55 protein-coding genes (2 of these 55 cut by a window edge) are annotated in these 57,671 nt (G+C 36.6%); 36 read left to right on the top strand and 19 right to left on the bottom strand.

Annotated features, from left to right (window positions below; genetic code table 11):
* Both AC57AW_RS02050 and AC57AW_RS02055 read right to left on the bottom strand, forming a co-directional pair.
* Positions 1-94, bottom strand: partial view of a metallophosphoesterase family protein gene (locus AC57AW_RS02050; protein WP_496350653.1) — the start only. 653 nt of this gene lie to the left of the window's left edge; 94 of the gene's 747 nt are visible here — the first part of the coding sequence; the start codon lies at positions 92-94; its stop codon lies off the left edge, out of view.
* 87 nt (positions 95-181) lie between these two features.
* A complete protein-coding gene (locus AC57AW_RS02055; RefSeq protein ID WP_496350654.1) occupies positions 182-1,111 on the bottom strand; it encodes a bifunctional helix-turn-helix transcriptional regulator/GNAT family N-acetyltransferase in 930 nt (309 codons plus the stop codon).
* 154 nt (positions 1,112-1,265) lie between these two features.
* On the opposite strand from AC57AW_RS02055, the gene AC57AW_RS02060 reads away from it, so the two are divergent.
* The 6 genes from AC57AW_RS02060 (at position 1,266) to AC57AW_RS02085 (ending at position 6,066) form a co-directional block, all read left to right on the top strand.
* The gene (locus tag AC57AW_RS02060) at positions 1,266-1,883 is read left to right on the top strand and encodes an NAD(P)H-dependent oxidoreductase (RefSeq protein WP_318849043.1); all 618 of its coding nucleotides are present in this window, start codon (positions 1,266-1,268) and stop codon (positions 1,881-1,883) included.
* Positions 1,880-2,764, top strand: a complete 885-nt coding sequence (locus tag AC57AW_RS02065; RefSeq protein WP_496350655.1) for an NAD-dependent epimerase/dehydratase family protein — start codon at positions 1,880-1,882, stop codon at positions 2,762-2,764. The genes AC57AW_RS02060 and AC57AW_RS02065 overlap by 4 nt, the downstream gene beginning before the upstream one ends.
* Position 2,765: 1 nt before the next feature.
* Complete coding sequence (locus tag AC57AW_RS02070; protein WP_047429398.1) at positions 2,766-3,053, top strand: putative quinol monooxygenase; 288 nt, start codon at positions 2,766-2,768, stop codon at positions 3,051-3,053.
* A 2-nt stretch (positions 3,054-3,055) separates the two neighbouring features.
* A complete protein-coding gene (locus AC57AW_RS02075) occupies positions 3,056-3,808 on the top strand; it encodes a type 1 glutamine amidotransferase domain-containing protein (protein ID WP_496350656.1) in 753 nt (250 codons plus the stop codon).
* A gap of 169 nt (positions 3,809-3,977) precedes the next feature.
* Positions 3,978-4,961 (top strand): aldo/keto reductase, encoded by a 984-nt coding sequence (locus AC57AW_RS02080; RefSeq protein WP_496350657.1) that lies wholly within the window; start codon positions 3,978-3,980, stop codon positions 4,959-4,961.
* 136 nt (positions 4,962-5,097) lie between these two features.
* Positions 5,098-6,066 (top strand): cyclase family protein, encoded by a 969-nt coding sequence (locus AC57AW_RS02085; RefSeq protein WP_496350658.1) that lies wholly within the window; start codon positions 5,098-5,100, stop codon positions 6,064-6,066.
* Between the two features lie 488 nt (positions 6,067-6,554).
* Here the strand turns inward: AC57AW_RS02085 and AC57AW_RS02090 are convergent, their stop codons facing one another.
* From AC57AW_RS02090 to AC57AW_RS02100, 3 genes are all read right to left on the bottom strand, one after another.
* A complete protein-coding gene (locus AC57AW_RS02090; protein ID WP_496350659.1) occupies positions 6,555-6,998 on the bottom strand; it encodes a carboxymuconolactone decarboxylase family protein in 444 nt (147 codons plus the stop codon).
* A 7-nt stretch (positions 6,999-7,005) separates the two neighbouring features.
* The gene (locus AC57AW_RS02095; protein ID WP_496350660.1) at positions 7,006-7,437 is read right to left on the bottom strand and encodes a DoxX family protein; all 432 of its coding nucleotides are present in this window, start codon (positions 7,435-7,437) and stop codon (positions 7,006-7,008) included.
* A gap of 63 nt (positions 7,438-7,500) precedes the next feature.
* Positions 7,501-8,073, bottom strand: a complete 573-nt coding sequence (locus AC57AW_RS02100) for a Crp/Fnr family transcriptional regulator (RefSeq protein WP_496350661.1) — start codon at positions 8,071-8,073, stop codon at positions 7,501-7,503.
* 66 nt (positions 8,074-8,139) lie between these two features.
* Here AC57AW_RS02100 and AC57AW_RS02105 point away from each other — a divergent pair, with 66 nt between their 5' ends.
* From AC57AW_RS02105 to AC57AW_RS02120, 4 genes are all read left to right on the top strand, one after another.
* Entirely contained in the window at positions 8,140-8,505 is a 366-nt protein-coding gene (locus AC57AW_RS02105) for a DUF1304 domain-containing protein (protein WP_496350662.1), read from the top strand.
* A 516-nt stretch (positions 8,506-9,021) separates the two neighbouring features.
* Positions 9,022-10,272: a quaternary amine ABC transporter ATP-binding protein gene (locus AC57AW_RS02110; protein ID WP_213278254.1), complete on the top strand. Its 1,251-nt coding sequence runs from the start codon at positions 9,022-9,024 to the stop codon at positions 10,270-10,272.
* Position 10,273: 1 nt separating this feature from the next.
* On the top strand, positions 10,274-11,101 hold the full coding sequence (locus tag AC57AW_RS02115) for an ABC transporter permease (protein ID WP_496350663.1): 828 nt from the start codon (positions 10,274-10,276) through the stop codon (positions 11,099-11,101).
* A gap of 1 nt (position 11,102) precedes the next feature.
* Positions 11,103-11,957, top strand: a complete 855-nt coding sequence (locus tag AC57AW_RS02120; RefSeq protein ID WP_496350664.1) for a glycine betaine ABC transporter substrate-binding protein — start codon at positions 11,103-11,105, stop codon at positions 11,955-11,957.
* Positions 11,958-12,255: 298 nt separating this feature from the next.
* Here the strand turns inward: AC57AW_RS02120 and AC57AW_RS02125 are convergent, their stop codons facing one another.
* A complete protein-coding gene (locus tag AC57AW_RS02125) occupies positions 12,256-12,633 on the bottom strand; it encodes a winged helix-turn-helix transcriptional regulator (protein ID WP_223601227.1) in 378 nt (125 codons plus the stop codon).
* Positions 12,634-12,725: 92 nt separating this feature from the next.
* On the opposite strand from AC57AW_RS02125, the gene AC57AW_RS02130 reads away from it, so the two are divergent.
* Together AC57AW_RS02130 and AC57AW_RS02135 are read left to right on the top strand one after the other, a co-directional pair.
* Complete coding sequence (locus AC57AW_RS02130) at positions 12,726-13,715, top strand: NADP-dependent oxidoreductase (RefSeq protein WP_496350665.1); 990 nt, start codon at positions 12,726-12,728, stop codon at positions 13,713-13,715.
* A 3-nt stretch (positions 13,716-13,718) separates the two neighbouring features.
* Complete coding sequence (locus tag AC57AW_RS02135) at positions 13,719-14,195, top strand: cupin domain-containing protein (protein ID WP_496350666.1); 477 nt, start codon at positions 13,719-13,721, stop codon at positions 14,193-14,195.
* A gap of 795 nt (positions 14,196-14,990) precedes the next feature.
* Here the strand turns inward: AC57AW_RS02135 and AC57AW_RS02140 are convergent.
* Both AC57AW_RS02140 and AC57AW_RS02145 read right to left on the bottom strand, forming a co-directional pair.
* Positions 14,991-15,452 carry a thioredoxin fold domain-containing protein gene (locus AC57AW_RS02140; RefSeq protein ID WP_496350667.1) on the bottom strand — a complete coding sequence of 154 codons (462 nt, stop codon included), beginning with the start codon at positions 15,450-15,452 and terminating at the stop codon, positions 14,991-14,993.
* Positions 15,449-17,518 carry a TonB-dependent receptor plug domain-containing protein gene (locus AC57AW_RS02145; RefSeq protein WP_496350668.1) on the bottom strand — a complete coding sequence of 690 codons (2,070 nt, stop codon included), beginning with the start codon at positions 17,516-17,518 and terminating at the stop codon, positions 15,449-15,451. The genes AC57AW_RS02140 and AC57AW_RS02145 overlap by 4 nt, the downstream gene beginning before the upstream one ends.
* Positions 17,519-17,641: 123 nt before the next feature.
* Here AC57AW_RS02145 and AC57AW_RS02150 point away from each other — a divergent pair, with 123 nt between their 5' ends.
* From AC57AW_RS02150 to AC57AW_RS02185, 8 genes are all read left to right on the top strand, one after another.
* Positions 17,642-18,793 (top strand): homogentisate 1,2-dioxygenase, encoded by a 1,152-nt coding sequence (locus tag AC57AW_RS02150; RefSeq protein WP_318849029.1) that lies wholly within the window; start codon positions 17,642-17,644, stop codon positions 18,791-18,793.
* A 424-nt stretch (positions 18,794-19,217) separates the two neighbouring features.
* A complete protein-coding gene (gene scpC, locus AC57AW_RS02155; RefSeq protein WP_496350669.1) occupies positions 19,218-20,729 on the top strand; it encodes a succinyl-CoA:acetate CoA-transferase ScpC in 1,512 nt (503 codons plus the stop codon).
* A 216-nt stretch (positions 20,730-20,945) separates the two neighbouring features.
* Positions 20,946-22,220, top strand: a complete 1,275-nt coding sequence (locus tag AC57AW_RS02160; RefSeq protein ID WP_496350670.1) for an acetyl-CoA hydrolase/transferase family protein — start codon at positions 20,946-20,948, stop codon at positions 22,218-22,220.
* A gap of 138 nt (positions 22,221-22,358) precedes the next feature.
* Positions 22,359-23,150 carry a hypothetical protein gene (locus AC57AW_RS02165; RefSeq protein WP_318849026.1) on the top strand — a complete coding sequence of 264 codons (792 nt, stop codon included), beginning with the start codon at positions 22,359-22,361 and terminating at the stop codon, positions 23,148-23,150.
* Between the two features lie 235 nt (positions 23,151-23,385).
* A complete protein-coding gene (gene hppD / locus AC57AW_RS02170) occupies positions 23,386-24,516 on the top strand; it encodes a 4-hydroxyphenylpyruvate dioxygenase (protein WP_496350671.1) in 1,131 nt (376 codons plus the stop codon).
* Between the two features lie 71 nt (positions 24,517-24,587).
* Positions 24,588-25,049 carry a hypothetical protein gene (locus tag AC57AW_RS02175; protein WP_496350672.1) on the top strand — a complete coding sequence of 154 codons (462 nt, stop codon included), beginning with the start codon at positions 24,588-24,590 and terminating at the stop codon, positions 25,047-25,049.
* Between the two features lie 52 nt (positions 25,050-25,101).
* Positions 25,102-26,349, top strand: coding sequence for a fumarylacetoacetase (gene fahA, locus AC57AW_RS02180; protein ID WP_496350673.1), 1,248 nt, complete (start codon positions 25,102-25,104; stop codon positions 26,347-26,349).
* A 162-nt stretch (positions 26,350-26,511) separates the two neighbouring features.
* On the top strand, positions 26,512-27,336 hold the full coding sequence (locus AC57AW_RS02185; protein ID WP_496350674.1) for a flavin reductase family protein: 825 nt from the start codon (positions 26,512-26,514) through the stop codon (positions 27,334-27,336).
* Between the two features lie 56 nt (positions 27,337-27,392).
* On the opposite strand, the gene AC57AW_RS02190 is transcribed toward AC57AW_RS02185, so the two are convergent.
* The gene (locus AC57AW_RS02190) at positions 27,393-27,899 is read right to left on the bottom strand and encodes an Ivy family c-type lysozyme inhibitor (RefSeq protein WP_496350675.1); all 507 of its coding nucleotides are present in this window, start codon (positions 27,897-27,899) and stop codon (positions 27,393-27,395) included.
* Between the two features lie 49 nt (positions 27,900-27,948).
* Positions 27,949-28,791, bottom strand: coding sequence for an alpha/beta hydrolase family protein (locus AC57AW_RS02195; protein WP_496350676.1), 843 nt, complete (start codon positions 28,789-28,791; stop codon positions 27,949-27,951).
* 61 nt (positions 28,792-28,852) lie between these two features.
* On the opposite strand from AC57AW_RS02195, the gene AC57AW_RS02200 reads away from it, so the two are divergent.
* The 5 genes from AC57AW_RS02200 to AC57AW_RS02220 all read left to right on the top strand — a co-directional run bounded on the left by AC57AW_RS02200 (position 28,853) and on the right by AC57AW_RS02220 (position 34,349).
* A complete protein-coding gene (locus AC57AW_RS02200; protein ID WP_496350677.1) occupies positions 28,853-30,109 on the top strand; it encodes a T9SS type A sorting domain-containing protein in 1,257 nt (418 codons plus the stop codon).
* Positions 30,110-30,124: 15 nt separating this feature from the next.
* A complete protein-coding gene (locus AC57AW_RS02205; protein WP_496350678.1) occupies positions 30,125-30,898 on the top strand; it encodes a HipA family kinase in 774 nt (257 codons plus the stop codon).
* Positions 30,885-31,268, top strand: a complete 384-nt coding sequence (locus AC57AW_RS02210; protein WP_318849017.1) for a DUF3037 domain-containing protein — start codon at positions 30,885-30,887, stop codon at positions 31,266-31,268. The genes AC57AW_RS02205 and AC57AW_RS02210 overlap by 14 nt, the downstream gene beginning before the upstream one ends.
* Before the next feature lie 22 nt (positions 31,269-31,290).
* A complete protein-coding gene (locus AC57AW_RS02215; protein ID WP_496350679.1) occupies positions 31,291-32,313 on the top strand; it encodes an alpha/beta hydrolase fold domain-containing protein in 1,023 nt (340 codons plus the stop codon).
* A 194-nt stretch (positions 32,314-32,507) separates the two neighbouring features.
* Entirely contained in the window at positions 32,508-34,349 is a 1,842-nt protein-coding gene (locus AC57AW_RS02220) for a carbon starvation CstA family protein (RefSeq protein WP_496350680.1), read from the top strand.
* Between the two features lie 211 nt (positions 34,350-34,560).
* Here the strand turns inward: AC57AW_RS02220 and AC57AW_RS02225 are convergent, their stop codons facing one another.
* Positions 34,561-37,329 carry a TonB-dependent receptor plug domain-containing protein gene (locus AC57AW_RS02225; protein ID WP_496350681.1) on the bottom strand — a complete coding sequence of 923 codons (2,769 nt, stop codon included), beginning with the start codon at positions 37,327-37,329 and terminating at the stop codon, positions 34,561-34,563.
* Positions 37,330-37,746: 417 nt separating this feature from the next.
* Complete coding sequence (locus AC57AW_RS02230; protein WP_496350682.1) at positions 37,747-40,077, bottom strand: ATP-dependent helicase; 2,331 nt, start codon at positions 40,075-40,077, stop codon at positions 37,747-37,749.
* A 330-nt stretch (positions 40,078-40,407) separates the two neighbouring features.
* On the opposite strand from AC57AW_RS02230, the gene AC57AW_RS02235 reads away from it, so the two are divergent.
* The 3 genes from AC57AW_RS02235 to secG all read left to right on the top strand — a co-directional run bounded on the left by AC57AW_RS02235 (position 40,408) and on the right by secG (position 44,292).
* Positions 40,408-41,721, top strand: coding sequence for a M16 family metallopeptidase (locus AC57AW_RS02235; RefSeq protein WP_496350683.1), 1,314 nt, complete (start codon positions 40,408-40,410; stop codon positions 41,719-41,721).
* Positions 41,722-41,774: 53 nt separating this feature from the next.
* Positions 41,775-43,805: a M16 family metallopeptidase gene (locus AC57AW_RS02240; RefSeq protein WP_496350684.1), complete on the top strand. Its 2,031-nt coding sequence runs from the start codon at positions 41,775-41,777 to the stop codon at positions 43,803-43,805.
* Between the two features lie 133 nt (positions 43,806-43,938).
* A complete protein-coding gene (secG, locus tag AC57AW_RS02245) occupies positions 43,939-44,292 on the top strand; it encodes a preprotein translocase subunit SecG (protein ID WP_496350685.1) in 354 nt (117 codons plus the stop codon).
* 51 nt (positions 44,293-44,343) lie between these two features.
* Here the strand turns inward: secG and AC57AW_RS02250 are convergent, their stop codons facing one another.
* The gene (locus tag AC57AW_RS02250; RefSeq protein ID WP_496350864.1) at positions 44,344-45,183 is read right to left on the bottom strand and encodes a glycosyltransferase family 2 protein; all 840 of its coding nucleotides are present in this window, start codon (positions 45,181-45,183) and stop codon (positions 44,344-44,346) included.
* Positions 45,179-45,790 (bottom strand): recombination mediator RecR, encoded by a 612-nt coding sequence (gene recR / locus AC57AW_RS02255; protein WP_496350686.1) that lies wholly within the window; start codon positions 45,788-45,790, stop codon positions 45,179-45,181. Before recR ends, AC57AW_RS02250 begins: the two co-directional genes overlap by 5 nt.
* A gap of 238 nt (positions 45,791-46,028) precedes the next feature.
* Here recR and AC57AW_RS02260 point away from each other — a divergent pair, with 238 nt between their 5' ends.
* From AC57AW_RS02260 to AC57AW_RS02275, 4 genes are all read left to right on the top strand, one after another.
* Positions 46,029-46,634 (top strand): LURP-one-related/scramblase family protein, encoded by a 606-nt coding sequence (locus AC57AW_RS02260; RefSeq protein WP_318849008.1) that lies wholly within the window; start codon positions 46,029-46,031, stop codon positions 46,632-46,634.
* A gap of 22 nt (positions 46,635-46,656) precedes the next feature.
* A complete protein-coding gene (locus tag AC57AW_RS02265) occupies positions 46,657-47,148 on the top strand; it encodes a hypothetical protein (RefSeq protein WP_496350687.1) in 492 nt (163 codons plus the stop codon).
* Positions 47,149-47,314: 166 nt separating this feature from the next.
* A complete protein-coding gene (locus AC57AW_RS02270) occupies positions 47,315-48,757 on the top strand; it encodes an aminoacyl-histidine dipeptidase (protein WP_496350689.1) in 1,443 nt (480 codons plus the stop codon).
* A gap of 190 nt (positions 48,758-48,947) precedes the next feature.
* Entirely contained in the window at positions 48,948-49,529 is a 582-nt protein-coding gene (locus AC57AW_RS02275) for an LOG family protein (protein WP_496350690.1), read from the top strand.
* Positions 49,530-49,592: 63 nt separating this feature from the next.
* Here the strand turns inward: AC57AW_RS02275 and AC57AW_RS02280 are convergent, their stop codons facing one another.
* Entirely contained in the window at positions 49,593-49,922 is a 330-nt protein-coding gene (locus tag AC57AW_RS02280) for a 2Fe-2S iron-sulfur cluster-binding family protein (protein ID WP_318849004.1), read from the bottom strand.
* A gap of 12 nt (positions 49,923-49,934) precedes the next feature.
* Entirely contained in the window at positions 49,935-50,990 is a 1,056-nt protein-coding gene (locus tag AC57AW_RS02285; RefSeq protein ID WP_318849003.1) for an NAD(P)/FAD-dependent oxidoreductase, read from the bottom strand.
* A 153-nt stretch (positions 50,991-51,143) separates the two neighbouring features.
* Here AC57AW_RS02285 and AC57AW_RS02290 point away from each other — a divergent pair, with 153 nt between their 5' ends.
* Positions 51,144-51,914 carry a DUF3108 domain-containing protein gene (locus AC57AW_RS02290; RefSeq protein ID WP_318849002.1) on the top strand — a complete coding sequence of 257 codons (771 nt, stop codon included), beginning with the start codon at positions 51,144-51,146 and terminating at the stop codon, positions 51,912-51,914.
* 280 nt (positions 51,915-52,194) lie between these two features.
* Here AC57AW_RS02290 and pheS read toward each other — a convergent pair whose 3' ends face one another.
* Together pheS and AC57AW_RS02300 are read right to left on the bottom strand one after the other, a co-directional pair.
* Complete coding sequence (gene pheS, locus AC57AW_RS02295; protein ID WP_318849001.1) at positions 52,195-53,205, bottom strand: phenylalanine--tRNA ligase subunit alpha; 1,011 nt, start codon at positions 53,203-53,205, stop codon at positions 52,195-52,197.
* 127 nt (positions 53,206-53,332) lie between these two features.
* A complete protein-coding gene (locus tag AC57AW_RS02300) occupies positions 53,333-53,992 on the bottom strand; it encodes a YceI family protein (RefSeq protein WP_318849000.1) in 660 nt (219 codons plus the stop codon).
* 75 nt (positions 53,993-54,067) lie between these two features.
* Between AC57AW_RS02300 and AC57AW_RS02305 the strand changes: the two genes are divergently transcribed.
* The gene (locus tag AC57AW_RS02305; RefSeq protein WP_496350691.1) at positions 54,068-55,003 is read left to right on the top strand and encodes a sulfate/molybdate ABC transporter ATP-binding protein; all 936 of its coding nucleotides are present in this window, start codon (positions 54,068-54,070) and stop codon (positions 55,001-55,003) included.
* A gap of 302 nt (positions 55,004-55,305) precedes the next feature.
* Here AC57AW_RS02305 and AC57AW_RS02310 read toward each other — a convergent pair whose 3' ends face one another.
* Positions 55,306-55,650 (bottom strand): zinc ribbon domain-containing protein YjdM, encoded by a 345-nt coding sequence (locus AC57AW_RS02310; protein ID WP_318848998.1) that lies wholly within the window; start codon positions 55,648-55,650, stop codon positions 55,306-55,308.
* A 299-nt stretch (positions 55,651-55,949) separates the two neighbouring features.
* Here AC57AW_RS02310 and AC57AW_RS02315 point away from each other — a divergent pair, with 299 nt between their 5' ends.
* The gene (locus AC57AW_RS02315) at positions 55,950-57,155 is read left to right on the top strand and encodes an RsmB/NOP family class I SAM-dependent RNA methyltransferase (RefSeq protein WP_318848997.1); all 1,206 of its coding nucleotides are present in this window, start codon (positions 55,950-55,952) and stop codon (positions 57,153-57,155) included.
* A 188-nt stretch (positions 57,156-57,343) separates the two neighbouring features.
* On the top strand, positions 57,344-57,671 hold the 5' end (the start) of the coding sequence (locus AC57AW_RS02320; RefSeq protein ID WP_496350692.1) for a GLPGLI family protein. Its footprint extends 1,340 nt past the window's final position; the window shows 328 of its 1,668 coding nt (coding positions 1-328); its start codon is at positions 57,344-57,346; the stop codon falls past the right edge of the window.

Here is a 57,671-nt window from a genome sequence, read left to right on the forward strand (position 1 = left end):
TTTGCGTGATTCCTCGCTTCTCAATATCTTTCAACACTACTTTCAGGGCAGGAAGATTTCCATGTACATCACCAAAAACAGCAATTTGTATCATTACTCTTTATTTTAATCAAACAAATGTAGGAGACAAAAAATTATTTCTTTGGAAATTGAATATGACTTTTAACACTAAATATCATCTTTAAATTAATCTCAAATCATAACGTTCTTCCACAAGAGTCTGTCCCCATTGCACAGATTCCATAGATTCCGTTTTTACAAATCCTGCTTTTTCATACATTGCAATGGCTTTTTCCTGTACGCTGGTCGTTAATAAATAAAGATTTTTATACTTTTTTTCTTTACAATAATCTAAGGCGGTATTCAAAAGTTTTTTTCCAATTCCCGTTCCTCTGAATAAAGGCAGCGTCAAAAACCATCTTAGCTGGGCTTCTTCATCAGAACGATGTAGAATTGCGACACATCCGACAATCTGCTGATTATATTCCGCCAGCCAAATCTTATCGTTTTCAAGCGAATAGTTTTCCAGAAATTCTGAAAAGGTTTTGATGACATATTTTTCAAAATCCTTATCATAACCCGATTCCTGAGTATAAAGTTTTCCATGAAGATAAATTAAATAACCAATATCTCCCGGCTTCAATCCTTCTCTGAATTTCACATTTTGGGCAAGCTTTATTTTGTCATAATCTGGCGCCAATAAGCTTTTAATACTACTCATAGAATTGATTAGAAGCTCTTTTTCATCAGCATATAAAGGCTGAACGATCTCCTCAATCTGTTCATCAGATTTTGACTGCAAAACTTTTAAGAGGTTGTTGCCTTTTTCCGTTAATATAATGAAATATGCTCTTTTATCTTCCTCAGACTGTATCTTCTCAATAATATTATCCTTTAAAAACATTTTGACAACCCGACTTACATATCCTTTATCCAGATATAGAAGTTCGGTTAATTGCTGAGAAGTAATGTTTTTATATTCTCCAATTTCATACAAAAGCCGTACTTCAGCTAATGAATAAGGACTGTCGAGAAAATTATTTTTCAGCATTCCGATATGCGAAGTGTAGAATCTGTTAAAACTTCTGATCTGTTGAATCTCATTTTCCATAAAGCAAATATATATATTTAGTTGACAAAATCAACCAAATATATGCGATTTTAACAACCATCACTATTATAATACTTCCCTATAATTTATATTATTTTTATTATACAAACATCCATCCTAACTTTGCAGAGTAAAATTTAAACAATCATAAAAAATGAAAAAAGTATTAATCATCAACGGAGGACAGAATTTCGGACATTCCGGAGGAAAATATAATCAGACTATTGCAGAAAATACATTAGCAGCTCTTAAAGAATTTGACAACGTAGAAGTAAAGATAACGAATGTAAGTGAAAATTATGATAAACATGAAGAAGTGCAAAAGTTTGTCTGGGCAGATTACATTATTTACCATACTCCGATCTGGTGGTTTCAGCTTCCGAACGGATTAAAAAAATATATTGATGAGGTGTTCACAGCAGGTCATGCAAAAGGAATTTATATGAGTGACGGAAGAAAGGCTGAGAATCCTGAAATCAACTATGGTACAGGAGGAATGCTTGGCGGCAGAAAATATATGTTGACGACAAGCTGGAATGCTCCTGCAACTGCCTTCACGCTTCCCGGAGAATTCTTCAGTGAAAGAAGTGTAGATGATGGACCATTATTTGGTTTCCATAGAATGAATGCCTTTGTCTCATTAGAGAAAATGGAAAGTTTCCACTTCCATGATGTAGAGAAAAATGCCAATATAGAGCGTGATATGAAGCTTTACAGAGAACATGTAAGAAACGTTTTTGAAAAAGAATTAAAACAAGAATTAGTATCATGAAAAAAGTACTGATCACAGGTATTACCGGCTATATAGGAGGTAGTATCGCTAAAAAACTGCTTGACAGAAATTATGAAGTAACCGGGTTGGTTCGTAACGAAACTCACGTACAGGAACTGGAATCATTGGGTATCAAAACCATTATTGGGAATATTCACAATGAAGATCTTATAAAAACTGCTGTTGATAGTGTTGATGCAGTCATCCATAATGCTGATTCTGCGGATGATGCCTATGCCGTAGATAATTTTATTAAGGCAATGGAAGGAAGCCATAAAACATTCATATTTACTTCAGGATCTGCTATTTTCGGTGGTAAAGAAAATGGTAAAAGGAGTGATTTTGTTTTCACAGAAGATGTTCCTTTAACACCAAGACTGGAAATGGCATCAAGGGTACTTATTAACGATTATGTTCTTCAGTCTGTTCAAAAAGGTATAAAAAGTATCGTTATTGTTCCCACCATGGTATACGGAGAAGGTCTGGGGATAAAAAAAGACAGCATTCAAATTCCCGCATTGGTTAATTTTTCTCAGAAAAAAGGACACGGTGTTTATTTTGGAGAAGGTGAAAACATCTGGTCCAATGTACACATTGAAGATATAGCAGATTTATATGTACTGGCCCTTGAAAAAGCAAAAGGAGGTTCCATCTATTATGCGGAAAACGGTTCTTCTTCTTTAAAAAACATTGCAGAAGTGATCAGCAAAAAATATAATCTGAAACCGGCCCAATCTTTAAGTATACAAGATGCGGTTGACAATTTCGGACCTGCAGGCGGCTATTTCGGTTTTGCATCCAACAGCAGATGCAGCGCAAAAAAAGCAAGAACAGAACTGGAATGGAAACCAATTTATAACTCAATTGAAAATTTTATTTAATATGAAAATTCATCTTACAGCAATTATAAAAGCCAAAGAAGAACACCAGGCAGAAGTATTGGAAGTTCTTCAGAATATGGTAAAAGAAACAAGAAAAGAGGAAGCATGCGAACTTTATAGCCTTCATCAGGGAATTGAAGACAAAAACGAATTTGTTTTCTACGAAATCTGGAAAAGTAAAGAAGGGCTGGATCAGCACAATCAACAGCCTTACATCCAGGCTTTCGGAGCTTTGGTGGATGAAAAGCTTCAGGAAAAACCACAGATTTATATCACCAATATCATTTAATCATGAAAAAATTAGCGTTTTTAATGCTGGCCGTCTTCACAATAGGATTCGCGCAGGCACAAACCAAAAAATCAAAAAATATGAAAAAGAAAATCTTATTCGTTGTAACCAGCCATGATAAAAAAGGGAGTACTGGTGAAGATACAGGATATTATTTGGGAGAAGTATCTCACCCATGGGAAGTTCTTCACAAAGCAGGATATGAAATTGACTTTGTAAGTCCGAAAGGCGGAACTCCTCCAGTAGATGGCTTCGATTTGAAAGATCCGGTAAACAAAGAATTCTGGGAAAACAAAGAATATAAAAACAAGATTGATCATTCTATGACGCCGTCACAGGTGAACCCAAAAGAGTATTCAACCATTTTTTATGCAGGAGGACACGGAGCCATGTGGGATTTTGCAGACAATAAAGAACTGTCTGATATTGCCTCAAAAATCTACGAAAACGGAGGTATTGTAGCAGCTGTATGCCACGGCCCGGCAGGATTGGTGAATATCAAGCTGAATAACGGGAAATATCTTGTAGACGGAAAGAAAATCAATGCTTTTACCAATGAAGAGGAAGCTGAAGTAAAATTAACAGATGTTGTTCCTTTCTTATTAGAAAACAAACTGAAAGAAAGAGGAGCACAATTTGAAAAATCAGGGCTTTGGCAGAATCATGTAGTTGCAGATCAGAGAGTGATCACAGGGCAGAATCCTCAATCTGCAAAGAGTGTTGGAGAAGCTATTTTAAAAGAATTAAATAAATAACAAATAATTTTAACCACAAAAGTCACAAAAGATTTTAAGTTCTTTAAAATCCAAAAAGCTCTTAAAAGTGTAACCATTGAAATGACGAGAATTCCCCTTCAGTAGAGGAGTGGCGAAAATTCAAAGAATTTTTGACAGGGTGGTTTACATATAAAAATTTTAAAACAAAATGGAATACAGAAAATTAGGAAATACAGATTTAGAATTATCAACAATCACACACGGAGCTTTTGCTATCGGAGGAAATATGTGGGGAGGTAATGAAAAACAGGACTCTATCAACTCTATTCATGCATCATTAGATCATGGAGTAACTTCTATCGATACGGCACCTTTCTATGGTTTCGGACTGAGTGAGGAAATGATTGGGGAAGCCATTAAAGGAAAAGACCGTTCAAAAATCCAGCTTTTAACAAAATTCGGATTGGTATGGGATGGAAGCAACAACGGAAAAGGAGAATTTTTCTTTGATGCTGAAGATGAAGGAAAAACAATTCCGGTATATAAATTAGCATCCAAAGAAAACATCATCAAAGAAGTTGAAGAAAGCTTACAAAGATTAGGAACAGATTATATTGACCTTTTACAACTTCACTGGCCAGACGGCACCACTCCTATCTGCGAAACAATGGAAGCCGTAGAATTACTGATCCAACAAGGAAAAATCCGTACTGCAGGAGTAAGTAACTATAGTGTGGCTCAAATGGAAGAAGCTAACAGAACATTAAAGCTTGCCAGCAACCAGATTTCTTACAGTATGCTGAACCGTGCCATTGAAAAAGATCTTGTCCCTTATTCTTTGGAAAACAATTCAGGAATTATCGTATACAGCCCAATGGAAAGAGGTCTTTTAACCGGTAAATATTTCAAAGAAACCCAATTAAAAGATAACGATCACAGAAACGGATATTTCTCGCAGTTTGATTTGAATAAAGTGAAAACTTTCTTAGAAAAAATTGAACCTATTGCACAGGAAAAAGGAGCCAGTCTTTCTCAACTGGTGTTAAGATGGACTACATTGCAGCCGGCAATTACAGTTGTATTGGCAGGAGCAAGAAATGCACAGCAAGCCATCGAAAATGCAAAAGCTATGTCTATTGATCTTTCTCAGGAAGAATTGACCTTCATCAATTCAGCTTTAAGCGAAATTTAATATAAAACCGGAGGCCGGGAGAAGAATACTGTAGATACCATCATTACTGATTACTTACAGTCATTTTATTCATATTAACAACCTCCTATTCCACCCTCCGGTTTCTTTTCTCTTTTCAATCCATAAATCATAAAAAATGAAAAATAATCTGATTAAAATATTCGGGTTAGCAACGCTATTGACTATCAACAGCATTGCAGTAAATGCTCAAACCCTTGTTAATCCCGAAGACAAATCATGGTATCCTTCTGCATACGGAGCAAAGGATGAAATCGGGGCCGCCAATTTATTGACTCCAGAAGTAGTAAAACAGGCACTGGGACTCGTGAAGCAAGGTAAAACATTAGCTCTTGCCGTTCCTATTGATAAAAACCTTCCGGCTTTCAGACACAGAAGTTTCAATTTATACAATATTCAGCCTGGAGAACAGGGAGGAAAAAGTATAGGACCAAATAAATTTACGTTCAATGATGAACTGGTAAACGGATGGACCGGAGTGGGAACACAGCTTAACGGTATCGGACACATTGGTATTGATAATACTTACTACAACGGAAATAAAGCAACTGATTTTGTAACCGTAGAAGGCGTTAAAAAACTAGGTGTGGAAAAAGTACCTCCTTTTGTAACCAGAGGTGTAGTCCTTGATATGACCGCACATTATGGGAAATTAATTGTACCTGGAGGAACAGAATTTACTGTAGAAGATATCAAATCTGTTTTAAAGAAACAGGGACTTACCTTAAGAAAGGGAGACGTTATTCTTTTCAACACAGGATGGCTGGAATTGATTGGTAAAGACAATAAACAGTTTCTGGAAACAGAGCCAGGCATCGGAATGGATGCTGCAAAATGGCTTGCCGATCAGGGAATTGTAGCCTTTGGCGGCGATACTTGGGCTTCCGAAGTCTATCCTAACCCAAAAAGTAAAGAAGAATTCCCAATCAACCAGTTTATGCTGGCGAAAAAGGGAATCTATAATCTGGAGCTGATTGACAGCCGTTCTCTGATAAAGCAAAAAGTGTGGGAATTTTTATTCGTTCTGGGACAGCCTTTATATGTAGGATCTACTCAGGTGAATGTGAATCCTGTCGCTATTTATTAAATTAAATGCTTACAGTATGAGGTTGTTTAAACTTTTATATTCATTATTTTAACCACAAAAGGCACAAAAGCTTTAAACACTTAACTTTTTTCAGAACCGGGCCTTATGCGTAATAAGTACACCTAAGTTTTGTGAAAATCTTTGATTTTCATCTTGTGTGAACTTTTCTGTGGTCTCATTTTAAACTTACTTAAGTGAACTCAAGTGTATTAAATGAAACCTTTTGTGACTTTTGTGGTTGGGTAAAATTCAAACAACTTTTATATCCGAGAAACGGAGAGACAATGTAATTCCAGTTTAAAAAATAAAATGAACCAAAGAATTTATTTCTATAATTAATACCCTACTGTGTTACATTGTCACTTTGTATCTTCATTAAAACGGCCTTTCAAAAACTGAAAGGCCGTTTTTATAAAAAGTAAACATCCGTAAATTATGCAGGTTTCATCATCAACATCCAACTTTCATCTTCCCGCTTCATTACTTTATTATTTTGCAACCGGAAGATGAGTACTCACTGCAATTCTGTTCCATGCATTGATCGTTACGATAGCCATGATGATCTGAGCGATCTGGTTATCATCAAAAAATGATTTTGCTTTTTGATAGGTCTCTTCAGTTAATCCTTTGTCGCTTATCAATGTAATTTCCTCTGTCATCGACAAAAGTACCTGCTCTTCTTCTGTAAAGAATTCTTTTGCTTCTGTCCATCCGTTCAGAATAAAAATTCTTTGAGTGGTTTCACCATATTTGATAGCATCTTTTGTATGCATATCAAGACAAAAAGCACATTTATTGATCTGTGAAGCTCTGATCTTAATCAGTTCCTTCTGAATGTGTGTCAATGAAATTGTTTGTAGGTATCCTTCCAATCCAAGCATCGCTTTATAAGCTGCTGAGTCTACTGTTGCAATATTTAATCTTGCGCTCATTATATTATTATTTTTTGGTTAATTGATCTATACTTAAAGAATATTGTTGTTGAACGGCCAATAAAAGAGCCGCAGCACTTGCCACCCAAACAGAATAGTTCAGCGGAGCTTTTGGTCCTGAAGCAATGGTCATGGATATGGCAAAAATCAACAGCAGAATACTGCTTCCATACGCTGCAATTTTGGTTTTAAACCCAGCAATCAACAGTAATGGAAAAAGGATCTCGAAGAAAGTAGCAGCATATGCTGAAAACGTACTCATTGATTCCGGAAGAAAAAATGTCAACTGTCTGGTATATTCTTCAAAGCTCGCCATATTTCCCCATGCCGAATTTTCTTTGCTCCATAATCCAAACCGGTCTGCCACAGCAGAAAGCATGGTTACAGCAAGAGCGAGTCTTAAAAATAACTGCGGAAATTGATTTTTGGTATCTGTCATTGTATTGGCTTTTAATAACATGACAAATTTCCGGTTTCTGAACCGTAAAAATCTTAAACTGGTTTAAGATCGTAACTTGGCCCTGATTTCACTCAGATATTCTGGAGTAAACCCTAAAAAGGAAGCAATTAAATATTGTGGAATTCTCTGTATAAACCAAGGATACAACGTACTGAAGTGCACATAATATTCTTCTTTCGTCATCTCATAAATATAACGGATTCTTTTTTCGGCAGCAGCATAAGCCGTTTGGTACACCATTCTGAAATAGCGTTCCATAACGGGATGCTTTTCCAGTAAAAGTTCCTGAGACTGAAAATCAATGGTTAAAATGCTGGAATTTTCCACAGCTTGAATATTAAAACCTGACTTCACTTGTTTTTCAAAAGCAAAAGTATCCGACATCCACCAGGTTTCTATGGCAAATTCTGTGGTTTGTTCTACTCCTTTTTCGTTGACAAAAAACTTTCTCAGACAACCTTCCAAAACGAAATATTTAAATTTACAGACATCACCCTCAAGCATCAGATTTTCTTTCTTTTTCACTTTTAAAACCTGAAAAAAAGAAATAATAGAAGCAAATTCCTCATTGGTGATCGTAATAAATTTATCTAAATGTGCCTTGAAAGTTTCCATTGTAATATTTAGTAATCAAACTTAACTTTATTTTTTTAGTTTTACAATTCCAAAAAACAATAAATCATGGACATCGTTGCAAAAATTTTGATCGCCTTAGTCGCAATAGAACATCTCTACATTCTGTGGATGGAAATGTTTGCCTGGGAAACAAAAGGAAAAGAAGTTTTCAAAACTGCTTTACCTGCAGAAATGTTTAAACCCACCAAAGGGCTGGCTGCTAATCAGGGACTTTACAATGGTTTCCTTGCTGCCGGACTCATCTGGTCGTTTTTGATTAAAGATCCGCAATGGCAGACCAATGTCGCTTTATTCTTTTTAGGATGTGTAGCTGTGGCTGGAATTTATGGGGCTATTTCTGCCACTAAAAAAATATTCTTTGTACAGGCACTTCCTGCTATACTTGCAATTATTGCCGTTTTACTGAAATAATTTACCGGATCATACCGACAATGTCAATCTTCTCTTAGCTTTAGTAGTAAGAGAAAAATTTTCATGAAACTTCAATTCAAAAAAACTATTGAAAATCAACACATTACAGCCGTTAAAATCCATTTAATATAAAATTCGTAAATTTGCACCGTCATAAAAAATTGATACACAGTTTTTTTATGCTGGCCTGCATTTTGATGCAAAGTAGGCGTTCAAGTTGTTCAGTACACATATCTGTAATTACCTCATCAGTAATTTAATTGTAGAATCTATGTAAAAGATTAATTTCTTTTTGCATAAATGCACTCTTTTTCTAGAGTATAATCTATTGAAATATTTAAAATAAACATAAGCCTCATGGTTCTTATGCATTATTTTTTTGTTAAAAGCTTTTATCATTAAAAGCTTAGCAAATTATTTTATCCTATCCTCATCAGCAGAACAACTAAAGCTAAACGTATATAATGAATTGGTGTACAATTTTTTATATCATTTATTAATTCAAAAATTCTGAATATGGAAAAAAATGAAAACAGTAGAAAAGTAAAACTTAAAGTTGAAGATCTGACTATTATTTTTGGCAAAAACAAAGAAAAAGCACAGGAACTTTTAGACAAAGGCTTTTCCAAAAAGGAAATTCTTGAAAAAACAGGCTGTACCATAGGAATCAACAAAGCAAGTTTTGAGATCTATGAAGGAGAATTCTTTGTTATTATGGGATTGTCAGGAAGTGGTAAATCTACGTTACTGCGCTGCCTAAACAGGCTGAATGAGCCCACTTCAGGGAAAGTATATATCAATGACGATGATATTACTGGCAAAAACAATAAGGAACTTCTGGAAGTAAGAAGAACGGAAATGAGTATGGTGTTTCAGAAATTCGGATTGCTGCCTCATCATACTATCTTAGACAATGCAGGTTTCGGGCTGGAAATCAGAGGAGAAAGCAAAGCTTCCCGCGATGAAAAAGCACAGAAAGCATTAGATATTGTTGGTTTAAATGGCTTTGAAAATCAGTATCCATCACAACTTTCAGGAGGAATGCAGCAGAGAGTAGGATTAGCAAGAGCTTTGGCCAACGATCCTGAAGTATTACTTATGGATGAAGCCTTTTCTGCACTGGATCCATTAATAAAATCTGAAATGCAGGATCAGATGCTTGAACTGCAGAATACTTTACAAAAAACCATTGTCTTTATTACGCACGATTTGGACGAAGCCATTAAAATTGGAGACCGTATCGTCATTATGAAAGATGGGGTCATAGAACAGATAGGAACAGCAGAAGATATTTTAACCAATCCTGCCAGCGACTATGTAAAAGCTTTCGTAGAGAAAGTAGACCGTAAAACAATTATCACTGCCAGATCTCTGATGTTCGATAAGGCTACGGTGGTACGTTTCAGAAAAGACGGTCCGGAAGGAGCTTTAAGAAAAATGAGAGCCACAGGATTAGAAAACTTACCTGTGGTAGATTTTCAAAATAAATTTCTGGGTTTTGTTACCCTTAATGATGTGGTCCGCATTGCCAGAAAGAAAGAACCAACGGTAGAATCAATTATCAACAGCAATGTCCCTTCAGTTTATCCTGAGGTAACTGTGGAAGAAATGCTGCCGTTAATTTCCGGAAGTAAATCAGCCATTGCAGTAATTGATGAAGACAACAAATTTTTAGGTCTTGTCACCCAGTTATCTCTTGTCATAGAAGCGACCAAGTTTAACGAAGAAGAAATTATTGAATTAAAAGAAATCGCAAACAACCAATAAGATGAATAAAACTATAGATATAGGTCAATATGTAGAAACTGCAATCAATTGGCTCACAGAAAATGGAAAACCTGTATTTGATGTCATAAAACATGTAGGAAACTCCTCTATCATGGGGATTGAATGGGTATTAACAAACACTCCTTTTTATGTAATCATCCTCTTTTTTACGCTGCTGGCATTATGGAAAGCTGGAAAAGGCATTGCCGTAGTAACCGCAGCCGGACTGAGTTTAATATTTTTAATGGGATTATGGAAAGAAACGATGGAAACGCTGGCTCTTATTTTTGTGTCCACCATTACTGCTCTTATCCTTTCTATCCCGCTGGGAATTTGGGCTGCAAAAAGTAAAATAGCTGACAAAATCATTCGTCCTTTACTGGATTTAATGCAGACAATGCCCGCATTTGTCTACCTGATTCCTGCTGTATTATTTTTCAGTATTGGTAAAGTGCCCGGAGCTTTTGCAACGATCATTTTTGCAATGCCACCAGCGGTACGATTAACAGCATTGGGAATTGAAGCCGTTCCGAAAGACATTGTGGAAGCAGCCAGAGCTTTTGGGGCAACCAACCGTCAGATCCTGTTTAAAGTAGAACTTCCTTTAGCCATGAAAACGATCTTAACAGGAATCAATCAAACCATACTCTTATCACTATCAATGGTTGTGATTGCGGGAATGATTGCAGCAGGTGGTTTAGGAGAGAAAGTATTGGAAGGAATTAATAACCTGGATATTGGATTAGGATTTGAAAGTGGATTATCCGTTGTGATTTTAGCCATTATTCTTGACAGGATTACCCAGGGATTTGTAAAGAAAAAGCAATAAGATGAAACAATTAAAATATCTATTTTTTCCGATTTTAATAGTGGTCTTTGCTGCATTATATTCGTGTGAAAATATAAAAAACTCTAAATATATCACCATAGGAATGGTAGATGGCTGGGCGGAAGATGTTGCAATGACCCACGTTGCTAAAGCTATTCTGGACCAGCAGGGATATCACGTTATTATTCAGAAAGCCTCAACGGATATGATTCTTGCTTCGATGAATAATGAAGATACAGACCTTTTCATGGGAGTCTGGCTTCCTTACACCCATGCTAAAAAGCTTGCTAAATTTCCGGGACTGACTCATCTTGGAACCAATTATGACAACGGCCGTATAGGATTGGTCGTACCTGAATATGTTCCCGTTAACTCTATTGAAGAGCTCAATCAGCATAAAGATCAATTCAATCACAGAATTATAGGAATTGAAAAAGGAGCAGGATTAACCACCGGAACTGATAAAGCAATTATTGATTATAAGCTGGATTATCAGCAGATCAACTCCTCTACCATTGCCATGATCACCGAATTACAGAATGCGATCCAGCGTAAACAATGGATTGTGGTAACGGGATGGCAGCCTCACTGGATGTTTGGAAAAATGAAGCTTAAGTTTCTTAATGATCCTAAAAAGATATTTGGAGAAGCAGAACAGATTAAAACCTATTCAAGAAAAAGCTTTGGAAAAGATCATCCGAAATTGGCAAAATTCTTTTCTAAAATCCATTTTGATGATGAAAATATGGCTGATCTTTTAACCAAAATGGAAGACAGTAAAAACAAAGAAGCCACCGCCAAAGAATGGGTAAAAGATCACGCTGAACTCGTACAGTCCTGGCTGGATAAAAATTAATATAGCGATACAATTTGGTATACTTTAAAATCCTCAACCTGATTCAGGTCTGAGGATTTTTTCATCGACATAAATTATTTAATCTTTTCTCTATGAAGCAATATGTATTAGTAATCGCAAAGGCGCAAAGAAATTTAATAACATGTTGCTTTAAGGCGTAAGAAAATCAAAGATTTTCAGCAAGTTTGTTTCAGTTAAAATTCAACAGAATTAAATTGTATCAAAGATAAAATCCTTGCGCCTTAAGACATATTTAAAGGAAAATTTTTGCGTTTTTCCGTTTTCCAATATCTCATAACTATCCCATTGATTCTTTAATTTTTTCTCGATGGATTATTCCCCAATTGACTAATGTTTCTGTCACAGGAAAAACAGACTTCCCGTATTCGGTTACGGCGTACGTTACCGTGATAGGTTTCGTATCCTGAATGGTTCTGGTGATCAGAAGGTTTGTTTCCAGTTCTTTTAATTCCTTGCTCAGCATTTTTGCAGAAATTCCTTCGATACTGCGTTCCAGCTTTTTAAAGTGAATCATCTGATCAGGTCTGTTTGTCAGATACCGTAAAATCATCAGTTTCCATTTTCCACCCAATACATCCAGACTATCCCGCATTGCGAACAATTCTTCTGTACAGCTAGCTTCTCTTTCGATACCGTTTTCAGTAATTTTTGCCATAATAGTTTCATGAAGGTAACTAGTTACCATTAGTTAACTAGTAGCAAATATAAACTATTCCCTCTTTACATTTGTGTATCAAATTTTAAAGTATGAAAGCAGTTATTTTAAATAAAAATGGAAAATTAGAGGATGGTTTTACAGAACAGCCAAAACCTAAAAACAATGAAGTTTTAATCCAGATTAAAGCAAGCGGTTTCAATCCTATCGATTATCAGATGCTTGAGAACGAGCTCGAACGAAAACTGATCAGTTCTCCAATACTGGGAAGAGAATCATCGGGAATTATAGTTGGTAAAGGTCCCGAAGCTGTACAATTTAATATTGGTGACGAAGTCTATTGTGGAAGCGGTTCTATGGGAAGCAATGGTACTTATGCTGAATACATTACCGTTCCTGAAACGATTGTTTCTATTAAACCAGAAAATATTTCTTTTGAACAGGCAGCCTCCATTCCTTCAGTTGGACTTACGTCGTTGCAGATCTTTAACCGTCTGAAATTACATCCGGAAAATACACTCCTTGTCACTGGCGCAGCCGGAGGTGTTGGTTCATTTTTGATTAAACTTTTACTTGCCCATAATATTCGACAGATCACAGCAACCGTTGGCAGTGAAGAAAACAGGCAGATGCTTTTGAATTTAGGATTAAAAAACCATCAGATCGTTAATTACAGGGAAGAAAATATTATTGAAAATATTGTAAAAGCCAATAATGATCGACCCTTTGAGTTTGGAGTTGATCTCGTAGGAAATTATATGTCAGAAGTCACTGCAAAGGTTTTAAAAATTAATGGAACTTACGTAGATGTAACAGCTTTAGTCACAAAGGATGCTCATGAAATGCTTTTCAATAAAGGAAGCCTGATCATGAATATCTCCAATTATACTTACGGAATGATCAAAAAATATGAATATTACAAAAACAGCTTACTTGAAATAAAAAAACTTATTGAAAACGAAACGATTCTTCCTCCTCAGCATAAACTCATAGGAAATCTTTCTCTGGAAACCGTTTTGAAAGCACATTCTATTTTAAAAAACAATCAGACCCAAGGCCATAAACTCATCATGAAACACTAATCTATGAACAAAATACCAAGACGAATCGTAACAGGAATAAAAGAAGGAAAATCCATCATCATAGAAGACCAGCAGGTAGAAAACGCAGTAGAACATTTTCCGGGTCTTATCATTTCAGATGTATGGAATACGCAGACAATGCCTGCAAGCCTTGACTTTGAAACCAGAATTCCTAACACTGGATTTCCACAGACCCCTAAAAATGGTACTTATTTCCGGTATGTAGTTGTTCCTCCCGATAAAGATTTAGGGGTTGAATGGAAAAAGAATGAACCTCATCCGATGATGCATCAAACTCCGACACTGGATTATATCATTATCCTTTCCGGTGAACTCTACCTCATCATGGAAGAAGGAGAAACGCTTCTGAAACCTGGAGACATCGTGATTCAGCGGGGAACCAATCATGCGTGGAGCAACAGTTCAGATGAACCTTGTATTCAGCTGGCTGTCTTGATCGATGCGGAAGGAGAGAATTAAAAGATTGGATAGTTCTCAAAGATTTTAAAAGTTCAACAAGCTAAAAAATCTGTGCAATCTGCGGGAAATAAAAAGAAGACCTTAAGGTTGGGCAAGCGCAAAGGCGCAAAGAAAAATAAATAATACGTTATTTTAAGGCGCAAGAAAATCAAAAATTTTCAGCAAGGATTAATGCATATAGTATTAGGAACATACAATTTTATCACAGATAAAATCATTGCGTCTTACAGCATAATAAAAGAAAAAACTTTGCGCCTTTGCGTTTTTCCAACAAAAAAAAACAAACACTTTACAAAGCAGAAATCTGTGTAATCTGTGGGAAATAAAAAGAAGACATTAAGGTTGGGCAAACGCAAAGGCGCAAAGAAAATAAATATGATACTGTTTTAAGGCGCAAGAAAATCAAAGTTTTTCAGCAAGGATTAATGCATATAGTATTAGGAACATACAATTTTATCACAGATAAAATCCTTGCGTCTTACAGCATAATAAAAGAAAAAACTTTGCGCCTTTGCGTTTTTCCAACAAAAAAAAACAAACACTTTACAAAGCAGAAATCTGTGTAATCTGTGGGAAATAAAAAGAAGACATTAAGGTTGGGCAAACGCAAAGGCGCAAAGAAAATAAATATGATACTGTTTTAAGGCGCAAGAAAATCAAAGTTTTTCAGCAAGGATTAATGCATATAGTATTAGGAACATACAATTTTATCACAGATAAAATCCTTGCGTCTTACAGCATAATAAAAGAAAAAACTTTGTGCCTTTGCGTTTTTCCAACAAAAAAACAAACACTTTACAAAGCAGAAATCTCCAGCAATTTCTGCTTCATTTTCTCAGGTGTCATCTGCCCTTCCTGATAATACACCAGATTCTGATGTTTATCCAGGAATACCCATAAAGGATAAACAGGCTGATTTTTATTTTTTGACAAAGCCAGTGCCAATTCATGAATTCCGGAATTTCCATTCTGCAGATATGCAAATTCCTGATTCTGAAAATGGATCGTCTCCTTTGTTTTCTCCGCTTCAAAATTGATGAAATAAAAATGGTCATTCATCATGCCAGTCAGCTCTTTATCTTTACTCAGACGGTAAGACTCAATTTTACAGACTGCACACCAATCTGTATAAAGATGGATCACCACAGGTCTGGATTCTTTTTTTTGCAGAACCTCCCATTCAGAAAAAGTGCCTGTCTTCATCTGAGACAGATAAAAACAGGGCACTAACATTAAAAATAAAGTTATTTTTTTCATTTTAAAGTATATTTTACTCCCAGAAAACCTCTGATACCCTGCATTGGAGCATAGCCATATGCTGTATCAAAAGTGTAATTATTAGGATTCTTGACAGGATCATCAACATGTTTATCAAATGGGTCAAACGGTCTCATCAAAGGATCTTTAGGGGTAAAATTGAATAAGTTTTTAATTCCGCAATACACTTCAAATCCTGATTTGAAACTCTTTGATACCTGAATATTGGCCAAAGAATAGAATGGTGAATATTCAGGACGATAATCATTCTGCAGAACAGGAAGCCTCATCGGTCCATAAAACTGTCCTGTAAAATCTATGGTCAGATTACTTGGAAACTTATAAGTCAGATTGTACGTTCCACTCCATTTTGGAGCATGCAGCTGCTGTGTTTTTTGATTTTCATTGTCAAATTTCTGGTATACATCCAGATAAGTCACCCCTAAATTGACACTCAGTGGAAACTGAAACGCAAAATCAACGTTCAGAGAAGCTCCTCTTGAAATTCCATATCCGTGAAGATTATCATAAATAATTTTATTAGGATCGGAATCAAAATCGCCCACAATTTTATTACTGAAGTAAGTATAGAATGCAGAAGCATCAAGATTTACCAAGCGGTTTCCCACAGGGATTTTCCAGATATAATTCAGGTTTCCGTTCACCGATCTTTCCGGCTTAAGATCTGATTTTACCACCACTTCCCTTGATCCTGTCAATGCAGCGTGATCTTCTGTAAATAAATTTACCACTCTGAAGCCTGTCCCAAAATTGAAACGCAGGGTATGGTACGGATTGGGTGAAAACTTCCATGCTAACCTCGGTGAATGCACAGAATGATGTACTTTGTCATAGTCATATCGGTATCCAAGCAACAACGTATTTTTATCATTAATCTCCCACTGATCCTGGATAAAAGCTCCCCAGATTGGAGATTTCATCGGAGCATTGGTGATTCCGTCTGATGCTAATGTTCCCGGTGTATTGTCATCATAAAAAGTTCTTTTAAAAGTAAATCCGGCCGTAATATCATGTTTCCCAAAGCTTCTGTCCCAATAGGTCTGCACAAAAGCTACTTTTTGTGTAGCATTGAAAGGATTGGATCCGTAAAATGAGTTCTGGTCGTGATAATTATAAGAAAACTGAGTCACAATATGTTCCTTCATTGGCCATTCATACAACCCGAAAACCTCTGCCCTGTTGGTATAAATACTTTCTCCGTACACCTGATCACTTCCACGGTAAGATTTGTTCCATTGCATTTCTCCCCCAAAACGGTCTTCATACAGGTATCTCAGCGCAAAGCTAGCCTGCCTGTTTTCCTTTCTTTTAAAATTCCACTTGTTAAAAACTGAAATTCTGCTCTGTAAAGTAGCATCTGTAAAATTATCTTTGTTTTGGTCTATTCTTTCTTTAAAGCTGAAATAATTTAAACTTAATAATGAAGCGGCATTCTTTCCTACGTTGAACTTGGTTGAAAGGTCAAGATTATTTTCACTCCATGTACTTGTCATCATATCTACACTTAGCTTAGGAGCTGTTAAGGCATTTTTCGTAATAATATTAATTACCCCTCCCATCGCTTCAGAACCGTAAATGGATGATGCAGGACCTTTTACTACTTCTATCCTATCCACCAGACTATTTGGAATTCCACTCAATCCGTATACGGTGGAAAGTGAACTTACAATCGGCATTCCGTCAATCAGAATCATTGTATAAGGTCCTTCCAGCCCGTTGATGTGAATATCTCCTGTATTACACACAGAACAATTCAGCTGAGGTTTTACGCCGTTCACCATGGCAATAGCTTCAAAAATACTGGGAGTTGGGTTTTTCTGAAAGAACTTCTGGCTGTAGATCTCTACTGCTACAGGGCTCTTTGATCTGCTCATCGGTTTTATGGTTCCGGTAACCACTACATCCTCTATAGTACTCGTCTTGATTTCTTTTTTGGTAACTCTGGCAGAATCCAGATTTTTATTGGGCTGCAAACTTAAGCTGTCTGTCTCCTGTGCAAAACAATAGGTTGATAAAAAAGTGATAGAAAATAGTATTCGCTTCATGAAATTAAAATTGTTAGACAAATCTAACAATTATTTTTTAAATACAAAACTTATCTGAAAAAATATAGATTAAGCCAATTCATGAAAAATGATTAAATTTGAGAAACTACATACGAAAGTAAAATGAGATATCATCTAGCGGGAAATATCCCACCAAAAAGGCATACGATCTTTAAGTCTCCGGAAGATAAATTTTACTATGAACAGCTTTTCGGTACAGAAGGCTTCCATGGTATTTCTTCTCTGTTATATCATATCCACCGCCCTACGCAGATCAAATCTATCGGTGAACCGAAAGATGTCACTCCCAAAATCGCTGTGGAAAAAAACATCGCTCCAAGAATGTTTAAGGGAATGAATGTCACTCCTGAAGACGATTTCATGGACAGCCGAAAAATTCTTTTGATGAACAATGATTTGAAAATGGGATTGGCTAAGCCAAGAAAATCGATGGACTATTTCTACAAAAATGCCGAATGCGATGAACTTTTATATGTTCATCAGGGAACCGGAATTTTAAAAACTTTTGTAGGAGATCTTGAGTTTGTAGCCGGAGATTATCTTATTATTCCGAGAGGAACCATTTATCAGGTAGAGCTTAAGTCTGATGATACAGTATTTTTTGTATTGGAAAGCCACTCACCTATCTATACTCCGAAGAGATACAGAAACGAGTTCGGACAGCTTTTAGAACACTCTCCATTCTGTGAAAGAGATATGATTGCTCCTGTTTTCAAAGAACCTGTTGACGAAAAAGGAGAATTCCTGATTAAAGTTAAAAAAGAAAACCAGATTACAGATTTCATCTATGCAACGCATCCGTTTGATGTAGTAGGCTGGGACGGATATTTTTATCCTTATAAATTCAATATTAAAAACTTCGAGCCCATTACCGGAAGAATTCACCAACCGCCACCGGTTCACCAGAATTTTGAAGGACACAATTTCGTAGTGTGCTCATTCTGCGCAAGAATGTATGATTACCATCCACAGGCTATTCCTGCACCCTACAATCACTCCAATATTGATTCTGATGAGGTATTATTCTATACAGAAGGTGATTTCATGAGCCGTAATCACATTGACCTGATGGACTTCACGCTACACCCAGGAGGTATTGTACATGGACCTCATCCAGGTGCAATGGAAAGAAGTATTGGTAAAAAATTTACGGAAGAATATGCCGTTATGGTAGATCCATTCCGTCCTTTAAAAATTACCGAAGAAGCTTTAAAAGTAGAAGATCCTTCTTACAAAACTTCATGGTTAGAATAAAACAGTAAAATTAAAACAGCTTTTGAGTTTTAATATCAACCACAAAAGTCACAAAAGATAAACACTAAAGATTTATAAGTGAATCTTTGATTATAAAGAACACTAAAGTTTTGAAAATCGAAGATTTTCTTCTAATGTGCACTTTATACGGTATTATTGAACACTTTCTTAAGAAAACTAAAGTGTTTAAATATAATTCTTTGTGACTTTTGTGGTTAAAAATTCAAATAAATTTATTTTACATTAAAAAAATCCATCTGGTTCATATCAAAAAGTATTACTGAATACATACAAAAGACGCTTTAAATTCTTTATTTAAAGCGTCTTTTTTCGTAAATTTGTGAGGCATGGTTAACATATTTACCATCATTATTTTTCATGACGCATCCTAAGTAATGGTGGTTTAAACCAAAATCAATATTACATGTTAGAAAGAATCAGATTAGAAAGTCTACACCAAAAAGTAACTACGGCAGAAAATGCTGTAAAAATCATTAAAGACGGCATGACCATTGGGTCCAGCGGCTTTACAAAAGCAGGTGACAGCAAAGCTATTTTGCCTGCACTGGCGGAAAGAGGAAAAACAGAAAACCTTAAAGTCACTTTGATGACCGGAGCTTCACTAGGGCATGGTACCGATGGAAAATTGGCAGAAGCTAATGTTTTAAAGAAAAGAATGCCCTTCCAGGTAGATCCTATTTTAAGGAACAAAATCAACAATGGTGAAATTCTCTTCATCGACCAGCATTTAAGTGAAAGTGCCGAACTTCTCCACACTAAAAACCTTCAGAGCATAGATGTAGCCATTATCGAAGCTGCTTATATTGAAAGAGATGGAAGCATTGTTCCTACCACTTCTGTGGGTAATTCAGTAACCTTTGCTGCTTTGGCTAAAAAAGTGATCATCGAAATCAACACCGAGGTTCCCGAAGAAGTCTATGGAATCCATGATATCTACCAGGCTGAAGATTATCCTTACAGAAACGTTATTCCAATTGTAGCTCCATGGAACAAAATCGGAAGAAAAAGCATTCCCGTTGATCCTGAAAAAATTGAAGCCATTGTTTTTACCAACCGCAAAGACAGCCCGGCAGACATTGCAGAACCGGACGAAAAAACAACAGCTATAGCCAAACATCTTCTTGCATTCTTTGAAAATGAAGTTCTTCTAGGACGTCTTACAGACAGATTACTTCCTCTTCAGGCAGGTATCGGAAAAGTGGCCAATGCAGTTCTTACAGGATTCAAAGACAGTAATTTTTATGACCTGACGATGTTTTCTGAAGTACTTCAGGACAGTACATTTGACCTGATAGATTCCGGTAAATTGAGTTTTGCTTCAGCATCATCCATTACTGTTTCCCAGGAATGCTATGAACGAGTCTTAGGAAACCTTTCAAAATATAAAGACAAATTTGTTTTAAGACCTCAGAATATCTCCAATACTCCGGGACTGATCCGAAGATTAGGGGTAATTGCTATCAATACTGCTATTGAATTTGATATCTATGGAAACGTAAATTCTACCCATATCGGAGGAACAAAGATCATGAACGGAATCGGAGGTTCCGGAGACTTTGCAAGAAATGCTTACTTAAGTATTTTTGTAACTCAGGCCGCTTCAAAAGGAAATAATATTTCTCATGTCCTTCCTATGGTTTCTCATACTGATCATACGGAACATGATGTTGATATTCTAGTGACAGATATCGGATTAGCAGATTTACGAGGATTGGCACCGAGAGAAAGAGCACAGAAAATCATTGACAACTGTGTTCACCCTGATTATAAAGAAGAATTACAGTCTTATTTTGACAGAGCTTGTGAAAGAGGCGGACATACTCCTCATTTACTCGAAGAATCATTCAGCTGGCATCTTAGGTTCTCCGAAACAGGAAGTATGAAGCAGAAAATAATGGCTGAAGTTTCTAATTAAGAATTTCACAACAAAGCAATAAATAAAAAGGACTGAATGCCAATGCATTTGGTCCTTTCTTTTTTAGATACAGCCCCAACTATCCTACATGACAAAAGTCTTTCCAATATCCTGAAAATATTTGAAATAGGTAAGGTTATAAAGATTATCTTTGAAAGAAGAGAGGTATTTTATGAGGTAAAAAATACGATGAACACCCTACTAAAAAGATAAAATATGAATAATTACATCAGTGCAGAAGAAGCGATATATACGATAAAAAGTGGCAACCGAGTATTTTTTCACGGCAGCGCATGTACTCCCAACTACCTGATTGATGAGCTGGCAAGACAGTCAAACCGATTGCAGAATGTAGAAATGGTTTCCATTACTCAACAGGGAAATGTAGAAATTGCAAAACCGGAATACAAAGACAGTTTTTTCATCAACTCTTTATTTGTTTCCACTCCTGTGCGTGATGCTGTAAATTCTGACAGAGGAGACTTTGTACCTGTCTTTCTAAGTGAGATTCCTATTTTATTCAGAAAAAACATCCTTCCTCTGGATGTGGCCATTGTTACGGTTTCTCCTCCGGACAGACATGGTTTCTGCACATTGGGAACTTCTGTAGACATCGCACGAGCAGCGGTGGATACGGCAAAAATAATCGTTGCTATTGTCAATCCAAGAATGCCCAGAACTCATGGAGATGGGATGATCCACATCAGCAGAATTCATAAACTGGTTTGGCATGAAGAGGAGCTTCCAACCGTAGATTACGGTTCAAAAGTAGGCGCTGAAGAAATGCTTGTAGGAAAAAATGTGGCTGAACTTATTGAAGACAAATCTACCCTTCAGATGGGTATCGGGACCATTCCTGATGCCGTTTTGAAATGTCTTACCAATCATAAAGATCTTGGGATTCATACTGAGATGCTGAGTGACGGGGTTATAGATCTTATTCAGAATGATGTCATCAACAACAAATACAAAGGATATAACGATAACAAAACCATTACAAGTTTCTGCTTCGGAACCCGAAAATTGTATGACTATGTAGATGACAATACCGTATTTGCTTTCAGAGATGTGAGCGAAGTCAACTTCCCGATCAACATCATGAGAAACAAAAAAATGGTAGCCATCAATTCCGCCATCGAAATAGATCTGACAGGACAGGTATGTGCCGACTCTATCGGAACAATGCAGTACAGCGGAATCGGAGGACAGATGGACTTTATGCGTGGTGCCGCATTAAGTGATGACGGAAAACCTATCATAGCCATTACCGCAAGAACGAAAAAAGGAATTTCCAGAATCGTTCCTTTTCTTAAACAGGGAGCTGGTGTGGTTACAACAAGAGGTCATATTCATTACGTCGTTACTGAATACGGAACAGCTTACCTGTATGGAAAAAACCTACGACAGAGAGCTCAGGAACTCATCAGCATTGCCCATCCGGACGACAGGGAAATGTTGGAGAGAGCCGCTTTCGACAGATTTAAACACTGATAATCAAATGATAAGGATTTCCAAATTGTTTTTCATTTAAAATAGTAAAACATATTTTGAACCCATCTCTATAAAATCATAAAAAAGCGCTAATCTTTTGGCAGTATTTTTGATAAAACTCACTCAAAAACAAGGAAATTGAAAACTATATATAATTCGATACGAGAAGAAGTTGTAAAGCATTCTAAGGTAAGGAATTCTGTTTTGGGGAATGTGAATGAATGGAAGAGAAGCCATTATATTATTCTTTCCGAAATTATTAAAGACGAGCTCTCTGAAGCTGAAGAACTGAAAGGAGGGAAGAAATTTGAAATTGGAAATACCATTTCACATGTTACCCTGCAGCGTTTTTTTGAAAATGATTACCAGGATAAAACCCACAATGATCTCAGGTTTCTAAAAACGTTAGATAAGATCTGTATTTTCTTAGGACACAAAGATCTTAACGATTATATTCTATCCATAAGATATAAGAAACAGGGCAATCAGGCAGCAGATAATGAGTCATATCTCACACAGATGGTTTACGATTATTGCGCAGCCGCTTTTGAATTTTATAAACTGTTTCCTACTCACAACACCGAATTGCTAAAAGATCTGGTATTCGATGATTCTCCTTTCCTGGAAAGGGCATCACAATTCAGCAAAGAACTGTGTGATAAAGATTTTCATCTGGTTACTAAAAATAACCGGTCCAATTATGAAGTTTTTGATATTCACATCGTTACAGATGAACCGGACAAGAAAATACTGGAGTCTCAGGAATTCTGGAATCTCCTGTTCAAAGTGGGCGAAACAGGAGAAGAGCACTTTGTCAATCAGCTGAGTACACAGATCTACTTCATTCGGAAAATAAATAATACCTGGAAGATATGGGATAATTATAATCCCGATGCCGGAATGTTAAACAGAAAGATTGAAACAATATAGAAAGAAAGCCGTAGAGAGTCTCTACGGCTTTCATGATTCGAAATATTTTTTTTCATTTGTCTTTTGTAATACAAATGTAAGTAGCCGATTTCAAACGTAAGAAACTTAAATATACTTAAGTAAACTCTTCTTTAACTTTATGTTAAATATATTCAATGAATCCAAGGGAATATTTTCGCAATGTCTAAGAATTTTGTAATTTGCATACCAATAAAATAAAAGTAAAAGAGAAAATATGTCAACACTTACATTTGCCGAGAAAATAGCTCAAGCAGAAAATTTCTTACCAATCAATGGTACAGATTATATTGAGTTTTATGTAGGAAATGCAAAACAGGCTGCCCATTATTACAAAACCGCTTTCGGTTTTCAGTCTGTAGCTTATGCGGGTCCTGAAACAGGAGTAAGAGACCGCGCATCTTATGTGCTTCAACAGGGAAAGATCAGATTGGTATTAACGACCGGATTGAAGTCTGACTCTCTTATCAGCGAGCATGTAAAAAAACATGGTGACGGAGTAAAAGTTTTGGCACTTTGGGTAGATGACGCTTATGCAGCTTTCGAAGAAACAACTAAAAGAGGTGGAAAACCATATTTAGAGCCTGTAACGTTAACTGATGAGCATGGTGAGGTAAGAATGTCAGGAATCTACACATATGGAGAAACCATCCACATGTTTATAGAAAGAAAAAATTACAACGGAGCTTTCATGCCTGGATATGAAAAGTGGGAAAGCAATTATAAGCCTGAAGAAGCAGGTTTATTATATGTAGACCACTGTGTAGGAAATGTTGACTGGAACAGAATGATCCCAACAGTAGAATGGTATGAAAAGGTAATGGGGTTTGTCAATATCCTTTCTTTTGACGACAAGCAGATCAACACAGAATATTCTGCATTGATGTCTAAAGTAATGTCCAACGGAAACGGATTTGCAAAATTCCCTATCAACGAACCTGCAGAAGGTAAAAAGAAATCTCAGGTAGAAGAATATCTTGATTTCTACGAAGGAGAAGGCGTACAGCACATCGCTGTTGCTACAAAAGATATCATCCACACCGTAACTGAATTGAAAAAACGTGGTGTAGAGTTTCTTTCTGCTCCACCAGAGGCTTATTATGACATGGTTCCTGAAAGAGTAGGTCATATTGATGAAGATCTTAAAAAACTTCAGGATTTAGGTATACTTATTGATCATGATGAAGAAGGGTACTTATTACAGATCTTTACCAAGCCTGTAGAAGACCGTCCTACTCTATTCTTCGAAATTATTGAAAGACACGGTGCACAAAGTTTTGGTGCCGGAAATTTCAAAGCTTTATTCGAAGCATTAGAAAGAGAGCAGGAAAGAAGAGGTAATCTTTAATTTTACATTAAAAATATAGGTTTTGTCAGGATACAATATTCTGGCAAAACTTTTTTTATAAAACACAGCATATGAGAAAACTTTTAATTGGGATTTCCCTTTTAGGAACATTGGGGCTTAAAGCTCAGTATGGTTCTTTGAATGAAATCCTTAACCGTCTTGAACAAAGAAAAGGCATCAATCAGCATCTTGAAAATGTAAACATTGACAACAAAAAATTCGTTTTCATCAAAGATGAAGTTGATCATACGGAACGGGATTTTATTATTATCAAAGGGAACAATGCCACTTATGTAGAAGTTTTCGATGATAAAGCTACGGGAGAAAGCAGTTCTAATGTTTTCACCGGTGATATCGTCAGGAAAAAAAATATTATTTCTTTAAGAGCAGATATGCTTGAAAATAAAAAAATACCAATGCCTGTGACGAAAACGTTACTGTTGACCCAGCAGGATAACATTCTATATCTCATTGATGTCAATACCAGAGACAGATGGATAGATGAAGCATCTTACACAAAAAAGGCAAAATAAATGTCCTGAGGAAACACTCAGCAATATTTTAATCTAACTAAAATCTAAACTTATGAAATCATTTGTAGACTATTCCTCAAACTCGGATTTTTCTATACACAATATTCCTTTCGGAGTCGCAGTTTTTAACAAAGAATATATCGGATGCTGTACAAGAATCGGAGATCAGGTAATTGATCTTGCTACCTTGTATGATCTTGGTTATTTTGAAGATATTGAAGGATTAGACGACAATGTTTTTGAAGCTTACACCATCAACGAATTTATTGAACTGGGTAAACCGGTTACCAATGCCGTTCGTACTAAGATCCAGACATTATTACAGGAAGGATCAACTTTATCAAAAGATCAGAAAACAATAGAAGAAGCGTTCTATGATCTGGATAAAGTAAAAATGATGATGCCCGTTCACATCCCGAATTATACAGACTTTTACAGCAGCATAGAACATGCTACCAATGTAGGAAAAATGTTCCGTGATCCTGCCAATGCTTTATTGCCTAACTGGAAACATTTACCAGTAGGTTACCACGGAAGAGCATCCTCTATCGTAGTTTCAGGTACAGATATCAACCGTCCGAAAGGTCAGATGAAACCTGCAGAGGCAGATAAACCTGTTTTCGGACCGTGTAAACAATTGGATTTTGAACTGGAAATGGCTTTCATCCTCAACAAAAATACGGACATGGGAGAAAGTATTTCTACTAAAGAAGCAGAAGATGCTATCTTCGGAATGGTGATTTTCAACGACTGGTCTGCAAGAGATATTCAATCTTGGGAATATGTTCCGCTAGGGCCATTCCTTGCGAAAAACTTTGGTTCATCAATTTCTCCGTGGGTAGTTACTCTTGAAGCTTTAGAACCTTTCAGAACAGCTTCTCCAGTACAGGATCCTGAAGTTTTAGATTATTTAAAATTTGAAGGTGATCAAAACTATGATATCAACCTTGAAGTCTATATCCAGCCTGAAAACGGAGACCAAAACCTTGTCTCTGAAAGCAACTACAAATATATGTACTGGAATATGACGCAGCAACTGGCACATCACACAATAAACGGATGTAATGTGGAAGTGGGTGATCTATATGCCAGCGGTACCATTTCAGGAAGCGATCCAAAATCTTTCGGTTCTATGCTTGAATTGACCTGGAGAGGACAAAATCCTCTATCATTAAGCAACGGTGAAGAAAGAAAATTCATTGAAGATAATGATACCGTTACGATGAAGGCTTGGGCTGAAAAAGACGGTGTAAGAGTAGGTTTCGGTGAAGTTTCCGGTAAAATTATTCCAACACTTTAAAATAAGAATTTATTATCAGATGCTTCGACTGCGCTCAGCATGACATTGTTAAAAGTATACTGCAAAAACAGTTAATATTTGATTGGTCATGTAAGCAGAGTCGAAGCATCTTTTTTAACATAATTTGAATACTTAAGTTGAATTAAGTGTTACAATAAAAATATGAAAACAGTAATCCCCTCCGAGATAACCTCCGTACAACTTCAGACGATCATGCAGACGGCTGTTTCCCCACGCCCGATTGCTTTGGCTTCTACAGTGGATAAAGATGGTACGATTAACTTATCTCCATTCAGTTTTTTTAATATGTTCAGTACGGTTCCACCGATTTTGATTTTTTCACCATCAAGGAGAGTACGTGATAATACAACGAAACATACGCTGGAAAATGTTCTTGAAGTGCCGGAAGTCGTTATTGGAACAGTCAATTTTCCGATTGTACAGCAGATTTCTTTAGCTTCTACAGAATATGAAACCGGAGTCAATGAGTTTATCAAGTCTGGTCTTACCATGAAAGAGGCAGATCTTGTACAGCCTAAACTGATTGAAGAATGTCCTGTTAACTTTGAATGTAAAGTTTTAGAGGTAAAATCACTGGGAGATCAGGGTGGCGCCGGGAATCTTGTAATCTGTGAAGTTCAGAAAATCCATATCAGAGAAGAATATCTGAATGAAGCTGGAAATCTGGACCAGAAAAAACTGGATATGGTAGCCCGATTAGGCAGTAACTGGTATTCCAGAAGCAATGAGAACAGCCTTTTTGAAGTTCCAAAACCTTTGGTAACAAAAGGAATCGGCTTTGATCTGCTGCCTGATTCCATTAAGTACAGTAAAGTATTTACAGGGAATGACCTTGGAATGCTTGCCAATACAGAAATATTACCTGCGGGTGACTTCCATGCGGATGACAATATTCATCTTACAGCCCAGAAACTGCTTCTGGAAAGCAGAGTGGAAGAAGCATGGACCATTTTGACAATTAAATAAAAGAAAAAGCCTGAAATCTCAGGCTTTTTTTATGGTATGCAGGAAATTTTTTTTCCTTATTTTGCTTTCAACGTTTCTGAAATCGTAATTTTTCCTTTTTCAGAAAAGTCTGTCATCTTTCCGTTTTTATCGATAGAAACATTCAGATTATCATTCTTGGCATCATAGTAAATATGGGTTGCGTATCCCGGACAGTCATGCTGCTTACATCCTGACAGTTTATAAATTCCGTTTTCTGATGTGATAGGACTTTCTACATTGAAATTCTTTACCATTTCATCATATTGAGCTCCTGCAAGCTTTTTCAGTCTTTCTGTGATGCCTTTATCTTCAAAGAATTTAATATCATGAGGATATTTACCAACATTTTTGGTGATAATATTATCCGGAGCCGGAGCAGAAGGAGGTGGTGATGCTACAGAATCATTTTTTGTAATTACAGAATCTTTAGGCATTACTGTAGCCAAAGTATCTGTGCTTGCTGAAGATTCTGTTTTGTTTTCTTTTTTACATGAAACGACGAATAATGAGAGCGCGAATGCGCCTGCAATAATTTTTTTCATAATTATACTGATAAGGTGGTTAATTTATAATAACGCAGTTTTAAACGTTTTATTTCAATTTTTCTTTTATAAAATCAATACATTTTTCCGTTACTGTATTCAGATCTTGGGGTAGATTTGTTTCTGTCCAGGGCTCCTTTGCTCCGAAAGTATGATTGGCATTTTCAATCAGGAAAAGTTCAGAATTTGGATGAAGTATATGAAGATGCTCGGCTTGCTTTACTTCTACCGCTTCATCTTCCGTCCCATGAATAATAAGCATATGAGCTTTTGCCATTTCCGTTGCCCGTTCTACATCAAAACGATGAACATTCTCCTCATAATTCTCATAAAACTGATAATAGTGTGGCATTTCCTGTTGGGTACGCCCGTTCAGAGCATAATAAACTCCGTTATTTTTCCAGTTCTCAAAAGCTTCTCCTGTGGGAAAACGGTCTAAAGTATCCACACTGGCCAAAGTGATCAGACCATTAATTCTTTCATCTTCAAAAGTTTTAATAATAGAGATTCCTCCTCCCCTGCTGTGACCTACCAAAACAATCTTTTCATTATCTACACGCGGATCTTTACTAAAGTGATCTATTACCACTCCAAGGTCAGAAAGCTCTTTGGAGTAATTATTATGCCCAAAAGCTTCAAGATCTCCAAAGTTGTATGGATCATCTGCAGTAGTTCCGTTATGGGAAAAATTAAATTTCACAAAGAAAAAACCTGCTTCAGCAAACTTTTCTGCCATCAGATTCCACGCTCCCCAATCTTTATAGCCTTTATATCCATGAACAAACAGTACCAGTGGAAGTTTTTTTTCGGTGTCTTTATAAAAAATATCAGCAAGAAAACCTTTTGTTTCTTTATTTTCTAAATATATATTCTTTTCACTAATCAAATTCATAAAATAAATGGGTTTTATTTAATATTATTTATATTTATGGGATCAATTTAAATTGAAATTTATGAAAAAAACTCTACTTCTTTTATTTTTAATTACTTTTTCTTTTATCCTGAGTCAGACGACCAAAAGGGTATTCTTTATTGGAAACAGTTATACTTACGTTAATGATTTGCCTAACCTCATCCAAAGTATTGCTGCTTCTAACGGTGATGTACTGGAACATCACAGCCATACACCGGGAGGTTCCACGCTTCAGGATCATTCTAACAATCCGGATGTGATTTCTACCATTAACCAGGGAAACTGGGATTATGTCGTATTACAGGAACAAAGCCAGCTTCCGTCATTTCCGGATTCTCAGGTTCAAAATCAGGTATATCCTTATGCACTTCAGCTTTCAAATCTGATTAAAACATCAAATCCTTGCGGAAATGTACTTTTCTACATGACCTGGGGCCGTAAAAACGGAGATGCAGCGAATTGTCCGGGACTTCCTACGGTGTGTACCTATCAGGGAATGGACACTCAGATTTATAACCGCTATATGGAAATGGCGGCAATCAATGAAGGTATTGTTTCACCTGTAGGTAAAGTATGGAGAACAATCAGAGAGCAAAACCCTGCTATTGAGTTGTATGATCAGGATGAATCACATCCGAGTTATATTGGGTCTATGGCTGCTGCGTATACCTTTTACACTATTTTATTCAAGAAAGATCCTACACAGATTCCTTTTAATGGCAATCTTAGTCTGGCGCAGGCTCAGATGATCAAAGATATTGTTAAAACAGAAGTTTATAATCAGCCGGATAAATGGTTTGTAACGAACAATGATGTTCACAGCAGATTCACCTACCAGCTTACCGGAGCGGGAACGGTTCAGTTTACCAATACAACACAGAATGCGGCCACCTATTCATGGAATTTTGGTGACGGTACGACCTCTACTCTTGAAAATCCGGCACACACCTACTCTGCAGGTGGAAATTATAATGTAAAGCTGACAACAAATGCCTGCGGAGCCACTACCACCAAAACCAAACTGATTGTCATAAGCACATTAAATACAGCAGAAACTGCTATTGAAACTTCAGTTCAGATCTATCCGAATCCGGCCCAACATCTTATCAGCATTAGTTCTAAAAAGAAAATTGAAATACTTTCCCTTACAGATGCTTCCGGAAGAAGAGTTCATTATCATTTGAATACAACAGATTCAGGATATACCCTGCCTCTTCAGCATTTAACCAGCGGAGTTTATTTTTTACAATATAAAGCTGGTGAAAAGGAATTCACTAAAAAGATTATAAAAAAATAACCTTATTTTTGCTTCATGCAGAATTTAAGAACGGTAACCGTGACGCGTTACATTCTGCCATTGAGAGAAGGAGGATCTCTTCCTGCTCTGGCAGAAGCTGATGATGATTTCAAATATGTATTAAAATTCCGTGGCGCGGGCCATGGAGTAAAAATGCTGATCTCTGAACTTTTAGGTGGAAGGATTACCGAAGCATTGGGATTAAAAATTCCTGAACTTGTTTTTATCAATGTTGATGCCGATTTCGGAAGAACGGAAGCCGATGAAGAAATACAGGATCTCCTAAAGTTTTCTGAAGGTCTGAATCTTGGTCTGCATTATCTTTCCGGGTCTATCACTTATGATCCGGGGGTAAGTGTTGATCTACTTCTGGCTTCAAAAATAGTATGGCTGGATGCCTTCATTACCAATATTGACCGTACTTTCAGGAATACAAATATGCTGATGTGGAATAAAGAGCTTTGGATCATCGATAATGGTGCTTCGTTCTACTTCCACCACTCATGGCAGAATTTTGATGCAGCAGCAAAAACACCTTTCAAATATGTGAAAGACCATGTACTTCTTCCTAAAGCAAAAATGCTTGACGAAGCGGATCAGTTTGCCCACGAAGTACTGAATGATACACTTTTCAGGGAGATTGTTAATACTATTCCTGAAGACTGGCTGCACTGGAATGATGCAGATGAAACGCCTGACGAAATCCGTGAGATCTATTTTCAGTTTCTGAAAACCAGATTAGAAAACTCTCAAATCTTTATAAACGAAGCTAAAAATGCAAGAGGATAAAATATATGAATATGCGGTAATACGCTTGGTACCTAAAGTTGAAAGAGAAGAATTTTTCAATATCGGACTGGTGATGTTTTCCAAAAGGGAAAAATTCATCAGAGTAGAATTCTATCTGTGTCCAAATAAATTTGAGCTCATGCACAGTAAACTGGACTATGAAGATATTATCCAGAATCTTGAAAGTTTCCAGAAAATTGCGAATGGTGATAAAGACGGCGGCCCTATTGCACTGCTTGATATTCCTGAGCGTTTCCGCTGGCTGACGGCTGTAAGGAGTGCGGTAGTACAGACTTCCAGACCTCATCCGGGAAAATCCAGAGACTTAAACAGTACTTTTGGTAAACTTTTTGAGGAGTTAGTAAAATAACACACCCTCTAAAAAATTTATTATGAAATCATCCATAAACGACATATCAATCAACAGGTTTTTCACAAACCTGTTTTTTGTTTTATTTTTAAGTCTTTTTACTTTAGGTTTTTCACAAGAGTCAATAAAAAAAGAACCTGTAAAAAGTACTTTACTCCCCGAAATTGCAACGGTTTCTGAAAACATAGTCTACAAGACCAACAGAAAGGGAAAACCTCTTGCTCTGGATCTGTACACTCCTAAAAATGCAACAACAGAAAAACTCCCGGTATTGATTTACGTTCATGGAGGCGGATGGGTAGAAGGTGATAAAACAGTACACGCAGACAATTATCTGGAAACAACCATTGTAAAACTGATGGCAAAGCAATATGCCGTCATCAGTATTGATTACACCCTTCTGAACGACAGCACTCATTTCCCACTGCCGCTGGAGGACACCAAAGACGCTGTAAGATGGGTTAGAAAAAATGCTGACCAATATAAACTTGACACCAATAATATCGGGTTGTTTGGAGCCTCTGCTGGCGCACATCTTTCTTTATTGGCAGCATACACTGAAGACAATACATTTATCGGAAATCCTGAACTGTCCTCATATTCTTCTAAAGTAAATTATGTGATTGACCATTATGGCCCAGCAGATCTTAATTCTCTGTTTCATACTAAAGCTGGCACTATTCCGGTTTTTATGATCGGTCTGATCTCAAAAAAGATCATCAGTCTTCAGCAGAATCTTGTAAAAGGACTTTCCGGATATGATATCAATAAAGACCAGGAGAGAATCATCCAGTATTTTAAAACCATTTCACCAGTAAATTTTGTTTCAGGCGGAGTTCCCACTCTCATTGTACAGGGAGATAAGGATAAAGTAGTTCCTATGAGCCAATCTAAAAAACTTCACAGAAAACTCAACAGAGCAAAAGTGCAGAACTCTTTGGTTGTGATTGATGGCGGAGTACATGGCTTTGGGACTACAGATAAAACTGTATTAGATCAGATGACCGATCAAATGGTGGACTTCATTATTTCTCAGAGGAAATAATATACATACTACTGATTAAAATAAATTTAAATAATTTAAAATCAATAATATAAATAAAATTTAACGGATAAATATGCTAGATTGATATACATATCAATATTTTTTAAGTGAAAATTAATTACCTTGGCTATTGTTTAAATTATTTTTAACAAAACAAACAATAAATTAATCATTCATTAAAAAAAATACGCAATATGGATTCTTTGAATAATATTAATGCGCTGACGCTCATATTTGCATCTGTTCTTATTTTTGCGATAGCTTACCGTATTTATGGTATTTTTATTGCCAATAAAGTTCTCAGGCTTAATGACCAGAATATGACCCCTGCAGTAGAATTTGCAGATGGTAAAGATTATGTCGCTACTAATAAAAATGTACTTTTCGGACATCATTTTGCTGCAATTGCGGCTGCCGGGCCATTAGTAGGACCTGTTCTTGCTGCTCAGTTTGGATATCTTCCGGGCGCATTATGGATTCTGATCGGCTGTGTATTGGGAGGCGGAGTTCATGACATGGTTGTACTCTTTGCTTCTGTGAGACACAAAGGTCAAAGCCTCGCGACCATTGCTTCCAAAGAAATCGGAAAAGCTACTGGAACTGTGGCAGGTTTTGCCATCCTTTTCATTCTGATTCTTACGCTGGCAGGTTTATCACTGGCGTGTATCAATGCGATGCATGAAGCTTCATGGTCTCTTTTTACCGTAATCATTACCATGCCCATTGCCATCATCATGGGACTGATTATGCGTTATAAAAAGAACAGTGTTTTGTTTGCCAGTATTTTAGGTGGTATTCTTCTGATTGCCGGGATCATCGGAGGCCACAGTCTGATGCAGAATCCTACGATGAATAATTTGTTTTCCTGGGATATTAAAACCATTTCTATCGCGATTCCTTTGTATGGCTTTATTGCTTCTGTGTTACCGGTTTGGTTGCTTTTGGTTCCAAGAGATTATCTTTCTACTTATTTAAAGATTGGAACTATTATCATGCTGGCTATTGGGGTCATTGTGATTCATCCTACCATACAGATGCCTGCTATCACAGCTTTTGTCAATGGTGGAGGGCCTATCATCGGCGGACCTGTACTTCCTTTTATTTTTATCGTGATTGCCTGTGGAGCTATTTCGGGTTTCCATGCTGTGATTGCTACGGGAACAACTCCGAAAATGCTTAATAAAGAAAGAGAAATTCTTTTCGTTGGATATGGGGCAATGCTTGTAGAAGGTTTTGTAGCATTGATGGCACTTATCGCAGCTTGTACGCTGATGCCGGGTGATTATTTTGCGATCAACACCCCTAAGGAAGCTTATGATTCATTTTTAGCAACCCACCCTTCTTTACATGGTGTAGATATAGATTATTATTCACAGAAAATAGGGATTGATCTCTATGGCAGAACCGGAGGTGCGGTATCACTGGCTGTGGGAATGGCTCATATCTTCAACAAAATCCCTTATATGGATCAGCTGACTGCTTACTGGTATAATTTTGCGATTATGTTTGAAGCGGTATTTATTCTTACTGCCATTGACGCAGGAACAAGAGTGGGACGTTTTTTCTTACAGGAAATGCTGGGTTCTGTAGTTCCAAAATTCAATGATAAAAACTGGATCCCGGGAATTATTATCAGCAGTCTTCTTTTCACTTTTGCCTGGGGATATCTGGTGTATACCGGAAATGTAAACAGCATCTGGCCGTTATTCGGGATCAGTAATCAGCTGCTGGCTGCCTGCGGACTTATTGTCTGTACAACGATGCTGATAAGGATGAACAGGGGAAAATATGCTTTATGCTCGGCCATTCCCGGAGTTTTCATGGCCATCATTACCTTCTGGGCCGGATATATTCAGGTGACTGCCATCTATATTCCAAAAGGACAGTACTTACTGGCGGCATTAGCGGCAACAGCAATGATTCTGATGCTTATTGTATTTATAGGAGCTTTCAGAAAATGGTATCAACTGCTTCAGATCAACAAAACAGTGATTGATCATTATGGAGAACCTGTGAAGGAACTGGTAGAAAGATAAAATTCACATTCTATAAATTTAAAACCATCAAGAATGGATTTAAAAAATAAAGTATAGTTAAGATGAATCATTCTGATTTTTAAGCTTAAAGCTAAGCTTATCTTAATACTCTTAAACTCTTATTAAATCTTAATGGTTCAAAAATAAAAGTTTATAAAAACAGTTCAGAAATTCTGAACTGTTTTTTTATAAGCATTATCTTTTGTTTTATTTAAAAATTGAAATTAAGTCTTGCGAAAACATACCTTCCATTCTGTCCAAACTGTGAGGTAGAACGTGAATAGATAAACTGGTCGTTATTCGTAGAGGCAGCAAGGTTTTTCGTTGGATAAATATCAAACAAATTGTTCACACCTAATGTCAATCCTACATTTTTTGTAAACTGGTAAGCAGCGGATATATCGGTAATGATTTTATCTCCAATCTGCTGGTGTTCATTAAAATCTATGATCCCGTCTCCGTTCACATCAATAATATCAGCACCTGTTACTTTTCCGAAATAGGTATTTCTCAGATAGAACGTAGCATCCTTCCAGGAAAGAGTATGCGAAAGGCTGGCTTTCACTCTAGGTACAGCTTCTTCCAGATACACTCTTGATTTTTCAGAAAAATATACTTTCTCCAACTGCGGTGACTGTAAAAGTCCTGCAGAGTGAATATCTCCAACCTGTTTGGTTCTATTAAGATTAATGGCAAAGCTATTATCAAGCTTAAATCCTGAAAATCTCGCATTATGGGAAATCACTACATCCAATCCTTTTGTTTCCGTATCAATGGCGTTGGTAAAGAACTGTGCCGCATTAATTCCTAATTGATCATAGGCTTCCTGTGCTTTCTGAGGAACGTTTGCTCTTAAAAACTGGTCTGTAAGAATGATACGGTTATCTATTCTCGTAAAATATCCGTCTGCTGTAAAGCTAAGCCCTGCTGAAGGAATTCTGTAAGTAAATCCTACACTTCCTGATTTGGAAGTTTCCTGCTTCAGTTTTGGCATATCCAGCAGTCCTGCCAGCTGGGAATCATTACTAAAGGTTCCTACTTCCAAAAGTTGATTATTCGTAAATAATGTAGACGTTACATTATAATAAATCTGGTGGATAGAAGGTGCTCTGAATCCTGTAGAACCTGCCAATCTCACATTGAAATTAGGGGCTACCTTGATTCTTGAAGCTAATTTATAATTGAATGTAGATCCGAAATCGGAATAATTTTCATATCTCGCTGCCGCTTCTACCAACAACCAGTTGGTGAAATTAAATTCTACATCTGCATAAGCTGCTACCGACTGTCTGTTTTTATCCACAGCATTCTCAGGCTTAAACCCGTTGAATACCTGTGATCCTCCCGGAAGAGCCGCTCCAAAGAAATCAGTAGGTCTTACAGAGTTTCCGTTCCATACATTTCCGGAAACATCATAAGTTGCATAGGAAGCTTCTTCACCCTGAGTAATTTTAAAATTCTCATAGCGGTGCTCTGCTCCGAAAGCGACATTGACCCCTTCCCACACATCATATTTTTTAGAGAAATCTAAATTGATGGTGTTTTGAGAAAATCGCAGTCCTCCGGCATTAAATTCTCTTGGTGAAGCAAAACGTAAGGAAGTATTTCCCGTGTTTTGAATATTATAGGTAAACGAATTCTGCCCGTATGTATTACTGAAATCAATATTCCAGCCTTCCCATTTCCCTTTGATTCCTGCAGCCAGTGAAATATCCTGAATATCTGTTCCAATCTGTGGAAGGTAGCCACTAGAGTATAATCCTGTAAAAGTTCTGCTTTCACTTGGTCTTCTGTAAAATCCTCCTGAAGTTCCGTGTCTTAAACTATACCCTCCGAAAGTGTACACTTTCCAATTGTCATTGATTGGCAGTTCAGCATTTATAAAAAGCTGATGATTATTCAGTTTAGACTGGCCTACCTGCATATTGAAGTCTTTTCTAGACTGTCCTCTGTACGCTAATTCCTGATCAGTAAAATAATTAAGCTGATCTCTGCTAAAATTGGCAGATTTCAACACATTTTGTAATCCTGAAATGGTAGTAGCTCCCTGAATTGAATTTTGCAGATCCTGAGAAAAGTAGTTTACATTCTGAGCATACTGATGAATATAATTCACAAGTTGTTGCGAATTTGGAGTATTATTTATGTTCGTAAAAAGAGAAGAAAGATTCACTCCGTCATTTAATGCCCTTTGTTCTATTGCGTTATAAGCATTATAAATAGGTCCGTTCTCTGTTCCGGCTCTATAGGTTGGGTTTCTGAACTGTGAAGACCAGGTAATATTAAAGAAACCTCCTTTAGTTCCGATTTTATTACCATAGTTCAAATCCAGCTGAATATTCTGTCCGTCAAAATCTCCGGTATGGTCATTAGCTGTTGGTGTTAAATTCCCCCCATAGCTGATTTGTCCTGCCAGTTTTCCTGTATCTCTTTTCAGATCAAGATTGATGACTCCGGCAATGGCATCAGATCCATATTGTGCAGCAGCTCCGTCTCTTAGTACTTCAATCCTGTTTAATGCAAAAGAAGGAATAGCATTTAAATCCGTTCCTACAGTCCCTCTTCCGGGTGTTCCGTTTACATTCACTAATGCTGAAGTATGTCTTCTTTTTCCATTAACTAAAACCAGTACTTGATCTGGCCCTAGACCTCTCAGCTGAGCAGGATCCAAATGGTCTGTTCCGTCTGAATTGGTCTGAACGGTAGAAGTAAATGAAGGTGCTACTGCATTCAGGATTTGTCCAATATTTGTTTGTGGAAGAATTAATGAAGATTCTTTCACATTAAATACATCTACAGGAACCGGGCTGTCTGTCTTAGATCTGGCTCCAGCTCTTGAACCCAGTACCACGACTTCTTCTACATTATTAGTTTTTATGCTGTCTTTATTTGTTTTTATGCTGTCTTTTTCCTGTCCGTAAGTGTATACTCCAAGAAAAAATAAAACAGAGGCCGAAAGAATAGTTTTTTTATTTCTCATATAGTTTAATTTGATTGAACATTTATGTTTTTACAAGCTGCAAATGTAAAATATATTTATTAGTCCACAAAATCAATAGACTTTGTTTTTATAAAAAATGTTTATCGTTTCTTTCTATCCCTATTTAAAGTTATGATAATTTAAGAACATTCCCATAAAAATCATTGTTTTATAGAAGTTAAAATTTAAAATGGATGTGGAAAACGCAATGATCGCAAAGGTAATTTGCAAGCTTATTATTCTTACGTTCGCAAGGGCACTTCGTTCAGCAGAGAAAATTTCGCACTAAGTAAAACACCTTTGCGATCGAAAAAATAAACACAACGTGATATTTACATTGCGAACTTTGTGTTTAAAAAATAAAAAAAAACGAATCCAAATTTTGAATCCGTTTACTTGATCTTATATTATTCTGATTTAAATCTTAGTCAGTTTAGCATATTTCAGGATTAGGTTTTTCTCTCCTTCATGGATGAAAATAACCTTTGCTTTGATATTCTGAGGATCTGTTCCATCCAGGAAACTAACTTCTCCAATTCCGAAACGGTCATGTCTCACTTTATCTCCTACTTCAATATCCTGCGAAGAAGCTCCGCTTGGGTTAATAATTTTAGCAGTGCTTACAGGTTTTAGTTTTCTTACTTCCTGAGCCGGTTTTGAAGCATCACCTCTATCAATACTCTTTTTTTCAACCTTTTTGAAAGATTTCATTTCAGAAGGATGTTCATCAAAAATATTAGACCTTACCCCTGAATTATTGATAAATCTTTTTTCAAGAGCCGGATTAAGGAATTCAATATATTCATCATCAATTTCACTTAAAAATCTTGAAGGCTCTGCATCCGTAATTTTTCCCCATTGAAAACGGGAAACAGCATAAGAGAAGAAGACCTGTTTCTCCGCTCTCGTCAATGCTACATAAAATAGTCTTCTCTCTTCTTCCAGATCTTCTCTGGTGGCAGAACTCATAAAGCTTGGGAAAAGATTTTCTTCAAGTCCTACCAAATGAACTACTGGAAATTCCAATCCTTTTGAAAGGTGAATGGTCATCAATGAAACCATATCCTCTTCCAGAGTTTTATCCTGAGTATCTGCAGAAAGTGCAATATTTTCAAGGAAATTGGAAAGACTCGGATCTCCGTCTTCCAGCTGTATCTGTTCTTCAATGAACCCTTGCATAGAGTTCATCAATTCCTGAACGTTTTCTACTCTGGAAATCCCTTCAGGAGTCTGGTCATCTTTTAAAAACTTAATCAAGCCGCTTCGTTTTGCCACTTCCATAGCAACACTGTAAGCCGTTTCTGTTTTCAGTAATACCTGAAAAGCTTTTATCATAGACCAGAAGTCATTCAGTTTGTTTAAAACTCCGTTGTTCAACCCTAATTGTGGTGCGTACATCGGAAGATTATCCAAAATTTTTGAAACCGCAATATTATGAGCGTCTGCAAAAACAATTAATTTATTCTGCGTTGTTTCTCCGATTCCTCTTGTAGGATAATTGATAATCCTCATCAACGCTTCAGAATCATTTTCATTGATCAGAAGACGCAGATAACCAATAAGGTCTTTGACCTCTTTTCTTTGATAGAAAGAAAGCCCTCCATATACTTTATACGGAATATTTTTACGTCTCAGCGCATCTTCAAAGGCACGCGTCTGTGAGTTTGTTCTGTATAAAATGGCAAAATCACTGTACTTTCTCTGGTCGCGGTTACGCAATTCCCAGATATTTCCGGCAACAAAATTGGCTTCATCAGCATCGGAAAGAGATCTGTATATTTTGATCTTATCCCCCTCTTCATTATCACTGAATACATTTTTCTTAAACTGCTGTAAGTTTTTTGAAATAACTACATTGGCAGCATTTACAATATTCTGTGTAGAGCGGTAATTCTGCTCCAGAGATACTGTCTTAGCATCTGTATAGTCTTTTTTAAAGTTTAAGATGTTATAGATATTAGCCCCACGGAAGGAATAAATAGACTGGGCATCATCCCCTACCACACAGATATTCTCAAATTTTGAAGCTAATGCTTTTACAATCAGATACTGAGAGTGGTTGGTATCCTGGTACTCATCTACCATGATATATCTGAACCTATCCTGGTATTTTGCAAGCACTTCAGGGAAACGGGTCAGCAGCTCATTGGTCTTCAACAACAGGTCATCAAAATCCATAGCGCCGTTTCTGAAACACTGATCGACATATTTCTGATAAATCTGCCCGATGAACTTCATATTTGCTTTTTCATCCGCTTCCATAAGTTCCGGATTGTTGAAATAAGCTTTTACTGTAATCAGGTTATTTTTATAGGTTGAAATTCTTGCCTGAACTTTTTTAGGTTTATAAAGGTCTGCATCAATATTCATATCCTTCAGAACTTTTCTGATCACATTCAGTGCATCCTGCTGATCATAAATGGTAAAATTGGAAGGATACCCAAGGTAATGTCCCTCAATTCTTAAAATTCGTGCAAAAACAGAGTGAAAAGTTCCCATCCAAAGGCTTCTTGCATTGCTGTCTCCTACGACCTTTGCAATACGGTCTTTCATTTCACGTGCTGCTTTATTGGTAAAAGTAAGTGCAAGGATATTGAAAGGGTCTATTCCATTGTAAATTAAATGGGCAATACGCATGGTAAGTACACGCGTTTTCCCGGAACCAGCTCCTGCAAGCACCATCAGAGGTCCTTGTAAAGAGGTAACGGCTTCATATTGTGATTCATTAAGTCCTTTCAAATAGTCCATACAGCAAAAAAAATTTGGAAGTACAAAATTAATGTATTCAGAGGAGAATTCAAACTTTCGTAGAGAAGTTAGAAATTTTGCTTCGCAAGTGAATAGTGAATGGTCAATTTCTTTCACAGATAAAAGGTGGATAAGTTGATTATACATTCAAAATTTGTCCAAAAAGAATTTTATATTCATCACCCCGAAACATGTACCTCGAAACCTGTAAAAATTGACAAACGAAGTGAATTCGCCAATCACTTTACTCAGATTTATATATCTATTTCTATACAGTTTGTAACATTTAATTCACTTTTCACACTAATTGATAAACAATTTCTAAATTTTATGAAAAAGCGACTTCTTTCTGCTGCTGCCGTAGCTTTCTTCGGGCTAATGCTGAATGCACAGCAAATCAAATTCGAAGAGTATGACCTTCCCAATGGTCTTCACGTAATTCTTCATCAGGATAATTCTGCTCCGGTTGTAACAACAGGTGTAATGTACCACGTAGGTGCAAAAGATGAAGTAAAAGGCAGAACAGGTTTTGCTCACTTCTTTGAACACCTCTTATTCGAAGGAACTCCTAATATCAAAAGAGGAGAATGGTTCAAAATTGTTTCTTCAAACGGGGGTGAGAACAACGCCAACACTACCAATGACAGAACGTATTACTACGAAACATTCCCTTCCAACAACGAACAGCTTGGACTTTGGATGGAGGCTGAAAGAATGCGTAATGCTGTCATCAACCAGATTGGTGTGGATACACAGAGAGAGGTTGTAAAAGAAGAAAAAAGATTGAGAATGGATAACCAGCCTTATGGAAATCTTTTCACAACTATTCAGAAAAATTTATTTACAAATCACCCATACAACTGGCCAACAATTGGTTCTATGGAAGATTTGAATTCTGCTAAATTAGAAGAATTCCAGGCATTTTATAAAAAGTTTTATGTTCCAAATAATGCTACTTTGGTAGTTGCAGGAGACATCAAACCAGAGCAGACTAAAAAATGGATCGAAACCTATTACGGAGGAATTCCAAAAGGGACATTATATCCAAAAGATTTCCCGAAAGACGCTCCTATCACTCAGGAAAAAGAAGTAACTGCTACAGACCCGAACATTCAGCTTCCAGCTTATATTTTTGCTTACAGAACACCTGCTAACAAAGAAAAGGATGCTTATGTTTTAGATATGCTTTCTTCTTATTTAAGTAATGGTAAATCTTCGGTTTTATATAAAAAGTTAGTTGACCAAGAAAAGAAAGCGCTTCAGGTAGGAGCCTTCAATCAGGGTCTTGAAGACTACAGTATTTTCGCATTCTATGCGATTCCGATGGGACAGACGACGAAACAGATTTTACAGGCTGACATTGATGCTGAAATCAAAAAAGTACAGACGACTTTAATTTCTGAAGAAGACTATCAAAAGCTTCAAAACCAGTACGAAAACCAATTTGTAAACGCCAACTCCAGTATTCAGGGAATTGCTGCTTCATTGGCAACCAATCATGTATTGATGGGTAACACGAATTTGATCAATAAAGAAATCGACATTTACAGAGCTATCACAAGACAGGATCTTCAAAATGCGGCTAAAAAGTATCTTAATTCTAACCAAAGAATAATCATTAACTACGTACCTGAAAAAAAGTAATCATTTCAACTTCTCAGGTTAAACTATGATTATTTAAAATTAAATTTTTACAAATGAAAAAGCAATTAACATATATAGCTGCAGCGTTTTTCTTTACAGGAATGGTTTCAGCACAAAAAATAGATCTTAATGCAATGCCGAAACCGGGACCTACTCCTGCAATCAACATTGCCAAGCCAAAAACTTTCCAGCTAAGCAATGGTCTTACGGTAATGGTTGTGGAAAACAACAAACTACCAAGAGTAAACGCAAGCCTTTCTATGGACAGAGCTCCGTACAATGAAGGAAGCGTAACCGGAGTAAGCCAAATCATGGCTGAACAGTTCGAAAACGGAACAACCAACATCAGCAAAGATGATTTCAACAAAAAAGTAGATTATCTTGGTGCTAATCTTAACTTCTCTTCTAATGGAGCTTCGGCCAACTCACTTTCAAAATATTTCCCTGAAGTATTAGGTCTGATGGCTGATGCAATTATTAATCCTAAATTCTCTGCTGAAGAAATTCAAAACTCTAAAGAAAGAGCGGTAGAGGGATTAAAATCTGAAGAGAAAAATGCATCTTCTATTGCTGGAAGAGTTTCTTCTGCTTTGATGTATGGAAAAAATACTTCAAGAGGTGAATTTGAAACGGTAGAATCTATCAACAAAATTCAGCTGTCTGATGTACAAAATACCTATAAAAAATACTACGCTCCGGATAACGCTTATTTAGTAATCGTTGGAGACGTAAAATTTGACCAGGTGAAACCATTGATCGAAAAAGCTTTCAATAGCTGGAAAAAAGCAAACACTCCTATTGCTCAATTAGAACCTGCTTCTAATGTTGCTAAAACAGAAATCAATGTAGTGGATGTTCCTTCTGCTGTACAGTCTGTTGTTTCATTAAACAACCTGAACACGCTGAAAATGAAAGATGCCAATTACTTCCCTGCAACAATAGCTAACTACATCCTTGGAGGTGGTGGTGAAGCAAGGCTTTTCATGAACCTTAGAGAAAAGAATGGATTTACGTATGGTGCCTATTCAAGTATGGTGGCAAGCAAATATTCGCCACAGTTCTCTGCAAGTGCAAGCGTAAGAAATGAGGTAACAGACAAAGCGGTTAAAGAATTCATGAATGAACTTAACGCTATTTCTACTGTAAAACCGGAGGAATTGGCAAATGCTAAAGCTAAGCTGAAAGGATCTTTCATCATGTCTTTAGAACAGCCTGCAACTATTGCAAGATTTGCACTAAACCAAAAAGTACAGGATTTACCGGCTGACTTCTATACCAATTACTTAAAATCTATTGATAAAGTAACGGCTGCTGATGTTGCAAATGCTGTAAAGACTACGATTCTACCAAACCAAAGCAGAATTTTCATTGCAGGTAAAGCATCTGATATTGCTGAAGGATTGGAAAAATTAGGATATCCTGTAAAATATTTCGATAAAGAGGCTAATCCGGTTTCAAAACCTGCAGCACAGAAAGTAGATGCAAGCGTTACCATCGGATCTATTGCTGATAAATACATCAATGCAATTGGAGGTCTTGCTGCTGTTCAGAAAGTAACTTCTATCACTACCGATGCTACTACAAAAGTACAGGGAATGGATATGTCTATGAAACTTATTCAGGCTAAAGGAGGAAAAATGTCAATGGATATGAAGATGATGGGGAATACTGTACAAAAAATCATTTTTGATGGTAAGGACGGATATATGGAAGCTCAGGGACAAAAAATGCCACTTAATGAAAAACAGAAAGCAGAAATGTCAGATCCAGAACTTTTCCCGGAACTTATTTTTGCTAAAAGTGCAGAATATAAACTGGCAGGAATCGAAAAGTACAACAATGAAGATTCTTATGTCGTAAAAGGAACTAAAGATACTTACTATTACAGCGTAAAAACAGGCCTTAAGACAGGTGAAGTGAAAGTTGGAGAAGGAGGATCTATTCCTACAAGCTATGCAGATTACAAAGATGTTTCCGGAGTAAAACTTCCGTTTACCATCATTCAGAATATGGGCGGAATGGATATTAACCTGACGGTAAAATCTTACCTTATCAACCAGGCCAAAGATTCTGATTTCAAATAAAAACACCTTATTTTTATATAAAAAACGGTAACAATTGTTGCCGTTTTTATTTTTATCAACATTTGGCGGCATCTTTTTTTGTCATTCAGTAAAAAAAGATTAAATTTGCCCATTCAAAAAGATATCAGAATTAATGGATACTATATTTACACTATTGATGGTTCTTGTTATGGTTGCCAGCGTTTTATTGGTAATTATCGTTATGGCACAAAACCCAAAAGGAGGAGGCCTTTCTAGTACATTCGGAGGTGCATCATCTGCACAGTTTGGAGTACAGAGAACCAATGATTTCATGGAAAAAGCAACATGGACTCTAGGCGGAACTATCATCGTTCTTATCCTTTTAAGCGTTGTCATCACAGGTAAGCCTTCTCAGGTAGCTCCTACACAGAAACAACCAGTGAAGAAAGAAGCTCCTGCAAAACAGTCAGCTCCTGCTTCTTCTACAACAACTCCGGCAAAAGCTCCTGTAGCACCGGCAAAATAAGAAGAATATCATCTTATATAAAACAAAAGCAACTCAAATTGAGTTGCTTTTTTATTTTAGCTTGATCTTTTCAATCTGATGCCGGAGCTTCAATCCTGCTTTTAAAAATGAATACTGTACAGGCTTTGATTCTTTATAGTATTTATCAATAAAGATCTGCATGGCTCCATAAAACCTCTTAAGATATACTTCATTCCTGATTGTACTCTCCCCTTTGTGATGAAGAATTGAAACTTTACCATAATAGAAGTTTTTATACCCGTTTCTTAAGAACGTATAGCACAGATCAATATCTTCTCCATACATAAAATAAGCTTCATCCAGCCCTCCTATTTTTTCGTAGACATCTTTTTTAGCCAATAAAAATGCACCTGTCATCACTTCTATTTCAGCAACCGCATTTTCTTCAATATCATTTCTGTAATAAGACTTCGAGTTATTCTTTTTAAAATTCGTAAACAGCTTTTCAAAAGAATTAAACATATCCGGTACTGAGCGCTTGCTTTCAGGCAGAAAATTACCTTCCGCATCATGCATTCTTACTCCCAGACATCCGAAAGAAGGCTGAGAATCTGCAAAATCCAGAAGTTCTTTCATGTAAAAGCCTTCAAATTCTGTATCAGGATTCAATAACAATATATATTCTCCTTTTGCCGTCTGAATTGCCTGGTTATTCGCTTTTGAAAAACCGCCGTTTATTTCAGAAGATATAAAATGGACGTCCGGAAATTCAGGAATAAGATCTCCCCAGGAATTATCTGTAGAAGCATTATCTATGACAACCACTTCATAGTCTATCTCTTGTATGTATTTTTGAAGTGACAAAAGACAGCTTCTGAGCAGTTGGGTAACATTATAATTAACAATAATAACGGACAGCTTCATATTAATCCTTTTCGTTGTATGGCAGCCTGTTGATAATAGATCTTCCTAAAGAAATTTCATCAGCATATTCCAATTCATCTCCTACTGAAATTCCTCTTGCAATGCTGGAAAAATTCACATGGGAACTTTTAAATTTCTTGTAAATGTAATACGCTGTTGTATCTCCTTCCATGGTCGCACTCAATGCGAAAATAAATTCCTTCACCTTACCATCATTAAGTTTCCTTTCAATACTTGGAATATTTAACTGGTTGGGTCCTACTCCCTCCATTGGGGAAATTTTCCCTCCAAGGATCAGATATTTTCCAGTGTATTTCCCGGTATTTTCAATAGCAATCACATCCCTTACATCTTCAACAATGCAGATCAGTTCGCTATTTCTCTTTTCATTGCTGCATATTTCACAGATGTCAAAATCCGAAAAATTATGACATTCTTTACAGTATTTTATTTCGTTAACAAGATTAATCAGCGAACTTCCAAGACTTACCGCTCTGGAATTGGGCTGCTTCAATAAATGTAGTGCTAACCTCAAAGCCGTTTTTCTTCCAATTCCAGGCAATCCCGAAATCTCATCTACCGCCTTGGCTAATACTTTACTTGGGTAATCCATAGGTACAAAAATAAGGATTAAAGTTGATAATTAATAGTGAATAATGAATCCTCAATTCGCTTCGCTTGTGAATTTTTATAGAATGATCATTGACTATTGACTTTGCGAAGCAAAAATTGACAATTGACCAATAAATTAATGTCTCAAAATGATATTTTAAATTTTCTCCCATATCCGAGAACTCTAAAAAAACCTTTATATTTGCGGCTTAAATTAAATATGAAAAAAATAAACTGACATGGTACTTAACAATCTTAACTATCCTCTGGATTTCAAATTCAAAATCACTACTTTAGCAAGTGACTTCAATATTACTGACAGAAACGGAAATTATGTAGCGTATGTTCGTCAGAAAATGTTTAAGTTGAAAGAAGATGTTATCGTTTTCAATGATGAAAGCAAGTCTAAGGAACTTTTTAGAATCAAAGCGAATCAATGGATTGATTTCAATGCTTCGTATTCTTTGAATGATCTTATTGATAATAAAAACTTTGGCAGATTAGCCAGAAAAGGAATGCGTTCTATCTGGAAAGCAAGCTATGATGTTCTGGATGCTCAGGATCAGCCTAAGTTTAAAATTCAGGAAGACAGTGCATGGGTAAGATTCTGGGACAGCTTTGTAGGAGAACTTCCTATCATCGGTATGTTCACAGGGTATTTCCTTAATCCATCCTATACGGTAACTGGTATTGACGGGAAAGCTTATTTTAAATTAAAAAAAATGCCTTCATTCTTCGGAAGAAGATTTCAGCTGGACAGACTGATCGATATTGATGACGAGGAAGAAAGTTTGGTAATCCTTTCTTTACTAATGATGACACTTCTTGAAAGAGCAAGAGGGTAAAAAATAATAAAACCACAAACACATGAAATATTTTATCATTTTATTTTCCGCATTTCTATTGGTAGCCTGCAAAAAGGAAAAAGAAACTGTTTCAGGTTCTGCTTCTGCCGATTCTTTACATATCGCTAAAGATTCTGTTTCAACAGGTCAGTCTTCAGGAAATATTCTGGTGGGTACCATTCCATTTCCAAAAGAAATCAAAGAATGCTCCTGCTATTTTGCTGTAAACAAAGCTGATTTTGAAAATGAAAAATACATCTACGCAGATGATGCCGGAAAAACAGCTTATATGATGCTGGACGGCAAAAGACTGGCTCTAAATCTTATCTCATCAAGTGATATGGAAGTAGATGAACTTCTTACCAAAGAGATAGAAAATGATAATTACAAAATTTCTGTGAAAGGTAAAAAAATAAAAGGCGAGGAAGCTTTACTGTTTGAAGGTACTCTGACTGTTGAAAAACCGGACGGTACCAGCTTCACCACTCCGATCTATGGAGAATGTGGATGTTAATAAAGACAAAATCGCAAAACAGTAAAAAGACGAAATAGAAGAAGGTAAATAAACAGATTTTTTGATTTTACCTCTTCCTATTTTCACCTTTCGCCAATGATAAAAAATGCTTCTGTATCCCACGGAAGCATTTTTTATTTCGTAAATTTGAGAAAAATAAAATTCAATGGAATTATCTAATATAGAACCGCAGATTATCTGGAAAAACTTTTCCAAATTAAATGCTGTTCCAAGGCCTTCAAAAAAAGAGGAAAAAGTAATCGCTTTCATCAAAGGATTTGGTGAAGATCTGGGACTGGAAACTACCGTAGATGAAGTAGGAAATGTTATCATTAAAAAACCTGCCACTGCAGGAATGGAAAACCGTAAATCGATCGTGCTTCAATCACACCTTGATATGGTTTGCCAGAAAAACAACGATGTTAATTTTGATTTTGAAACAGAAGGAATCAAAATGGAAATTGACGGTGACTGGGTAAAAGCAAAAGGAACTACTCTAGGAGCTGACAACGGTTTGGGAGTAGCAACCATAATGTCTATCCTTGAAAGCTCAGATATTCCACACCCTGCACTGGAAGCTCTTTTCACCATTGATGAAGAAACAGGAATGACGGGTGCTTTAGGATTAAAGCCAGGACAACTGACAGGTGAAATTTTATTGAATCTTGATACTGAAGAGGATGATGAGATTGATATCGGCTGTGCAGGTGGAGTTGATGTAACCATCACTCAGAACTATGCTGCAGAAGCTCCAAAAGGACAGATTGTAAGAATTGAAGTAAAAGGACTTCAGGGAGGACACTCCGGAATGGATATTCATAAAGGTTTCGGAAATGCAAATATTATTTTGGGAAGACTTCTTTACAGTGGATTGGAAAACCAGAATATTGAATTGGTTTCTATCGACAGCGGAGGTTTGAGAAATGCCATTCCAAGAGAAGGTGTTGCCATTATTTCTGTGAGAAATGCTCAGGAATATATAGAAAATGTTACGATTCTTAAGAAAGATATCTTGGAAGAGTTTGCTACAGTAGAACCTGGAATTCAAATCAACATTGAGAACTCTACGTCTTCTGACAAAGCAATTTCAGAAGGAGATTCTAAAAAAGTGATCTTTACTTTAAAAGCTCTTCACAACGGGGTATACAGAATGAGCCCGGATGTAGCTGATCTTGTAGAAGCTTCCAACAACGTAGCTAGAGTAGAATTGAAGGGTGGAGAACTTAAAATCTTAAATCTTACAAGATCTTCTGTAGATTCTTCTAAATATTCAGTGGCAGAGCAATTAAAATCTGTAGCAGAATTAGCTGGAATGAATGTTGAATTCAGTGGTTCATACCCAGGGTGGAAGCCAAAACCAGGTTCGGAGATCGTACAGTTGATGGAGAAACTTTACATAGAGAAGTTTAGTGAAAAGCCTCATGTAGTAGCTTGTCACGCAGGTCTTGAATGTGGTATCATTGGAGCCAACTATCCTGAAATGGAAATGGTAAGCTTCGGACCAACGATCAGAGGAGCTCACTCTCCTGATGAAAAAGCGAACATTCCTTCTACTCAGAAATTCTGGAGCTTCCTGAAAGATATTTTAGCGAATATTCCTCAGAAATAGAACATTAAAATTATTATATTGAATATCCAAAGTCTTAAGATTTTGGATATTTTTAGTTTTAATTGAAATAAAAAATGCTTCGACAGGCTCAGCATGACACAGCTAAAAATTCATCTCTAAAAAACAGTTAGTATTAGAAATGTCATGCTGAGCCTGTCGAAGCATCCAAACCATAAAAAAACCTTATACAATGAAAAGTATCACCGTATTCTGCGGCTCAAGTTTCGGGTCGCATGACATTTACAAAGAACAGGCATTATTACTCGGAAAAACCTTAGCTAAACAAGATATACAGCTCATTTATGGCGGTGCAGATGTTGGCCTGATGGGAACGATTGCCGACGGAGCATTGAGTGAAAAAGGCAAGGTCATTGGAGTCCTTCCCCACTTTTTACAAACCAAAGAAATTGCTCACAAAAATCTGACCGAGCTTATCATCGTGGAAACCATGCATGAAAGAAAGACCAAAATGAACGAGCTCTGCGATGGGGTTATCGTTCTTCCCGGTGGTTACGGAACTTTGGAAGAGTTTTTCGAGATGATCACCTGGGCACAGCTTGGACTCCACAAAAAACCTATCGGAATTCTGAATATTGACGGCTTTTATGATGATCTTATCAAACTGGTTCAGACTATGGTGGATAAAGGATTTTTAAAGCAGGTAAACAGAGATATGCTGCTGATCAGCGACACCATTAATGATCTGCTGGAAAAGATGAAAAATTATCAGGCTCCTACAGTTGGAAAGTGGATTTGTAAGGAGGAAATTTAACATAGAAAACAAAACCCGTCCAAAAAATTCGGACGGGTTTTTATTAAGATTAAAAAATATTTTCTAAGGATAAGGAGCAATTGCCACTTCCAGCCCTTCCATGGCATCGGCAATATGTAACTGGCATCCTAATCTGCTGTTTTCTTTCACGTGGAAAGCCTCACCCAACATAGCGTCTTCTTCATCTCCCATTGGTTCCAGACCAGGATCATTGATGACATATACCTGGCATGAAGCACACATCGCCATTCCTCCGCATACACCAATAGTACCTTCTTCTGCCAATTCATAAGAACGGATAATTTCCATTAAGTTCATGGACATATCCGTAGGCGCTACGACATCGTGGGTTACCCCTTCTCTGTCGGTGATTTTAATATTAACATCTGACATAATTCTGCAAAATTAGTCAATTTTTTTCACAACTGCCTTCTCTGCTTCTTTACGGCTTCCGTCAAATCCGTCTACACCACTTACGGTTGTATATTTTAGAACGAATTTTTTACCAGGATTCAGTCTGTTATAAACACTCTGACACATCAAAGTAGCTTCATGGAAACCACAAAGGATCAACTTCAGTTTTCCAGGATAGGTGTTGATATCTCCGATTGCGTAGATCCCGTCAATATTTGTCTGATAATCTAAAGCATTGTTTACAACTATCGCATTTTTCTCGATATTTAATCCCCAGTTTCCGATCTCTCCTAATTTTGGAGTCAATCCGAATAATGGAATAAAGTAATCAGTTTCAATGTCATAAGCTTCCTCACCGTCAACCTGTACCGTAATCGCTTCTACTTTTCCGTCACCTTTAATCGCTGTAACTTCAGCAGGAGTGATTAGTTTAATTTTTCCTTTATTTTTAAGATCCTGAACTTTTTCTACAGAATCCAAAGCTCCTCTGAACTCATTTCTTCTGTGGATCAATGTAACTTCACTTGCTACATTTGACAAGAAAACACTCCAGTCAAGAGCAGAATCACCACCTCCGGCAATCACTACTTTTTTGTTTCTGAAATGTTCAGGTTCTTTCACGAAATACTCAAGACCTTTTTCTTCATAGTCTGCAATATTCTCCATAGTAGGTTTTCTAGGCTCGAAAGTACCTAATCCACCGGCAATGGCAATTGCTTTACATCTGTGAACAGTCCCTTTGTTAGTAATCACTTCAAACCATTCATCATCTACTTTAGTATAAGAAACAGCGGTTTCTCCCAAAGTAAATCCAGGCTGAAACTGCTTGATCTGCTCCATCAAATTATCCACCAATTCTCCAGCATTCACTGAAGGATAACCTGGAATATCGAAGATAGGTTTTTTAGGATAAAGCTCCGCCAGCTGCCCTCCCGGCTGTGGAAGCGCATCAATAATATGGCACTTCATTTTTAATAAACCAGCTTCAAAAACTGCAAAAAGTCCTGTAGGTCCCGCACCTATGATCAATATATCAGTGGTTATCATAATATTTAAGATAATTTAATTATACATGTAACTGCAAATTTACTAATTTTAATGCGAAGCATATTTAATTGATTCTAAATAAAAACCTGAGATTTGTCAAATATCTATCATTTAAGATTTTAAATTTGGCAATGTTTTTGTAAATGTCTTGTTATGAAGAAAATTTTAAACCTTTTTGCAGTATTTATATTCTTTTTAGGCTCGGCCCAGATTGATAACATCGCGGACGGCGAATCTATCACTCTCAGAATACACTACGGCTTCCTTAACGCAGGAACAGCGAACCTTACTACAAAACAGACCAATTACAAAGGGATACCCCATCTGTATGTAAAAGGTACAGGGCAGACTACCGGCGCCGTAAAAGCATTCTTCAAAGTGGAAGATTTATATGAAAGTTTTATCAATACACAGACAGGATTACCAAGTTTCTATGTCAGAAATGTACGTGAAGGAAGCTACCGCCAGCATTTTGAAACGGTTTTTAATCACGATAACAATACATTAATTTTAACAGATAAAAAGACTCCGGCCAATGGTTCTAAGGTTTTAAAATCAGTAAAAGGAGTTCAGGATATGCTTTCATGTTTTTACTATTTAAGAAGTAAAAGCCCGGATGAACTGAAAGTGGGAACCATCATCAATATGAATGTATGGATTGATGATGAAATGTTTCCTTTTCAACTAAAAGTGACAGGAACAGAAAATTTAAAGACCAAATTCGGGACTATCAATTGTTTAAAGATTATTCCCTCTGTAAAAAGCGGAAGAGTATTTAAAGAAAAAGAAGGGGTAACGATGTGGGTTTCCAATGATGCCAACCACGTGCCTATGCTGTTGAAAGCTGAACTTGCAGTAGGTTCATTAAAAGCCAGCATTGACGATTACAAAAACGTAAAATACCCTTTGAAATTTAGTAATTAAAGAAAAATTATTTTAAAATATAATGCCTGTAAAATTTTACAGGCTTTTTTTATTTCCCATGTAATATATTCTTAACACAGGTTGTCTTTATTATAGAGGCAGACAAAGAGCTGCAGCATGTCAATACTTCCTTTGGGATACCTAGCGGATTCGAATCGAAGTATGGGCATAAGAAACAGACACGTGTAAATTTTTCAATAAGATCAGTTTTTAATTACGTTTTGTTTCTTAGGTCAGTAATTAAAAACAAAAACCTCCGGAGCTCCGGAGGTTTGATTTTTTATAGTGTTTTGAACTGTTCCAGTGTTCTGATATCGTTTTCAAAGAACATTCTGATGTCACTCATCTGGTAAAGAAGCATTGTAATTCTTTCAATTCCCATTCCGAATGCATATCCTGAATATTTCTCAGAATCAATATTCACATTTTTCAGTACGGCAGGGTCTACCATTCCGCATCCCATAATTTCCAGCCATCCTGTTCCTTTCGTGATTCTGTAATCTGTTTCAGAGTTCAATCCCCAATACACATCAATCTCAGCACTTGGCTCAGTGAACGGGAAGAATGAAGGTCTCATTCTGATTTTAGATTTTCCGAAAAGCTCAGTCGTAAAGAACTGTATTGTCTGCTTTAAGTCAGCAAAACTTACATTCTCATCAATATATAATCCCTCAATCTGGTGGAAAATACAGTGAGAACGTGAAGAAATCGCTTCATTTCTGAAAACTCTTCCCGGAGATAAAATCCTGATTGGTGGCTGATTTTCTTCCATAAAACGAGTCTGTACGGAAGAAGTATGCGTTCTCAATAGAATATCCGGATTCTGCTCAATAAAGAACGTATCCTGCATATCTCTTGCCGGGTGGTATTCCGGAAGATTAAGCGCCGTAAAGTTATGCCAGTCATCTTCAATCTCAGGTCCGTCTGCAACTGCAAAACCAATAGATTTGAAGATTTCAATAATTCTGTTTTTTACCAGATTAATTGGGTGTCTTGACCCCAATTCCAAAGGAAATTCAGGTCTTGTAAGATCTTCTTTTTCTACGACAACAGAAGATTCAGAAGAATTTTTCAAATCTTCCAATTTTCCGGCAACTGCCTGTTTCAAAGTATTGATCTTCTGTCCGAAATCTTTCTTCTGGTCGTTAGGAACTTCTTTTAATGTTTCGTAAAAATCATTAAGAACCCCTTTTTTACCGTTGTACTTGATTCGGAAGCTTTCGATATCTTCCCTAGAGGTAGCATTGAAGCCGTTTACTTCGATCAGTAGTTCTTCTATCTTTTCAATCATTATTTTACCCTTTCAAAATGTTTTGCAAAAATACGACTTTTAAGTTTAATATTAAGTCCGTCATAAAAAAATCTGCCTCTTTTTCGGGAGGCAGACTTCAATCACTTATTTCACTTAAATAAAAAAATTATTTCTTTTCTAAAGCTTTAACGTTGATCTGAAGAGTCACCTCGTCTTTAATCACTCCGTTTTCAGCAGGAGCCTGGAACTTCACCCCAAACTCTTCTCTCTTGATATCTTTCGGTTCAGTAGCTACACTCACCACTCCATCTTTAACAGAAACATTAGCTTTAAACTGAACAGGCTTGGTAATTCCTTTAATCGTTAAATTACCATCCAAAAGAGTATTGTAATCACCTTCTGTAGCTGGAGTAACCTTTGTAATTTCATAAGAAGCAGTTGGAAATTTTTCAACTTCAAAGAAATCACCGCTCTTCAGGTGGCCATTTAATTTCCCCATATCTTCCGGGCTGTCTTTCAAGTCTACAGAAGTTAATGAGCTCATATCAGCAACGAATTTTCCGCTTTCCAGTTTTCCGTCTTTCACCGTCACATCTCCGCTTTCAAACCTGATCGTTCCAAAATGGCTCGTATTTTCAGATTTAAATACTTTATATCCCTTCCATTCAACTTTACTGTTTAGCGTATCCAAAGTGAACTGGCTACCTTCTTTAGTAGTCGTCACCTCATTACTCTCACTGGTAAGCGGTTTATCTTTTTTACAAGAAACCATTACAGCAGCAACGAATAAAGCAGGAATCGCTATCGAAAACAGTTTTTTTCTCATTTTTGATTTATTTTTATTAGTCCCGCTAATATAATAAAAAAAATTATGTTTTCATAAAAACCTTACATTTGTAATATGCTATTAGAAATAAACAATTTATTTTTCTCTCATAACAAAGAAAACCCCCTGTTTCAGAACCTTAACCTAAGGTTTGAAGAAAACAGAATTATAGCTCTTGCCGGGGAAAGTGGATGCGGAAAATCTACTCTTCTCAACCTTATTTATGGGCTTCTTGATTGGGAAAGCGGAGAAATTATTTTTAACGGAAACCGGCTTTTAGGACCGAAAGGAAATCTTGTTCCCGGAGAACCAGAAATGAAATTTGTAGCACAGAATTTTGACCTTATGCCTTACGCTACGGTTGCCGAAAATGTAGGAAAGTTTATTTCAAATATCAATTTAAAACAAAAAAAAGAAACTGTAACGGAACTTCTTGAGGTAGTAGGTCTTCAGGAATTTGCCAATGTACTTCCCAAATATTTAAGTGGTGGGCAGCAGCAAAGAGTGGCCATTGCCCGAGCATTGTCTGTACTTCCCAAACTCCTTATTTTAGATGAACCATTCAGTAATCTGGATTTTCCGAGAAAAATTGAACTAAGAGAAAGACTGTTCAGATACGTAAAACAGCATGGTGTTTCTTTGATCATTTCTACTCACGAACTTCAGGATATTATGCCTTGGCTGGATCAGATTGTCATTTTACAGGATGGAAGGCTTATTCAGAATGACAGTCCGGAAGAAACCTACAGACATCCTTACAACTCTTATGTTGCAAAATTATTCGGAGAGGTGAATATTTTCAGCGAAACTGAAGCTGAAGACTTCCAGCTTTCAAAATTATCCTATTATCCTAAAGAAATAAAAATCACAGAAACCGGTCTCGAAGCCGAAGTGATTGAAAGCAGATTTGCAGGAAACTATTATTGGAATAAAATTAAAGCAAAGAATAAAGAAATGGTGGTTTATACGGATGAAAAATCAGAGGGGCTAATTACTATTTCGTTCATGTAAATAAAGGACGAATTTCTCAATTTGCTTATTAACCTGATTCTTTATTTTAAGATTCATCTTTTCATTACACATCACATAACACCAACATTTACTTACACTTATCCATAAAAAAATACAAACATAAGAATCCATATATCAAACTTTTTCTTACATTTGTATCTCTAAAGCATAAGGAAATTTTTGGTTACTTCTCTTTCTGCCTTCCAGACGGACATTAGCAATCTTGCAATTAAGTCTTAGAAAGATTACACTGTCCAATCTTTTCCTTTTCTTATTTTTATAGCATAAAAAACAAAGCTTTCTTACGCTTTCTTTACAAATTCAGATTTAAGAGCCATAGCTCCAAAACCATCAATTTTGCAGTCAATATTATGATCACTACCTGGTCTTAAACGGATATTTTTCACTTTAGTTCCAGCTTTTACCGGTTTTGGTGCTCCTTTTACAGGAAGATCTTTTACCACAACTACAGAATCTCCATCCTGAAGTTCGTTTCCGTTTGAATCCAATATCTTTCCTTCGTTAGACGCTTCTGCAGCCACTTCTGCAGGATCCCATTCGTAGAAACACTGGGAGCATACCATCATATTATCACTTGGATAGGTAAATTCAGAGCTGCATTTCGGACAAAGTACTGTATCACTCATATTTTTAATTTTTTGCAAAGGTAGAGCTTTTTGGAGGTTGAAGTCAAGAGGGAATAATGGGACCATCAATAAGTCAATTTTTGCTTCGCAAAGTGAATGATGAATTCCCAACCTCAATCTCAATCCAAAGTACCCAAACCCGAATCTCGAATCTCTTATCCGAAAAAAATTCACAAGCGCAGCGGATTGACCATTCACTATTCACCATTTACAGCCTCATTCATCATCTCCTCCATCCCAAATTCCAAACTCTCAATTAAAAGTCGTATTTTTGCAGATTCAAACAGCGAAGCAAATTTATGGAACTTATTCACAGAAACTTGGCCATCGGAATTCACGATGCCCTACAGGAGACATTTTTCGAGAAAAACAAATATGCCGATAAGGTTATTGAAAGACTTCTGAAAGCAAACAGAAAATGGGGAAGCCAGGACAGAGCTGTTGTTTCTGAGATCTTCTACAATATCATCCGTTGGAAAAAACGTATTGAATATTATATGGGGGAAGGTGTAAAACCCAACAATATTTACAAGCTTATTATCGCCTATTTACTTTGGAGTAAAACCAATTATAAAAAATTCGAAGAATTTGACGGAATCAAAATTGCCGATATTCTTACGAAACTTAAAAAGAATACAGTTCCTACAAAAGCAATAGAACATTCTATTCCTGAATGGCTGGCTGAAACTCTTGAAAAAGAACTTGGAGCCAACTGGGAAAGAGAAATGACTGCTTTGAATGAGCAGGCTCCTACAGTTTTAAGAGCCAACTCTTTAAGAACAACACCTAAGGAGCTTATTTCAGACCTTTCTGATGAAGGAGTAACAGCTTTTTCTATTAAAAATTATCCCGATGCTGTTCAGCTGGAAGAAAAGAAAAACGTTTTCCTGACCACAGCTTTCAAAGAAGGATTATTTGAAGTTCAGGACGCCTCTTCTCAAAAGATCGGTTATTTTCTTGATGTAAAAGAAGGACAGAGAGTAGTGGATGCATGTGCTGGTGCGGGAGGAAAAACACTTCACTTAGCAGCCATCATGAAAAATAAAGGTCAAATCGTAGCCCTGGATATTTTCGAATGGAAATTAGCAGAATTGAAGCGTCGTGCAAAAAGAGCCGGAGCTCACAACATTGAAACCCGTATGATTTCCGACAATAAGGTCATCAAACGTCTTCATGATAAAGTAGACCGACTTTTGATTGATGCACCATGTTCAGGTCTTGGAGTTTTAAAAAGAAACCCTGACAGTAAGTGGAAAATTGATCAGGCCTTTATTGACAGAATTAAAAAAGAACAGCAGCAAATCCTTCAGGATTATTCTAAAATGCTTAAAAAAGGAGGAAAAATGGTATATGCTACATGTTCTATCCTTCCATCTGAAAATAATCTGCAGGTAGATGAATTCATCAAAAACAATCCTGGATTCAAAATGATTAAGGATGAAAAAGTAATGCCTAGCGAAGGCTATGACGGATTCTATATGGCTTTGATTGAGAGAATTTCTTAATCTAAACCCAATAACAATATATAAAACTACTCTATTTTCTGGAGTAGTTTTTTTTATTTAAAAATCTTTCCAAAAAAATGTAACATTTTTTGTAACATTTAAAGTACACTGTCTACTAACTGTATAGAATAATCCGTTTTGATGCTGTAGAAACTTTAGAATAACTTTGCAGCAAACTCATTTTATCTATGCATACAAGAACTTTTTTCAATTTTCTGGCAATCTTCTTATACGGTCTGTTTTCTGCACAGACCTATGAAATTCAATATACCAGCTCATATAACGGAAAAACAACTGCTGACCAGCCCTCCACCATCGTTTGGGTTAATGAGAAAGAAAATTTCATTCTCAACAGCACTATCAAAGAACAAAAAAGCAGCTTCCCTTATGAAATCACTAAGGTAGAAAAACCATCAAACGCAATTGTTTCTTATGCTTTTTTGAAACCAGAATCCATTATTTCAACATCAGATGCTGAGTCTGTGGGGAAACAGGATTTTGAACTTACCAATGAAA

Source organism: Chryseobacterium sp. BGA-UO-ETr-SB22, assembly GCF_059567885.1.

What these genes read in the sequence shown, in the direction of transcription:
- AC57AW_RS02080 (WP_496350657.1), top strand. Translation starts at nt 3,978, where the DNA reads ATGGAATACAGAAAATTAGGAAATACAGATTTAGAATTATCAACAATC.
- AC57AW_RS02260 (WP_318849008.1), top strand. Translation starts at nt 46,029, where the DNA reads ATGGTACTTAACAATCTTAACTATCCTCTGGATTTCAAATTCAAAATC.
- AC57AW_RS02200 (WP_496350677.1), top strand. Translation starts at nt 28,853, where the DNA reads ATGAAAAAAACTCTACTTCTTTTATTTTTAATTACTTTTTCTTTTATC.
- AC57AW_RS02190 (WP_496350675.1), bottom strand. Translation starts at nt 27,899, where the DNA reads ATGAAAAAAATTATTGCAGGCGCATTCGCGCTCTCATTATTCGTCGTT.
- AC57AW_RS02095 (WP_496350660.1), bottom strand. Translation starts at nt 7,437, where the DNA reads ATGACAGATACCAAAAATCAATTTCCGCAGTTATTTTTAAGACTCGCT.
- AC57AW_RS02055 (WP_496350654.1), bottom strand. Translation starts at nt 1,111, where the DNA reads ATGGAAAATGAGATTCAACAGATCAGAAGTTTTAACAGATTCTACACT.
- AC57AW_RS02270 (WP_496350689.1), top strand. Translation starts at nt 47,315, where the DNA reads ATGGAATTATCTAATATAGAACCGCAGATTATCTGGAAAAACTTTTCC.
- AC57AW_RS02120 (WP_496350664.1), top strand. Translation starts at nt 11,103, where the DNA reads ATGAAACAATTAAAATATCTATTTTTTCCGATTTTAATAGTGGTCTTT.
- AC57AW_RS02125 (WP_223601227.1), bottom strand. Translation starts at nt 12,633, where the DNA reads ATGGCAAAAATTACTGAAAACGGTATCGAAAGAGAAGCTAGCTGTACA.
- AC57AW_RS02205 (WP_496350678.1), top strand. Translation starts at nt 30,125, where the DNA reads ATGCAGAATTTAAGAACGGTAACCGTGACGCGTTACATTCTGCCATTG.
- AC57AW_RS02105 (WP_496350662.1), top strand. Translation starts at nt 8,140, where the DNA reads ATGGACATCGTTGCAAAAATTTTGATCGCCTTAGTCGCAATAGAACAT.
- AC57AW_RS02110 (WP_213278254.1), top strand. Translation starts at nt 9,022, where the DNA reads ATGGAAAAAAATGAAAACAGTAGAAAAGTAAAACTTAAAGTTGAAGAT.
- pheS (WP_318849001.1), bottom strand. Translation starts at nt 53,205, where the DNA reads ATGATTGAAAAGATAGAAGAACTACTGATCGAAGTAAACGGCTTCAAT.
- AC57AW_RS02085 (WP_496350658.1), top strand. Translation starts at nt 5,098, where the DNA reads ATGAAAAATAATCTGATTAAAATATTCGGGTTAGCAACGCTATTGACT.
- AC57AW_RS02215 (WP_496350679.1), top strand. Translation starts at nt 31,291, where the DNA reads ATGAAATCATCCATAAACGACATATCAATCAACAGGTTTTTCACAAAC.
- AC57AW_RS02265 (WP_496350687.1), top strand. Translation starts at nt 46,657, where the DNA reads ATGAAATATTTTATCATTTTATTTTCCGCATTTCTATTGGTAGCCTGC.
- AC57AW_RS02300 (WP_318849000.1), bottom strand. Translation starts at nt 53,992, where the DNA reads ATGAGAAAAAAACTGTTTTCGATAGCGATTCCTGCTTTATTCGTTGCT.
- AC57AW_RS02275 (WP_496350690.1), top strand. Translation starts at nt 48,948, where the DNA reads ATGAAAAGTATCACCGTATTCTGCGGCTCAAGTTTCGGGTCGCATGAC.
- AC57AW_RS02070 (WP_047429398.1), top strand. Translation starts at nt 2,766, where the DNA reads ATGAAAATTCATCTTACAGCAATTATAAAAGCCAAAGAAGAACACCAG.
- AC57AW_RS02305 (WP_496350691.1), top strand. Translation starts at nt 54,068, where the DNA reads ATGCTATTAGAAATAAACAATTTATTTTTCTCTCATAACAAAGAAAAC.
- secG (WP_496350685.1), top strand. Translation starts at nt 43,939, where the DNA reads ATGGATACTATATTTACACTATTGATGGTTCTTGTTATGGTTGCCAGC.
- AC57AW_RS02140 (WP_496350667.1), bottom strand. Translation starts at nt 15,452, where the DNA reads ATGAAAAAAATAACTTTATTTTTAATGTTAGTGCCCTGTTTTTATCTG.
- AC57AW_RS02075 (WP_496350656.1), top strand. Translation starts at nt 3,056, where the DNA reads ATGAAAAAATTAGCGTTTTTAATGCTGGCCGTCTTCACAATAGGATTC.
- AC57AW_RS02310 (WP_318848998.1), bottom strand. Translation starts at nt 55,650, where the DNA reads ATGAGTGATACAGTACTTTGTCCGAAATGCAGCTCTGAATTTACCTAT.
- AC57AW_RS02135 (WP_496350666.1), top strand. Translation starts at nt 13,719, where the DNA reads ATGAACAAAATACCAAGACGAATCGTAACAGGAATAAAAGAAGGAAAA.
- AC57AW_RS02185 (WP_496350674.1), top strand. Translation starts at nt 26,512, where the DNA reads ATGAAAACAGTAATCCCCTCCGAGATAACCTCCGTACAACTTCAGACG.
- AC57AW_RS02130 (WP_496350665.1), top strand. Translation starts at nt 12,726, where the DNA reads ATGAAAGCAGTTATTTTAAATAAAAATGGAAAATTAGAGGATGGTTTT.
- fahA (WP_496350673.1), top strand. Translation starts at nt 25,102, where the DNA reads ATGAAATCATTTGTAGACTATTCCTCAAACTCGGATTTTTCTATACAC.
- AC57AW_RS02315 (WP_318848997.1), top strand. Translation starts at nt 55,950, where the DNA reads ATGGAACTTATTCACAGAAACTTGGCCATCGGAATTCACGATGCCCTA.
- AC57AW_RS02290 (WP_318849002.1), top strand. Translation starts at nt 51,144, where the DNA reads ATGAAGAAAATTTTAAACCTTTTTGCAGTATTTATATTCTTTTTAGGC.
- AC57AW_RS02240 (WP_496350684.1), top strand. Translation starts at nt 41,775, where the DNA reads ATGAAAAAGCAATTAACATATATAGCTGCAGCGTTTTTCTTTACAGGA.
- AC57AW_RS02230 (WP_496350682.1), bottom strand. Translation starts at nt 40,077, where the DNA reads ATGGACTATTTGAAAGGACTTAATGAATCACAATATGAAGCCGTTACC.
- scpC (WP_496350669.1), top strand. Translation starts at nt 19,218, where the DNA reads ATGTTAGAAAGAATCAGATTAGAAAGTCTACACCAAAAAGTAACTACG.
- AC57AW_RS02220 (WP_496350680.1), top strand. Translation starts at nt 32,508, where the DNA reads ATGGATTCTTTGAATAATATTAATGCGCTGACGCTCATATTTGCATCT.
- AC57AW_RS02115 (WP_496350663.1), top strand. Translation starts at nt 10,274, where the DNA reads ATGAATAAAACTATAGATATAGGTCAATATGTAGAAACTGCAATCAAT.
- AC57AW_RS02235 (WP_496350683.1), top strand. Translation starts at nt 40,408, where the DNA reads ATGAAAAAGCGACTTCTTTCTGCTGCTGCCGTAGCTTTCTTCGGGCTA.
- hppD (WP_496350671.1), top strand. Translation starts at nt 23,386, where the DNA reads ATGTCAACACTTACATTTGCCGAGAAAATAGCTCAAGCAGAAAATTTC.
- AC57AW_RS02065 (WP_496350655.1), top strand. Translation starts at nt 1,880, where the DNA reads ATGAAAAAAGTACTGATCACAGGTATTACCGGCTATATAGGAGGTAGT.
- AC57AW_RS02100 (WP_496350661.1), bottom strand. Translation starts at nt 8,073, where the DNA reads ATGGAAACTTTCAAGGCACATTTAGATAAATTTATTACGATCACCAAT.
- AC57AW_RS02195 (WP_496350676.1), bottom strand. Translation starts at nt 28,791, where the DNA reads ATGAATTTGATTAGTGAAAAGAATATATATTTAGAAAATAAAGAAACA.
- AC57AW_RS02285 (WP_318849003.1), bottom strand. Translation starts at nt 50,990, where the DNA reads ATGATAACCACTGATATATTGATCATAGGTGCGGGACCTACAGGACTT.
- AC57AW_RS02145 (WP_496350668.1), bottom strand. Translation starts at nt 17,518, where the DNA reads ATGAAGCGAATACTATTTTCTATCACTTTTTTATCAACCTATTGTTTT.
- AC57AW_RS02160 (WP_496350670.1), top strand. Translation starts at nt 20,946, where the DNA reads ATGAATAATTACATCAGTGCAGAAGAAGCGATATATACGATAAAAAGT.
- AC57AW_RS02225 (WP_496350681.1), bottom strand. Translation starts at nt 37,329, where the DNA reads ATGAGAAATAAAAAAACTATTCTTTCGGCCTCTGTTTTATTTTTTCTT.
- AC57AW_RS02090 (WP_496350659.1), bottom strand. Translation starts at nt 6,998, where the DNA reads ATGAGCGCAAGATTAAATATTGCAACAGTAGACTCAGCAGCTTATAAA.
- AC57AW_RS02175 (WP_496350672.1), top strand. Translation starts at nt 24,588, where the DNA reads ATGAGAAAACTTTTAATTGGGATTTCCCTTTTAGGAACATTGGGGCTT.
- AC57AW_RS02280 (WP_318849004.1), bottom strand. Translation starts at nt 49,922, where the DNA reads ATGTCAGATGTTAATATTAAAATCACCGACAGAGAAGGGGTAACCCAC.
- recR (WP_496350686.1), bottom strand. Translation starts at nt 45,790, where the DNA reads ATGGATTACCCAAGTAAAGTATTAGCCAAGGCGGTAGATGAGATTTCG.
- AC57AW_RS02060 (WP_318849043.1), top strand. Translation starts at nt 1,266, where the DNA reads ATGAAAAAAGTATTAATCATCAACGGAGGACAGAATTTCGGACATTCC.
- AC57AW_RS02150 (WP_318849029.1), top strand. Translation starts at nt 17,642, where the DNA reads ATGAGATATCATCTAGCGGGAAATATCCCACCAAAAAGGCATACGATC.
- AC57AW_RS02210 (WP_318849017.1), top strand. Translation starts at nt 30,885, where the DNA reads ATGCAAGAGGATAAAATATATGAATATGCGGTAATACGCTTGGTACCT.